Below are 56,385 nucleotides of genomic sequence, written 5' to 3' on the forward strand. Positions count from 1 at the left end.
GCGTGCCGCGCCGCGTCACCTCGGCGCCGTGGCTTTCCCACCAGTCGGCGGCACCCGCGCCCAGGCGCACGACCACCGGCTCGGCGCTTTCCGCCTCGCACCAGGGGGCCAGCATGCCGCCGGCGCGCCAGCTGCACGCGTGCGATCCGGGCTTGCCGGCCGGGTCGATGATGCGGGCGATCACGCCGCGCCCGGCCAGTTCCGTCGCGATGCTCAGGCCCATGACCCCGGCGCCCAGGATGGTGATCTCGGTCATGCCTGCCCCCAGATGGCGTGGAAATGATGCACCGGGCCGTGGCCCAGGCCGACCGACAGCGTATCGGCGGCGGCGATGGCGCCTTGCAGCCAGCCATGGGCCGCGCGCACCGCGTCAGGCATCGTCATGCCCCGGGCCAGCCCCGCCGCGATGGCCGAAGACATCGAGCAGCCCGTGCCATGCGTGTTCCGCGTGGTCTGGCGCGGCGCCGACAGGGTCAGGGGTTCGGGACCCAGCAGCAGGTCGGTGCAGGTCTCGCCTGCGGCATGGCCGCCCTTCATCAGCACATGGGCGGGCCCCAGGGCCAGCAGCGCGCGGCCCTGATCGGCCACCGCGTCCGGCGTCGCGGCGGGGGCAAGGCCCAGCAGCCGCGCCGCCTCGGGCAGGTCGGCGTCAGCACGGTCGCCAGGGGCAGCAGCCGGTCGCGCAGGCTGGCGACGGCATCGGCGGGCAGCAGCGGGTCGCCGGATTTCGCGACCATCACCGGGTCCAGCACGACGGGCACCGGGTCGTTCGCCAGGAAGGCCGCCAGCCGCTCGGCCACCACGGCGATGGCCTCGGGGCCGCCGACCATGCCGATCTTGACCGCGCGGATGTCCAGGTCGCCAAAGACCGCGTCCAGCTGCGCGCCGATCATGGTGGGGCTGACGGCTTCCACCGCCGCGACGGCGCGGGTGTTCTGCGCCGTGATCGCGGTGATCACCGAGGCGCCATAGACCCGCAGTGCGGAAAACGTCTTGAGATCCGCCTGGATGCCCGCGCCGCCGCCGCTGTCCGAGCCGGCGATGGTCAGTGCAATCGGATGGGACATGGCCCCGCCTTTCGTTGCGGGCCTGGGGCGCATGGGGGATATGGGCGTCATTCGGCCTTGGCCCCGACGCTCTACCCTTCCCTACGCCGGCATGACCCGGATCAGGTTCGATGGGTCGGTGCCCGGCACCTCTCAGCCCCGTTGCGGGGCTCCCCAAGTGTAGAAATTCCGTGACACCCTAGACCGCCGGGGCGATCGAGGCAAGGGGGGCAAAGGCAAGGGGGGCGCTAGTCCACGCCGAACAGGTCGCGGGTATAGACCTTGTCCGCGACGTCGGCCAGATCCGGGTGCTGGCGGTTCGAGATGATCAGGTCGGCCTGCGCCTTGAAAGCGTCGAGATCGCGCACGACCGGGCTGTTGAAGAACTGGTCCTGCGGCAGAGCGGGCTCATAGACGATGCAGGGGATGCCCTTGGCCTTGATCCGCTTCATGATGCCCTGGATCGAGCTGTCGCGGAAATTGTCCGAACCGGCCTTCATCACCAACCGATAGACCCCCACCACACGGGGCTGGCGGGCGATGATCTGGTCGGCCACGAAGTCCTTGCGGGTGCGGTTGCTCTCTACCACGGCGGCGATCAGGTTCTGCGGCACCTGGTCGTAATTCGCCAGCAGCTGCTTGGTGTCCTTTGGCAGGCAATAGCCGCCATAGCCGAAGCTGGGATTGTTGTAATTTGCCCCGATCCTTGGGTCCAGGCAGACGCCCTCGATGATCTCGCGGGTGTTCAGGCCGCGCGACAGGGCATAGCTGTCCAACTCGTTGAAATAGGCCACGCGCAGCGCGAGGTAGGTGTTGGAAAACAGCTTGATCGCCTCGGCCTCGACGGCGCCGGTGAACAGCACCGGCATGTCCTTGCGGATGGCCCCCTGGACCAGCAGATCGGCGAACCGACGCGCGGCCGGGCCGTGATCGCCCACCACGATGCGCGAGGGATGCAGGTTGTCGTAAAGCGCGCGGCCCTCGCGCAGGAACTCGGGCGAGAACAGGATGCCGTCGTAACCGTGCTGCGCACGCATCCGGGCGACGAAACCCACCGGGACGGTGGACTTGACGACGACGGTGGCGTCGGGGGCGTGCCGGCGGGCCTGGGCGATCACCGCCTCGACGCTGGAGGTGTCGAAATGATTCGACCGCGGGTCATAGTTCGTGGGCGTCGCGACGATGACGAAGGCCGCGTCCGTCATGGCATCGGCCGCCTCGGTCGTGGCCGACAGGTCCAGATCCTGCCGGGCCAGCCAGTCGCGGATCTCGGTGTCTTCGATGGGCGACTGGCGGCGATTGACCTGGCCGACCCGGGTTTCGTCGATATCCAGAGCGACGACCTTGTTGTGCTTGGCCAAAAGGACCGCCAGCGACATGCCGACGTAACCCAAACCTGCGACCGTGATCTTCATCGTCCCCCACCCCAACGATAGCGTGAACCGTCCTTAGCATGGGGCAAGGGGGATGCCCACGGGCCAAGGCTTGATTCTGGTATACCAAACTGGCATGCAGAGGGTCACCAGGATGGAAAGGATACTCTTGATGGTTTTCACCCCTCACGGTCGTCACCTGATTGCGGGCGCCTGGGTTTCTGGCGAGACGACGTTTGCCTCGGATCCGGCCTCTGGCCCGGTCCACCGGTTCAGCGTGGGCACGCCGGCGCTGGTCGAGCGGGCCTGCGCGGCGGCCGAGGAGGCCTTCTGGTCCTATGGCTATTCCACCCGCGAAAGCCGCGCGGCCTTTCTCGAGGCCATCGCCGACGAGATCGAGGCCCGCGCCGAGGCGATCACCGAGATCGGCACGCAGGAGACCGGCCTGCCCGAGGCGCGGCTGCAGGGCGAGCGCGGCCGCACCACCGGCCAGCTGCGGCTGTTTGCGGCCCATATCCGCAAGGGCGACTATCTCGACCGCCGCGTCGATCCCACGCTGCCCGAGCGCCAGCCGCTGCCGCGCCCCGACATCCGCCTGCTGGAGCGGCCCGATCGGCCCAGTCGCGGTCTTCGGCGCCTCGAACTTTCCCTTGGCCTTCTCGACCGCCGGGGGCGACACGGCGGCGGCGCTCGCGGCCGGCTGCCCGGTCGTGGTCAAGGGCCATTCCGCCCATCCCGGCACCGGCGAGATCGTGGCCGAGGCGGTTCATGCGGCGATCACGTCATTGGGCCTTCATCCGGGTGTGTTCTCGCTGATCCAGGGCGGCGACCGCCATGTCGGCACGGCGCTGGTGACCAATCCGTTGATCAAGGCGGTGGGCTTCACCGGCAGCCTCGCGGGGGGGCGGGCGCTGTTCGACCTGTGCGCGTCGCGCCCCGAGCCGATCCCGTTCTTTGGCGAGCTCGGCTCGGTCAACCCGATGTTCCTGCTGGAGCATGCGCTGGCCGCGCGGGCGGACGCCCTGGGCGCCGGCGGGCCGGCAGCCTGACCATGGGGGCGGGGCAGTTCTGCACCAACCCCGGCATCGCGGTGGTGCTGGAGGGCGAGCATGCGACAGGCGCTGCGACAGGCCCGCGCGGCGCTGGACGGACCGGGGCGCAGGTCATGCTGACCGAGGGCATCGCCCGGGCCTATCGCGAGGGCCAGGCCCGGTTCGAGGCGCGAAACGCGGTCACCCCGGTGCTCTCGACCGAGAGCGAGGGCCGCATGGCGCGCCCGAACCTTTATGAGACCACGGCCGAGGCTTATCTGCAGGACCACGCGCTTGGCGAGGAGGTGTTCGGGCCCCTGGGCCTGGTGGTGCGGGTGCGCGACCCGGAGGAGATGGCCGCCCTTGCGCGCGGCTTCGAGGGCCAGCTGACGGCGACGATCCACATGGAGGACGCCGATCTGGCCGCGGCGCAGGCGCTGCTGCCGATCCTCGAGCGCAAGGCAGGCCGGGTGCTGGTCAACGGCTTTCCGACCGGGGTCGAGGTCTGCGACGCCATGGTCCACGGCGGCCCCTATCCCGCCTCGACCAACTTCGGCGCAACCTCCGTCGGAACCCTCTCGATCCGAAGGTTCCTCAGACCCGTCAGCTACCAGAACTTCCCACAAGGGCTGCTGCCAGAGGATTTGCGCTGACCGGCGCCGCGCGGATGGCACGCAAAAGCGTGATCTTCGACCTGGGCATGGTCCTGATCCAATGGGACCCTGCGCTGGCCTTCGCGGATGTCTTCGACACCCGCGAGGCGGCCGAGGCCTGGCTGGAGCGGATCGCCTTTCACGACTGGAACCGCGTTCAGGATGGCGGGCGCAGCTTTGCCGATGGCCTTGCCGCCGCCCGGGCGGACCACGGCAGCCTTGCCGACCCGCTGGAGGGCTATCTGGCGGCCTTCCCGGTCACCATCGAAAAGCCCGTGCCCGGCGCATGGGAGGTGATCGACCTGCTGCTGGCGCGCCAGGTCCCGCTGTTCGCGATCACCAACTGGGCGGCGGAAACCTGGCCGATGGCGCTTGACGCCTATCCGCGGCTGGGCCGGGTCTTTCGCGATGTGGTCGTCTCGGGCCAGGCCGGGCTGCTCAAGCCCGAGCCCGCGATCTATCGGCTGCTTCTGGACCGCAATGGGCTGGACGCGGGCGACTGCATCTTTGTCGACGATTCGCCGGCCAATGTCGAAGGCGCGCGCGCCCTGGGGATCGACGCCATCCGGTTCACCGGCGCGGGCGAACTGCTTCGCGCCCTGGCGGCGCGCGGCGTTCTTTAGCCGGTTTCACACGGTTTTCATACAAGCGCGATACCAAGACCCCGCCGGCACCCGTCCGGTCCGCTTTGAGCGCAGTCTTTGGTCAAGTCCTTTCATCCCCTCGTCGCGGCCCGGTCCCGCCGGTCCCGCGATCATCGCGCGCGTCCGGCCATCCCGGCGCGCGCGGATTTTTCTTGGGTCAGGCGGTGCGCGATCCGATCAGCGGCGCCAGGTGGCGCAGCGCCATCAGGTAGCCGTTCGTCCCCAGGCCCGCGATAGGCCCTTCGGCGCGCGGCTGACCTAGGAGGATCGAAAGCTTTCGCGCTTGCGGCATGTTCGAGATATGCACCTCGATCACCGGGTTGTCGAAGGTGTTCAGCGCGTCCAGGATCGCGACCGAGGTATGGGTCAGCGCGCCCGGATTGATGACGATGGCCGCCGCCTGGTGCCGGGCCTCGTGAATCGTGTCGACGATGACGCCTTCGTGGTTCGACTGGAAGAACCGCGTTTCAAAGCCCAGTTCGCCAGCCAGATCGGCACAGGCCCGTTCGACATCGGCCAGGGTGGTGCTGCCATAGATCTCGGGCTGGCGCTGGCCCAGCAGGTTCAGGTTCGGGCCGTTCAGGATATAGACGGTGGCCATGATGTCCTCGGGGGTTGGCGCGGCGGGAAAGCCCCGCCGCGGGATCCGTCATTGCGCCTTCATCGCGGCGCGCGCCTCTTCGACAAAGGCGTTGGTGTAGGTCTTGGACAGGTCCACGTTCGCGGCCTTGACCTCGGGCGAGCCGGCGGCAAAGACGGCGTGGACCGTCTCGGCCCCTTTGGCATCCATCAGGCCGGTTTCGGAATACATCGGGATGCTGGCGGTCAGCGCGGCCAGATAGGCCTCCTTGTCGGCGCCGACCATGCCGGGCGGCATCCGGGCCATGATCTCCTCGGGCGAATGGCTGTGGATGTAATCCAGCGTCTCGATCATGGCGGCGGCCATGCCCTTGACCGCCTCGGGGTGTTCGTCGATCCAGGTCTGCATGGTGTAAAGCGCGCCGCCGGGATAGTCGCTGCCGAACAGCGTCTCGGTATCGGCCTCGCTGCGGGTGTCGGCCAGGATGCCCAGGTCGGGGAAGCGCGCCTTCAGCACCGTCACCGCCGGATCCAGCGTCACCGCTGCATCGACCTGGCCCTGTTCCAGCGCCGCCACCGCCGTGGCCCCCAGCCCGATGCCCACGACCGAGGCCGAGTTCGGCGCCTTTCCGGCCTTGCCCAGCAGGTATTTCAGGAAGAAGTCGGTCGACGAGCCGGGCGCCGTCACCCCCACTGTCTTGCCGGCCAGGTCGGCGATGGACTTGATGTTCTGCGTTTCGTCCGGGGCGACCACGACGACGATGCCCGGAAAGCGGTCATAGACCACAAAGGCCGACAGCTGCTGCTTCTTGGCTGCCAGGTTGATCGTGTGTTCGTAATAGCCCGAGACCACGTCGGCCGAGCCCCCCACCACGGCCTTGAGCGCCTGCGAGCCGCCCTTGAAGTCGATCAGCTCGGCGTCGATGCCGTGCTTTTCGAAAAGTCCCAGCTGGTCGGCCAGGACCGTCGGCAGATAGCACAGGCAGCTTGCGCCCCCGATGGCGATCTTGACCTGCTCGGCCGCTGCGGCGGGCAGGGCCGCCAGGGACAGGACGGCCGCCAGCACCAGGTTTCGCGTTTTCATCGGTTTCTCCTCCCAAAGCATCCGAATGGCGGTCGGGGGCGGGGCGCCAGACCAGCAGCCGCCGCTCGATCACCGTGACCAGCCCGTCGATCAGCAGGACAAAGGCCGACAGCACGAACATGCCGGCAAAGACGCCGGCGATGTCGAACATGCCTTCGGCCTGCGCGATCAGATAGCCAAGCCCCGCGGCCGAGCCCAGGTATTCGCCCACCACCGCGCCGACGACCGCAAAGCCGATCGAGGTATGCAGCGATGAAAACACCCAGCTCAGCGCCGAGGGCAGATAGACGTGGCGCAGCAGCTGGCGTTCCGACATGCCCAGCATCCGGGCGTTTTCCAGCACAGTCCGGTTCACCTCGCGCACGCCCTGGTAGACGTTGAAGAACACGATGAAGAACACCAGCGTGAACCCCAGCGCGACCTTGGACCAGATGCCCAGGCCGAACCACAGGGTAAAGATCGGTGCCAGCACCACCCGGGGCAGGGCGTTCGCGCCCTTGACATAGGGGTCGAAGACCGCCGCCAGCCGCGGCCTGCGCGCGAACCAGAAGCCCAGCACGACGGCGGCCAGCGCGCCGATCACAAAGGCGAGCACCGCCTCGGACAGGGTGATCCACAGGTGATACCAGATCGAGGCCGTCCGCGAACCAGGCACAGGCACTGGAGGCGGGACTTTTGCCGTCGAGAAGAAGAACATCCGATAAGGCAAGATTATCGGATATTATTAAAAGATGACACAGCAGGATCGCGACGACCGCAACCGCCACTTGCAGCAGCAACAGCAGGCCCCGGCTCATGCCGGCACCCCCGGCTGATGGCCATAGGTGCGCATGACCTGTTCCTTGAGCAGATGCCAGATGTCGCGGTGCAGGTCCTGGAAGGCGGGCGTCAGCCTGATCTCGGCCATGTCGCGCGGCCGCGGCAGCGGAATCGGGAAATCGCCGATGATCCGCGCGCCGGGGCCGGTCGACATGATGACCACCCGGTCCGACAGGGCGATGGCTTCCTCGAGGTCATGGGTCACGAACATCACCGCCTTGCGGTTTTCCGACCACAGCGCCAGCAGCAGGTCGTGCATGATCAGCCGGGTCTGGGCGTCCAGCGGGCCGAAGGGCTCGTCCATCAGCAGGATGTCGGGATCGCGGATCAGCATCTGGGCCAGGGCGACGCGCTTGCGCTGGCCACCCGACAGCATGTGCGGATAGCGGTCGGCAAAGCCGCGCAGGCCCACGCGCACCAGCCAGTCATGCGCCCGTGCCACGGCCTCGCGCCGGGGCACGCCCGCGACCTCCAGCCCGATGGCCACATTGTCGCCGGCGGTCTTCCAGGGCATCAGCGCGTCGGCCTGGAACAGATAGCCCGCCTTGCGGTTCAGCCCCTGCAAGGGCTGGCCCTCGATCACGACCTGCCCGGCGGCCGGCGTCAAAAGCCCCGCGGCGGCGTTCAGCAGGGTCGACTTGCCGCAGCCCGTGGGCCCGACGATGGATACGAACTCGCCGGGCCCGACCGACAGTTCGGCGCCACGGACAGCGTGAAAGGGCGGCCGTCCCGGAACCGCAAAACTGATGTCGACGGATCGCAGATGCACGGTTGGCTCCATGCGGCCCAGCCCCCCTTCTGGTATGCCATTTCGGCGCAGGATAGCCATGGGGCCGGCGGGGGCAACCCGGAAAGCCCGGTCGGGGGATTGCGCCCGCCCCCGCCCCGGCGCAATCTGGTCCTTCCGCATCCAAGCCAGAGCCCGCCAATGCCCATGACCCTTCTTGCCGCCATCCTGATCGCGCTCGGCGGTGTCTGCATCGCGGTCCAGGCCCCGATCAACGCGGGCCTCGCCCGGCGCGTCGAAAGCCCCATCGTGGCGGCGGCGATCTCGTTCGGAGTGGGCTTCACGATTCTCGCCGGGGTCGCCCTGGCGCTGGGGCAGGGCCGGTCCTTTGGCCGGGCCTTCAGCGCCGAGCCGCAGCTGTGGCTCGGCGGGTTCCTGGGGGCCTTCTATGTCTGGGCGATGGTCTGGTCGCTGCCGCGGCTGGGCACCTTCACCGCGATCTGCGCCGTGGCTCTGGGCCAGATCGTCGCGGCCATCGTCCTCGACCGGATCGGTGCCTTCGGCCTGCCGGTGCGCGACATCTCGGTGCCGCGGATGCTTGCGGCGCTGATGGTCGGCGGCGGGCTGGTCCTGTCGCGCTTCTGATCTTCTTTCTTGCCCAAATACCCACGGGGGTGCGGGGGCAGTCGGCCCCCGTCCGGCCGTGCCGCGACCGGAACGCCGGGCCGCCGATCAGGGCCATGTCCGCATGACGAAACGCCCGCCGCGGGGCCTTCCGCGGCGGGCGTTCCTGTCCGGTGTCCGGCTGCTCAGCCCTGGCGGGCCTTGAAGCGCGGGTTGGTCTTGTTGATGATGTAGATGCGGCCCTTGCGGCGCACAACCTGGCAATCGCGGTGGCGGCTCTTGAGCGAGCGGAGCGAATTGCGAACCTTCATCGGTCTTCTCCTATCGCGGCGCATCGCTGTGGTCGCGCCTTGAAAACGAAATACCCCCGGTCAATGCCCGGGGGCGCGAATGAATGGTGGGCGGTACTGGGATCGAACCAGTGGCCACTACGATGTCAACGTAGTGCTCTACCGCTGAGCTAACCGCCCCCAAACCGGCGATTCTGTCGGCTTGCGCCGCCATCTCACCTTGGTCTGCGGCTCTATATAGACCGCCGCAAGGGGTTTCAAGTCCTTTTCAATCCATATTGGCCGCGGCCGAACTTGGGCTATAACCATGCTGTCCAGCCCGGCATTCCCGCCCAGCCAAGCCCCGTCCGTTCTTTGGGAAACCGCATATGAACCTGGAAGAGCGCAGCTTCGACCTCCGGCGCCCGGCCGAATGGCTGGGCGGGGTCATCTTCGCCTCGCCCCATTCGGGGCGCTGCTATCCCGAATGGTTCCTGGCGGAATCGCGGCTGGAGGCGCGCCACCTGCGCTCGTCCGAGGACGCCTTCGTGGACCGGCTGATCGAACCCGCGCTGGACCACGGGGCGGTCGTGCTGAATTCGCTGGTCCCGCGCAGCCTGGTCGACCTGAACCGCAGCGCGGACGAGATGGACCCGCTGGTCGTCTCGGGCGCGATGCCCCGGGTGATGAGCCCGCGGATCATGGCGGGGCTGGGGGTGATTCCCCGCGTCGTGTCGCAGGGCCGGGCGATTCACGATCGCCCCATCGCCCGAGAGGAGGCGGACCTGCGCATCTCGCGGCTCTGGGCGCCCTATCACCGGGCGCTGGCGGGGCTGATCGACGAATCGCTCGACCGCTTTGGCGGCGCGATCCTGATCGACATGCATTCGATGCCCCGGGACGCGCTGGCGCACCTGCCCCGCCGCACCCCGATCGTCGCCCGCGACCGCAACGGCGGCTATTATTAGTCCGGACACTGGAAGATCTGTTGGTACGGTTTACAGAGATTTGTCTGCGCCGCAACTCGCCGTTTTCAGGCGCCTATATCACCGCGGCCTATGGGCGTCCGGCGCGCAACGTCCATGTCGTCCAACTGGAACTGGACCGCTCGCTTTACATGGACGAACGCCTGATCGAGCCGCGCGCCGATTTCGACGTCTTTGCCGCGCGCTTCGCCCGGATCGTCGCGCGGCTGGCGCGGCTGCGGCCCGATGCCTGCGGCCCGGCCATCGCCGCCGAATAGGCCCGGGCGGGCCGGACCCGGGCCTGCAAACCACTTCCCAAACCCCTTGTTTTCCTGTATCCCCCGCCCATCTGCGACGTGACGCCCATGCCCCGGGGCACATGCGAAGGATAGGGGCGGGCGGCAATGGGGCCGCCATAGGACAAGGGCGCGGACCAGAGGGCTGGCGTCGCCCAGAGGAAACCAGATGTTTGATGAAGTGAAGAAATCCATCCAGTGGGGCCAGGAAACGCTCACGCTGGAAACGGGCAAGGTTGCCCGTCAGGCCGACGGCTCGGTCATCGCCACGCTTGGCGAAACCAGCGTCATGGCCAACGTGACCTTCGCGAAAGAACCCAAGCCCGGTCAGGACTTCTTCCCGCTGACCGTGCACTACCAGGAAAAATACTATGCCGCCGGCAAGATCCCGGGCGGCTTCTTCAAGCGCGAGGCGCGCCCGTCGGAAAAGGAAACCCTGACCGCGCGCCTGATCGACCGTCCCTGCCGCCCGCTGTTCGCCCCCGGCTTCAAGAACGAAGTCCTGGTGATGTGCACCGTGCTGTCGCATGACCTGGTCAACGACCCCGACATCGTGGCGATGATCGCCGCCTCGGCCGCGCTGACCATCTCGGGCGTGCCCTTCATGGGCCCGATCGGCGCCGCGCGCGTCGGTTTCGCCAATGGCGAATATGTGCTGAACCCCGATGTCGCGGACATGGACAACCTGCGCGGCAATCCCGAACAGCGTCTGGACCTTGTCGTCGCCGGCACCAAGGACGCCGTGATGATGGTCGAATCGGAAGCCTATGAGCTGACCGAGGACGAGATGCTGGGCGCCGTGAAGTTCGGCCACGAGGCGATGCAGCCGGTGATCGACCTGATCATCGACCTGGCCGAAGAAGCCGCGAAAGAGCCCTTCGACTTCCAGTCGCCGGACTATTCCGAGCTTTACGCCCGCGTGAAATCGCTGGGCGAGACGGACATGCGCGCCGCCTATGCCATCCGCGACAAGGGTGAGCGCCGCGACGCCATCGAGGCCGCCAAGGCCAAGGTTCTGGCCGGCCTGTCCGAGGAAGAACTGGCCGATGCCAACCTGGGCTCGGCCCTGAAGAAGCTGGAATCGGGCATCCTGCGCGGCGACATCATCAACGGCGGCGCCCGCATCGACGGCCGCGACAACCGGACCGTCCGCCCCATCGTGTCCGAGGTCGGCATCCTGCCCCGCACCCATGGCTCGGCGCTGTTCACCCGCGGCGAAACCCAGGCGCTGGTCGTGACCACGCTGGGCACCGGCGACGACGAACAGATCATCGACGCGCTGCACGGCAACTCGCGCTCGAACTTCCTGCTGCACTACAACTTCCCGCCCTATTCGGTCGGCGAGGTTGGCCGCGTCGGTTCGCCCGGCCGCCGCGAGATCGGCCACGGCAAGCTGGCCTGGCGCGCGCTGCAAGCCGTGCTGCCGGCGCCGACCGACTTCCCCTACACGATCCGCGTCGTGTCCGAGATCACCGAATCGAACGGTTCGTCCTCGATGGCTTCGGTCTGCGGCGGATCGCTGTCGATGATGGACGCGGGCGTGCCGCTGAAGGCGCCGGTCGCCGGTGTCGCCATGGGCCTGGTGCTGGAAGACGGCGGCAAATATGCCGTTCTGACCGATATCTTGGGTGACGAAGACCACCTGGGCGACATGGACTTCAAGGTCGCCGGGACCGAGAACGGCATCACCAGCCTGCAGATGGACATCAAGGTCGCGGGCATCACCCCCGAGATCATGAGCCAGGCCCTGGCCCAGGCCAAGGATGGCCGCCTGCACATCCTGGCCGAGATGTCGAAGGCCCTGACCGAGGGCCGGCGCGAGTTCAGCGCCCATGCCCCGCGCATCGAGACGATGACCATTCCGACCGACAAGATCCGCGAAGTGATCGGCTCGGGCGGCAAGGTCATCCGCGAGATCGTCGAGGTTTCCGGTGCCAAGGTCGACATCAACGACGACGGCGTCATCAAGATCGCCTCGGCCAACGCCGATTCGATCAAGAAGGCCTATGACATGATCTATTCGATCGTGGCCGAGCCGGAAGAGGGCAAGGTCTATACCGGCAAGGTCGTGAAGCTGGTCGATTTCGGCGCCTTCGTGAACTTCTTCGGCAAGCGCGACGGCCTGGTGCATGTCAGCCAGATCGCCTCGAAGCGCCTGAACCATCCCAACGAGATCCTGAAGGAAGGCCAGGAGGTCAAGGTCAAGCTTCTGGGCTTTGACGACCGCGGCAAGGTCCGCCTGGGCATGAAGATGGTCGACCAGGAAACCGGCGAGGAAATCGCCCCCGAGAAGAAGGAAGAATCGGCCGAGTGATCGGACCGACAGTTCCGGAAAGGCCCCGAATTTGCGGGGCCTTTTTCATTGCTGCCGAGCTGCACATATCGTCTCAGGCCGGGCCGCAATGGAGCGGATCGGGGCCTACGGACGCCGGTTTCTTCGCGCGCGTTTCCAGGCCTTGAACCGCTTGCGCCAGGCCTGTACCCGGCTGACCTGAGGCACGAGATCCGCACGCAGCGCCGGATCGGCGGGAACCGTCAGCGCGGCGGCAAACTGCGCGTCGAAATCCGCAAGCGACGCAACCGCCGCGTCCCGGATGCGCGCCGCCCTTTCGCGGGCTTCCGGGGAAAGGCAACGCACAAGCGCCGCCGCGAGGTCGTCATCGCGTGCGGCTTCGGCGTCGAACACCTCGGGCCAACCCAGTTCCTGCGCCTGGCGCGTGACCTTGTCACCCCCGGCCACCGGGTCGATCGCCAGCGTCGGAATGCCGTTCTTGAGCGCCAGCACCATGCCATGAAGCCTTGTCGTCAGCATGGCGTCAAGCCGGCGGCAGATCGCCTCGAACTCGGCGCCGCTGGACAGGCCGAAGCGGTTGGTTTCGGCGGGCACGGACGTGTCCAGCTCGATGAAGGCCACGCCGGCATCCCGGATCAGGCGGCGCAGCCTCTCGGCCGCCAGATCGCCGCGGCGACGCGCGCCATATTCGCGCTGCGGGCTGGCAAGGCACAGGCCCACGACCGGCATCGGCTCCGGGGTTTCAAGGAAACTCAGGTCGGCGCGCGCGGTCCTGTCGCTGTCGCGCTCCAGCAGGACCTCGAACGGATTGAAGTCCTGAAGCCGCTCCACCATGGTCAGATTGACGCCGATATGCACGCAATGCTGGAACCGGCCGAAGATGCTGTCATGCTGCACGGCCATCTGGGGCGTGAAGGGTCCGCAGATCACGATCAGATGCGTATAGCGCCGCGGATCCAGCCCGTGTTTGTCCAGCCAGGATCGGTCCACGGTCAGCCGGGCATCGGTATAGGGGGAAACGTCATAATCCATGCCCAAGGCATCGAGCCGCCGCTCGATCTGCCGCAGGACCTCGACGTCGCCCACGGTGGAAAGATGCCCCACCAGAAGGGCACGGGGGCGTTTGACTTGCGAGGGGGCGCGATGGTCTTGCGTCAAATCCAGCTCCTGAAGTCTGCCTCTGCACCGAAGCGCGTGATGCGTGTCGTCTCTGGTCAGGTCGGGCGCAGATCGGGGTGCTTGCGCAGAAAGCGGCGCAGGGCCCGTTTGTAGATCATGGTCGCCCGTCCACGAGAGGACCAGATATCCCAACCCGTGACCCGCCAAGGCTTTTCCGGTCCGTGGTAGTGCAGGATGACAGATCCCCTGCCGGGCAGGGCGCCGGCCGCCGGGGTGGCGTTGCGCGACAGGTGCGCGCGGTGTTTCCGGATGCGGCCCCAGGACGCGTTCCATCGCAGGTCCAGCTGGACGACATTGCCGCGGAACAGGGCGTTCAGGTGGTCCTGGTCGCCATGACTGCGGGCCGAGGCGGCGACGACATCCGCGACCCGCTCCAGCAAGGCCGGTTCCGCGCGAAGGGCGTCGCAATTTAGCAAAAGCACCCCGGCGTTGAAGTAATCCTGCGCCGGGGCCGGATACATCAGTTGTCGGATTTCGGAAAGCCGCTCCTCGCGCAAGCCTGATCGTCCATCCCGATCGGACAGCCAATGCGCGACCGTGTAATCCCGCACCACGCCGGCATAGGCCCTGCCCAGGTCGAGCCGGAACAGTTCGGACACATCGCCGGTCACCAGCGTGTCGCCGTCGATATAGAGCACATGACCGTCGATGAGGCGCGGGATGAACAGGCGGCCCATGGTGGCCGCCGAGATATAGCTTTGTGGGCCATGCGCGCCATCAAGATAGCCGCTGCCGATATCCTTGCAATGCAGCGCGACCCGAGGGTTTGCCGCAGCGACCTTTTCGACATCGGCCCAGTCTGCGGCCTGCAACCCGTCGCCCCAGACGTGCAGTTCGGCCGGGCCCTTCAGGTGTTGCAGCAGGCTCCAGACGGAAACCAAGGTCGGCCTGAGAAAGCCGCGGTCGGTGACATAGGCAACCTTGACCGTACGGGGCGGCGTCGTCAACGAAGGCTCCGTTCGTTCCGGGTCTGGACAGGTCTCTGATATGGGACTTTTCCATTCCGGGCAACATCGCAGAGTCACCCGGCCCGTGCCGCGGCCAGACACGCTCCTGCGCAGGCGGCCCGCGGGCGGCGGGGACCGCCGCCTTCGCCAGAGCCGCGAGGCCCTTAAGGCGCGGCCCCGCCCGGCCTTACGCCGGGTCGCGGGCGAACCGCAGATAGGGCAGCTTCTTGTCCAGCGCGCCGTATTTCGCCTCGGCCGCCGCGTCGTCCAGCGCCAGGGCCACGATCACGTCCTGGCCGGGCACCCAGTTTGCCGGCGTCGCCAGCGGCACGCCGTCGGTCTTGCGCACCGCGTCCAGCGCGCGGATGATCTCGGCGAAATTGCGGCCCACCGACATGGGATAGGTCATGGTCAGCCGCACCTTCTTGTCGGGACCGATGATGAAGACGCTGCGGACGGTCGCCGTATGCGCCGGGGTGCGCCCTTCGGTCGGCAGGTCGTGATCGGCGGGCAGCATGCCGTAAGCCTTGGCCACCGTCAGCGAACTGTCGTCGATGATGGCGAAGTCGGCCGGAACGCCGGCCACCTTTTCGATGTCGGCCTTCCATTTGCCGTGGTCCTCGACCGAATCGACGGACACGCCCAGAACCTTGGTGCCGCGCGCCTCGAATTCGGGGACAAGCTGGGCGACGGCGCCGAACTCGGTCGTGCAGACCGGGGTGAAGTCGCGCGGGTGCGAAAAGATCACCACATAGCTGTCGCCGGCCCAGTCGTGAAAGCGGATAGGCCCTTCGGTCGACGGGGCGGTAAAGTCGGGGGCGGTGTCGTTGATGCGCAGGGACATGGCATGCGTCCTTTCGGTTTGTCGTGCGGTGCACACCATAGGGGCCTCGGGCAGGCTTGAAAAGACGATAAGTGAAGTCGTGTTAGTAGGCCCGGTCTTGCGCCCCGCGCAGGCTGGTGCCACGCTATCGCCCGACCAAGCGGCAACGGAGGGGCTGGGCATGAGCGATCTGGCAGACAAGCGGGCATTCTATATCGACGGGGCATGGGTGGCGCCCAGCCAGCCCCACGACCTTGAGGTGATCGACCCCTCGACCGAGGAGCCCATCGCCGTGATCTCGCTGGGCGGGCAGGCCGATACGGACCGCGCGGTCGCGGCCGCCAAGGCGGCCTTCCCGGCCTGGTCGGCAACGCCCCCGGCGGAACGGCTGGCCTGTGTGGAACGCATCCTCGAGATCTACAAGCGTCGTCAGGCCGAGATGGGCCGCGCCATCGAATACGAGATGGGCGCCCCCCAGGACATGGCGGTCGAGGACCAGGCCGGTTGCGGCGCGGGCCATATCGCGACCTTCATCGAGGCGTTCCGCAATTTCGAATTCATCCGCCCGCTGCGGCCCGATACGCCCTCGAGCATGGTCGCGTGGGAACCGATCGGCGTCGTCGGCCTGATCACCCCCTGGAATTGGCCGATGAACCAGGTCACGCTGAAGGTGATCCCGGCGATCCTGGCGGGCAACACCTGCGTTCTGAAGCCGTCCGAAATCGCGCCGCTGTCCTCGGTCCTGTTCAGCGAGATCGTGGACGAGGCCGGGCTGCCGAAAGGGGTCTACAACATGGTGAACGGCGACGGGCAGGGCGTCGGCACCCAGCTTTCGACCCATCCCGATGTCGAGATGATCAGCTTCACCGGCTCGACCCGCGCCGGGATCGCCATCACCAAGGCCGCGGCCGACTCGCTGAAGAAGGTGGCGCTGGAACTGGGTGGCAAGGGCGCGAACCTGGTCTTTGCCGATGCCGACGACAAGGCGGTCGCGCGGGGCGCGCGCCATGTGTTCTACAACAGCGGCCAGTCCTGCAATGCGCCCACCCGGATGCTGGTCGAACGCTCCTTCTATGAAACCGCGGTGGAACAGGCCCGCAAGGTGGCCGAGGAAACCCAGGTCGCGACCGCCCACCAGCCCGGCAGGCACATCGGCCCGGTGGTCAGCAAGCAGCAATGGGACAAGTCCAGGCCTATCCAGAAGGGCATCGACGAGGGCGCCCGCCTGGTCGCCGGCGGCCCCGGCCTTGCCCGAAGGCGTGAACCGCGGCTATTTCGTCCGGCCCACGGTCTTTGCCGATGTCACCAACGACATGACCATCGCCCGGCAGGAAATCTTTGGCCCGGTGCTGTCGATCATCCCCTTCGACACCGAAGACGAGGCCGTGGCCATCGCCAACGACACCGCCTATGGGCTGACGAACTATGTCCAAAGCCAGGACGGCGCCCGCCGCAACCGGCTGGCCCGGCAGCTGCGCGCCGGCATGATCGAGATGAACGGCGAAAGCCGGGGCCGTGGCGCGGCTTTCGGCGGGGTCAAGGCCTCGGGGCGCGCGCGCGAGGGCGGCGTCTGGGGGCTCGAGGAGTTCATGGACAGCAAGCAGATCAGCGGCTGGGACCCGAACGCCTGATCCCTTGGGTCCGATCCCTTCAGGGGCCGCCTCGGGCGGCCCTTTTCATTTTCGCTGTTGCCGCTAACGTGCTGCGGGCAATCATTGGGGGACGGGATGCGCATTGTTTCGGTCGGCGAATGCATGGTGGAGCTGTCGGGCGCGGGCCAGGGCCTGTGGCGCCAGGCCTTTGCCGGGGACACGTTCAACACGGCCTGGTATCTGCGCGCCTTGATGCCGGCGGACGCGCAGGTCGATTACCTGACCTGCGTGGGGCAGGACGCGATTTCGCAGGCCATGGTCGATTTCATCGCCGGCGCCGGCATCGGCACCGGCTGCATCAGCCGCCACCCGACCCGCGCGCCCGGGCTTTACATGATCGACCTGAAGGATGGCGAACGCAGCTTTACCTATTGGCGCGACTCCTCGGCCGCGCGCTGCCTGGCGGACGATCCCGACCATCTGGCGCGCTGCCTGCTGGGGGCGGATCTGGTCTATTTCTCGGGGATCACGCTGGCGATCCTGACCCCGGACCGGCGCCGCGACCTGCTGGCGGCGCTTGCTGCCTCGGGCGCGCGCGTGGCCTTCGACAGCAACATGCGTCTGCGCCTGTGGTCGGATGCCGACGAGATGCGCGACTGGATCATGAAGGCCGCCGTCGTCGCCCATATCGCCCTGCCCAGCTTTGACGAGGAATCGCAGTATTTCGGGGATGCCGACCCGGCGCGCACCGCCGCGCGCTATCGCGATGCCGGCGTGGCCGAGGTGCTGGTCAAGAACGGCGGCGGCGACATGCTGGGCATCGACGCCGAGGGGCGCAGCCATCCTCTGCCCTGTCCCGAGCGTATCACCCCGGTCGACACGACGGGCGCGGGCGACAGCTTCAACGGCGGCTACTTGTCCGCGCGGCTGGCGGGCCAAGACATGGAGCATGCCGCGACGCGCGGCCATGCGACCGCGGCCGAGGTCATCCGCCGGCCGGGCGCGCTGATCGATCCGGACCTGCTGCGGACCGGCGCCGCGTGATTGCGTATACATTAATCTTTCGCCAGCCAAGCGGCAAGAAAGCTGGTCAGATGCAAGAAAGGGCTTGATCGGAGACCGGCTTCCTGCCAGCCTGCCCAACAATGGATACCTTTGGGAGGAGGGACTCTATGGCCTCGGTCACGATCCGGGACGTGCGCAAATCCTATGGCGCGGTCGAGGTGATGCATGGCGTCAGCGTCGACATCGAGGAAGGGGAGTTCGTCGTCCTGGTCGGCCCCTCGGGCTGCGGCAAGTCCACCCTGCTGCGGATGCTGGCCGGGCTGGAACATATCACCTCGGGCCAGATCCTGATCGGCGAAAAGGTCGTGAACGACCTGCCGCCCAAGGATCGCGACATTGCGATGGTGTTCCAGAACTATGCGCTGTACCCGCATCTGACGGTGGCGGAAAACATGGGCTTTTCGCTGAAGCTCGCCGGCGTCAAACGCGCCGAGATCGCCGAGCGGGTCAAGCCCGCTGCCGAGATCCTGGGCCTGGCCCATCTTCTGGACCGCTATCCGCGCCAGCTGTCTGGGGGCCAGCGCCAGCGCGTGGCCATGGGCCGCGCCATCGTGCGCGACCCGCAGGTGTTCCTGTTCGACGAGCCGCTGTCGAACCTTGACGCCAAGCTGCGCGTGACCATGCGCACCGAAATCAAGAACCTGCACAACCGGCTCAAGACCACGACCGTCTACGTCACCCACGACCAGATCGAGGCGATGACCATGGCCGACAAGATCGTGGTCATGCACGACGGCCGCGTCGAACAGATCGGCACCCCGCTGGACCTTTACGACCGCCCCGACAACCTGTTCGTCGCGGGCTTCATCGGCAGCCCCGCGATGAACATGATCTCGGGCGAGGCGCGGGACGGCAGCTTCGTCACGCCGGGCGGCCAGCGCCTGCCGGTCCGGGCCGCGCCCCAGGGGCGCAAGCTGATCTATGGCGCCCGCCCCGAGGCGATCACCCTGGGCGGCGACATCCCCCTGACGATCGAGGTGATCGAACCCACGGGCGCCGAAACCTATGTCGTGGGCCAGATGGGCGGCCAGCCCGTCACCTGCGTCTTTCGCGCGCGCGTCGATGCCCGCCCGGGCGACGTGATCCAGGTCGCGATCGACCCCGATGCGGTGCACCTGTTCGACGCCGACAGCGGGGTGCGCCTTTCGACCTAGCCCCCGGCCGGGGGCGACAGGGCCGGCAAACGGCCGCATTGCACTTTGGGAGGAGTGAAGCAATGTCCATCGACCGCAGGAAACTTCTGCAAGGCGGCGCCGTTCTGGCGGCGGGCGCCGTGCTTTCGACACCCTTCGTCCGCCGCGCCCAGGCCCAGGGCGCCGCCATGACCTTTACGCCCGAACAGGGCGCCAGCCTGCGCCTGCTGCGCTGGGTACCCTTCGTCAAGGGCGAGGAGGATGCCTGGAACGCCAACACCAAGGCCTTCACGGACGCCACCGGCGTCGAGGTCCGCATCGACCAGGAAAGCTGGGAGGACGTGCGCCCCAAGGCCGCCGTCGCGGCCAACGTGGGTTCGGGCCCGGACATGGTGATGAGCTGGTTCGACGACCCCTTCCAGTATCCCGACAAGCTGGTCGACGTGACCGACCTGTGCACCATGCTGGGCGAAAAGAACGGCGGCTGGTATGACGGGCTGCGCGGCTATGGCGAACAGGACGGCAGGTTCATCTCGACGCCGCTGTGCGCCATCGGCAACGCCATCTGCTATCGCGACAGCCACATGAAGGCGGCCGGGTTCGAGGAGTTCCCGACCGACACCGACGGCTTCCTGAAGCTTTGCGCCGCGCTCAAGGAAAAGGGCACGCCGGCGGGCTTCCCCTTCGGCAAGGCGGTGGGCGACGGCAACAACTTTGCCCACTGGCTCTTGTGGAGCCACGGCGGCCAGACCGTCAACGAGGCGGGCGAGGTCGCGATCAACACCCCCGAGACGGCGGCGGCGATCGAATATGCCAAGCAGCTTTACGCCACCTTCATCCCCGGCACGGAAAGCTGGCTGGACATCAACAACAACCGCGCCTTCCTGTCGGGCGACATCTCGCTGACCGCGAACGGCGTCTCGCTATACTACGCCGCGCTGAAGGACGAGGCGACCAAGGCCCTGGCCGAGGACATCCGCACCTCGAACCTGCCCATCGGCCCGGTCGGCAAGTCGGTCGAGCTGCACCAGACCTCGACCATCTCGATCTTCCAGCACTGCAAGTTCCCGAACGCCGCCAAGGCCTATCTGGAGTGGATGTATCAGCCCGACCATATGAACGCCTGGCTGACCGGGGCCAGCGCCTATTGCTGCCAGGCGCTCAAGGGGTTCGCGGACAACCCGGTCTGGACCTCGAACCCGGTGCATGCGCCCTATGCCAAGGCCTCCGAAAGCCTGCGCCCGAACGGCTATGCCGGCCCGCTGGGACCGGCCTCGGCCGGGGTCATGGCCGATTACGTCCTGGTCGACATGTTCGCCGAGGCGGTGACCGGCCAGCGTTCGACCGAGGACGCGATCCGCAACGCCGAACGCCGCATCGCCCGCTATTACCGCTAAGGCCATGCCGGGCGCGCCGCCTGGCGCGCCCCAGCCTTGGCCCGCAGAAAGGATCTGGACAGGATGCCTCCGGTGCCCGAACGCAACGCCTCAGTCTGGAGGCGCTTTGTCGAAAGCCGTAACGGCCTTGGCTTTCTTTTCATGCTGCCCGCGGCGGCGTTCCTGCTGTGCTTCCTGACCTATCCGCTGGGCCTGGGGGTCTGGCTGGGCTTTACCGATGCCCGCATCGGTCGGCCTGGCGAATGGATCGGGCTGGAAAACTATCTGTGGCTGATGGACGACCCGGTCTTCTGGCTGTCCGTCTTCAACACCCTGTTCTATACGACCGTCGCCTCGGTCCTGAAGTTCGGGCTGGGGCTGTGGCTGGCCTTGCTGCTGAACCGGCACCTGCCCTTCAAGAACCTGTTCCGGGCCATCATCCTGCTGCCCTGGGTGGTGCCCACGGTGCTGTCGGCCCTGGCCTTCTGGTGGATCTTCGACAGCCAGTTCTCGATCATTTCCTGGGTGCTGATGAAGTGGGGCATCATCAGCCAGCCGATCAACTTCCTGGGCGATCCCTGGAATGCACGCTGGTCGGTCATCGCGGCCAACGTCTGGCGCGGCATCCCCTTTGTCGCGATCTCGCTGCTGGCGTTGTTCGCAAACCATCGCATTCGCTGAAAAGGCTGGCAGGCCATCGCCGGCGCCACGCCCCGGTCATTGATCACGTAAGCGTTGACGCTGCCGCTGCTGCCGATTTGGCGCGGCTCGATCCATAGGTCATCTTTTAGGATAGCGAGCGCTTTCTGCACGCGCGGCGGGCCGGTCAAGGCCACCCACCTGATGGCGACGCTCAGCTTCCAGCGTGCGATCCCGGGCGGGCAACTGGGCGAGGGCGCGGCCATCGCCGTCGCCATGATCCCCTTCCTGCTGGCGGCGATCCTGTTCAGCTTCTTCGGCCTGCAGCGCCGCAAATGGCAACAGGGAGCAGACTGAGATGTCCCAGACCGTCACCGACGACCACCAGGGCCTGGACCAGTTCGAAAGCCGCACCCGCAAGATCTTCGTGGTCTGGCTGCCGCTTCTGGTGTTCCTGTTCGTGCTGTTGTTCCCGTTCTACTGGATGACCATCACGGCGGTTAAGCCGAACAACCAGTTGACGGACTATCAGAACCACAGCCCGTTCTGGGTGGTGGGCCCGACGCTTCAGCATGTGAAATACCTGCTGTTCGAAACCTCCTATCCAGGCTGGTTGTGGAACACGCTGGTGGTGGCGGTCGCCTCGACTTTCCTGTCGCTGTTCGCATCGGTCTTTGCGGCCTATGCGATCGAAAGGCTGCGGTTCCGAGGGGCGCGCGTCACGGGCCTGCTGATCTTCCTGGCCTATCTGGTGCCGCCCTCGATCCTGTTCATCCCGCTGTCGGTGATCGTCTATCAACTGGGGATCTTCGACAGCAAGCTGGCGCTGATCCTGACCTATCCGACCTTCCTGATCCCGTTCTGCACCTGGCTGTTGATGGGCTATTTCCGATCGATCCCTTACGAGCTCGAGGAATCGGCGCTGGTCGATGGGGCGACGCGCTGGCAGATCCTGACCAAGATCGTGCTGCCCCTGGCCGTGCCGGGGCTGATCTCGGCGGGAATCTTCGCCTTCACGCTGTCATGGAACGAATTCATCTATGCGCTGACCTTCATCTCCAGTTCGGAAAACAAGACCATCCCCGTGGGCGTCCTGACCGAACTGGTCCGCGGCGACATCTATGAATGGGGCGCCTTGATGAGCGGTGCGCTGCTGGGATCCCTGCCGGTGGTGATCCTCTATTCCTTCTTCGTGGATTACTACGTCAGCTCCATGACTGGCGCCGTGAAGGAGTAAGGGGGGCTCCGCCCCCGTCCCTGCGGGACTCCCCCAGGGTATTTGGAAAACAGTGAAAGCAGGAGGGTGCCGCCTTCTGCTTTCACCGTTTCGGAAATACCCTCCGGGGGTCCGGGGGGTGGAAAACCCCCGGCTTGCGGCGTCAATAGGTCGCGCGGCCGCCCGAGATGTCGAACACCGCGCCGGTCGAAAAGGCGCAGTCCTCGGAGGCAAGCCAGGCAACCAGGGCTGCCGCCTCATCCGGCTCCAGGAAACGGTTCATCGGGATCTTGGACAGCATGTAGTCGATATGCTGCTGCGTCATCTGGTCGAAGATCGGCGTGCGCGCGGCCGCCGGGGTGATCGCATTGACCAGCACGCCGGTGCCGGCCAGTTCCTTGCCCAGCGATTTCGTCAGCGCGATCAGCCCGGCCTTGGAGGCCGAGTAATGCGCGGCGTTCGGGTTGCCCTCCTTGGCGGCGATCGAGGCTATGTTGACGATGCGGCCATAGCCGCGGGCGATCATGCCGGGAACCAGGGCGCGGCAGATGACATAGGGGGCGTTCAGGTTCACCTCGATCACCTGGCGCCAGGTGGCGGGGTCCAGTTCCCATGTCGGGGCATTGCCGCCGGTGATGCCGGCGTTGTTGACCAGGATGTCCACCTCGCCTGCGGCCTGGGCCGCATCCAGGATCTGGTTGTCGTCGGCCAGTTCCACGGCGCGGCTGGTCGCGGCTGGACCAAGCTCTGCGGCCGCGCGGGCGGCGGCATCGCCATCGCGGTCCCAGATGACGACGCGGGCGCCGCTTTCGACGAAGCGCCTGGCGATGGCAAGGCCCAGGCCCTGCGCGCCGCCGGTCACGACCGCAAGCCGGTCCTTCAGGTCGATCTGGTTCATCTTCTCTCCCATTCTGTCATCAAGCCAGCCCGTTCGCCCCCAGCGAGCGGCGCAGCAATTCCATCTGCTGGGCGTCGGCACGGTCGCGGTGGGCGCTGTGCCGTTCGCGGGCCAAGCCGCGGTCTCCGGCGCGCAGGGCTGCCAGGATCAAGCGGTGTTCGCGGTCGGAATCCTCGGGCAGCGGGCGCAGCGGCAGGATCATCAGCCGGGCGCGGTACTGCTGGCCCCAGAAGGCGCTGATCGCGTCCTGCAGGCGCTGGTTGCCGCACAGGGCCACGATGGCGGCGTGGAATTCGTCGTCAATGTCCGACCAGCGGGTGATGTCGCCCGCCGCCGTCGCGGCCTCCATCTGGTCCAGCATCCGGGTCAGGGCCTGTGCCTCGGGTTCGGTCAGGCCCCGGGCGGCGGCCAGTTCCACCGCCCGCACCTCGAGTGCCGAGAACACGTTCAGGATATGGCCGAAATCCTGCAGGGACAACGCCTTGACCGTGACGCCGTGGCGCGGGCGGACCTCGACCAGGCCCTCCTCCTCGAGCTTGATGACGGCCTCGCGCACGGGGGTGCGCGACAGCGACAAAAGCGCCGCCAGTTCGGTTTCCAGCAGCGTCGTGCCGGGCGCAAGCCGCCCGGTCAGGATGCGATAACGCAGATCGTGATAGGCCCGGTCGCGCGCCGGCATCTCGGTCAGCCCCTGCAGGCTGGGCACCGGGCGCGAGGCGCGGACCCGCCTGGGAGGCATGGGATCACCCGGCCGCATCTGCCGTGTCGCGGATATGGGCGCGGATGATCGACTGGAAGTCGGGGTCCGCGGTAAACCCTGCCGCCAGGGCCCGGTCGGGCGCGAAGTCCTGCGGCCAGCCGGCGACGATGCCGCGGATGGTGGCGTCGGGTTCGCGCCTGATGCGGGCCACGGCCTCGTCCCCCGCGACCGCGCGCAGCGCCTCGATCATCTCGGTGATGCTGACGCACAGGCCCGGCATGGTCAGGCAGCGCCGCGCGCCTAGGGGGGCGGTGTCCATGGTCGCGGCATGGATCAGGAAGCCCACCGCCGCATCGGGGCTGGCGACCCAGTGGCGCACCGTGTCGTCGACCGGCAGCACCGCGTCCAGTCCCGCCAGGGGTTCGCGGATGATGCCCGAGAAGAACCCCGAGGCCGCCTTGTTCGGCTTGCCGGGCCGGACCACGATGGTGGGCAGGCGGATGCCGATGCCGTCGAAGATGCCCTTGCGGGAATAGTCGTTCAGCAGCAGTTCGCCGATCATCTTCTGCGTGCCATAGCTGGTCATCGGCGCGGTGATGAAGGTGTCGGTGATCTTGTCCTCGAAGGGCGCGCCAAAGACGGCGATGGACGAGGTATAGACCACGCGCGGGTGGTAGTCGGAGCCCTGCGCGCGGATTGCCTCGAACAGGTGGCGGGTACCGTCCAGGTTGATGGCATAGCCCTTGTCGAAATCGGCCTCGGCATCGCCCGAGAGATGGCGGCAAGGTGGAAGATCACGTCGGGGCGGTCGGCCACCAGCTGGTCGACCGTCGCCCGGTCGGAGATGTCGCCGGCGATCTCGGTCACCTTGTCGCGGGTCGACAGCCCGGGCTCAACCACGTCGAAGGCGGTTAGTGCATCCACAGGCTTTCCGCCAAGCGCGCCGTCCTTCAGGACGGTTTCCGCCAGGCGGCGGCCAACCATGCCAGCGGCCCCGATGATCAACAGCTTCATGTCCGCCTCCTCTCCGGCTGGTCCGTTTATGTATACATTGGCAAATCCGACGGCGCCAGAGGGTCCAGCAGGTCGCGCGCGGCCAGAGCGCACAGCGCGCCGGTTCCGAAGCGCCATTCGGGACATTCGGTGGACAGCCGCACGGTGTTTTGCAGCGCACCCAGCCGTGGCTCGCTGATCGTCACCACGTCGCCGGGATGATGGGTAAAGCCCTGGCCCGGAGCATCGCGGTCCTGGGTCGGGGCGAACAGCGTGCCCAGAAACAGCATGGCCCCGTCCGGGTACTGGTGATGGCGGCCCAGCATCTGCGCCACCAGGTCGGCCGGATCGCGGCTGATCTGGGACATCGACGACGCGCCGTCCAGCACGAAGCCGTCCTGCCCTTCGACCCGCAGGGTCAGTTCGGCCCGCCGCACATGGTCCAGCGTATAGTCGGCATCGAACAGCCGGATCATCGGGCCGATGGCGCAACTGGCGTTGTTGTCCTTGGCCTTGCCCAGCAGCAGGGCCGAGCGCCCCTCGACGTCGCGCAGGTTCACGTCATTGCCAAGGGTCGCGCCCTTGATCCGGCCCCGGCTGTCCACGGCCAGCACGATCTCCGGCTCGGGGTTGTTCCAGCGGCTGATCGGGTGCAGGCCCACGTCCGCGCCATGGCCCACGGCGGCCATGGGCTGGCATTTGGTGAAGATCTCGGCGTCGGGGCCGATCCCGACCTCGAGATATTGCGACCACAGGCCCTCGGCGATCAGCAGGTCCTTGACGCGGGCGGCCTCGGCGCTGCCGGGCTTGATGCCGCGCAGGCTGGCGCCAATGGCCGCGCCGATGCGGGTGCGGATCGCCTCGGCCGCGCCGGCGTCGCCGGCGGCCTTTTCCTCGGTCACGCGTTCGACCATCGAGGCGGCGAAGGTCACGCCGCTGGCCTTGACCGCCTGCAGGTCGCAGGGCGCCAGCAGGCGATGCTCGGCCACCGGCGTGCCCGGGGTCGCCCGCACATGGGCAACCGGATCGTCCAGTTCGATCAGGTCGCGCATGGTCGGGACCGTGCGGCTGGTGATATCGACCAGGGCGCCGTCGCGCAGGGTGACAAGGCAGGGGCCGATGCCGGGCCGCCAGACGCGGCCGACGAAGATACCGTCCTGGGGCAGATCCATCATTTCCCCCAGCGCAGCGCCACGGGGTCCAGCGGCCGGACCAGGTCCAGCAGTATGGCGCGGGTCGCGGGATGCAGAGGCGGGATCGGGTGGCGGCTGAAATCGGACCGGATCACGCCGCCTTCGCGCATCACCGCCTTGGCCGACAGGAAGCCGCATTGCCGGTTTTCGTGGTTCACCGCCGGCAGGATGCGGGCATAGGCCGCGGTCGCCGCCGCCCGGTCGCCGGCCGCCCAATGGGTCAACACCGGCTTGATCTGGTCAGGGATCATGGCGCTGGTCATGGTGCCGGTCGCGCCTGCGTCCAGGTCGGCCAGCAGCGTGATCGCCTCTTCGCCGTCGAAGGGGCCCTCGATGGCGTCGCCCCCGGCCTCGATCAGCGCACGCAGCTTGGCGGCGGCGCGCGGGCATTCGATCTTGAACAGCTTCACCTGCTCGATCTCGCGCGCCATGCGGACCAGCAGCGGCACCGGCAGGTCCACGCCCGACAGCGGCGCGTCCTGGATCATGATCGGAAGGCCGACCTTGGAGACCTCGGCGAACTGCTCGTAGGTCTGCTCGGCCGTGCCCTTCAGCAGCGCGCCGTGATAGGGCGGCATGATCATGACCATGGCCGCACCCAGATCCCTGGCCAGCCGGGCGCGTTCGACCACGATGGGCGTCGCATAATGGCTGATCGTCACGATCACCGGCACCCGGCCCGCGACATGTTCCAGGGACAGCCGGGTCAACGTCTCGCGTTCCGCGTCCGAGATCAGGAACTGTTCCGAGAAATTGGCCAGCACGCAGATGCCGTCTACGCCCTGGTCCACCATGCAGTCCAGGATGCGGCGGTTGCCGTCCAGGTCCAGCGACCCGTCGTCCCTGAACGCAATCGGCGCCACCGGCCAGATGCCCGAATATTTTGCCATGAAGGCCCCCTCCGTAACTCGGGCCGGATGGTATACCAAAATTCGCCACGCGCAAGTTGCCCCCTTCCCCGAACCGCCGTTCTGGTATACCAAATTTCCAGCCAAAGCCGTCCGGTGGATGCCACAAAGGGGCCCGATCATGGGAAACACACGCGCAAACAAACGCTTCCGTTCGCAGGAGTGGTTCGACAACCCGAACAACCCCGGCATGACGGCACTTTATATCGAGCGTTACCTGAACCAGCAGTTCACGCGCGAGGAGCTGCAGTCGGCGCGGCCGATCATCGGCATCGCGCAGACCGGCTCCGACCTGTCGCCCTGCAACCGCCACCACCTGATGGACCGGCAAGGCCGGCATCCGCGAGGCCGGCGGAATCCCCATCGAGTTTCCCGTCCACCCGATCCAGGAAACCAGCAAGCGCCCGACGGCGGGGCTGGACCGCAACCTGGCCTATCTGGGCCTGGTCGAGGTCCTGCACGGCTATCCCCTGGACGGGGTCGTCCTGACCACCGGCTGCGACAAGACCACGCCCGCCATGCTGATGGGCGCGGCAACCGTCGACATTCCCGCGATCACGCTGAACGGCGGGCCGATGCTGGACGGCTGGTGGAAGGGGCAGCGCGCCGGGTCCGGCACTGTGGTCTGGGAAAGCCGCCGCCTGCTGTCCGAAGGCAAGATCGACTATGAGGAGTTCATGTCGCGGGTCTGCGCCAGCGCCCCCAGCCTTGGTCATTGCAACACCATGGGCACCGCCAGCACCATGAACGCCATGGCCGAGGCTTTGGGCATGTCGCTGACCGGCTGTTCCGCCATCCCCGCGCCCTTCCGCGAGCGGATGAACATGGCCTATCTGACCGGCAAGCGCATCGTGGACATGGTCTATGAGGACCTCAAGCCCAGCGACATCCTGACCAGGGCTGCGTTCGAGAACGCCATCGTCGTGAACTCGGCCATCGGCGGGTCGACCAACGCGCCGCCGCATCTGCAGGCCATCGCCCGCCATATCGGCGTCGAACTGGACGTGACCGACTGGCAAAAGATCGGCTTCGACGTGCCCCTGCTCGTCAACATGCAGCCGGCGGGCGAATACCTGGGCGAAAGCTTCTTTCATGCCGGGGGCGTGCCCGCGGTGATGGGCGAGCTGAAAAAGGCCGGCCGGCTGCACGAAGACTGCATGACCGTCACCGGGCAGAAGATGGGCCAGAACCTGATCGGCTGGGAAAGCCGCGATCCGCTGGTGATCCGGCCTTATGATCAGCCGTTGCGGGAAAACGCGGGCTTCATCGTGCTGCGCGGCAACCTGTTCGAATCCGCCATCATGAAGACCAGCGTGATCTCGGCCGAGTTCCGGGACCGCTATCTGTCGACCAGGGCCGCGAAGGCGTGCACGAGGCCCGCGCCATCGTCTTCGAGGGCCCCGAGGATTACCATGAGCGCATCAACGATCCCGCGCTGGCGATCGACGAAAACTGCATCCTGTTCATCCGGGGCGGGGCCGGTCGGCTATCCCGGCGCGGCCGAGGTGGTGAACATGCGCGCGCCCGACGCTCTGATCCGGGCCGGCATCCATTCGCTGCCCTGCATCGGCGACGGACGGCAATCCGGCACCTCCGGCTCGCCCTCGATCCTGAACGCCTCGCCCGAGGCGGCGGTGGGCGGCGGGCTGGCGTTACTGAAAACCGGCGATAAGGTGCGGCTGGACCTGAACGCGGGACGGATGGATGCGCTGGTGGATGAGGCCGAATGGCAGGCCCGCAAGGATGCCTGGGTTCCCCCCGTGCTGGAAAGCCAGACCCCGTGGGAGGAGATCTATCGCCGCGAAGTCGGCCAGCTTGCCCAGGGCGGCTGCCTGGAACTCGCGACCGCCTATCAGAAGACCCGGCAGACCCTGCCGCGCGACAATCACTAAGGGGGGACGATGCAGAACATCCTGATCACCGGCGGCGGCAGCGGCATCGGCCGCGTCACCGCGCGCCTGTTCCTGGAACGCGGCTGGCGGGTCGGCCTGATCGGCCGGCGCCAGGATGCGCTTGAGGAGACGGCAGCCGGGAACCCGAACGCGCTGGTCCTGCCCTGCGATGTCACCGATCCCCAGGCGGTGGATGCGGCCTTTGCCCGCGCGGCCGGCGAATGGGGCCGGCTGGATGTCCTGTTCAACAACGCAGGCGCGGTCCTGATGTCCAAGCTGATCGACGAGATCAGCATCGAGGACTGGCGCCGGGTGACGGATGTGAACATCACCGGCATGTTCCTGTGCGCCCGCGCCGCCTTTCGCCAGATGCGGACGCAAGACCCGATGGGCGGGCGGATCATCAACAACGGCTCGGTCTCGGCCGATGTGCCGCGCCCCGGCTCGGTGCCCTATACGGTGTCGAAACACGCCGTCACCGGGCTGACGCGCACGCTGTCGCTGGACGGGCGGCCCTATAACATCGCCTGCGGGCAGGTGGACGTGGGCAATGCGCTGACCGACATGGCCCAGGCGATGACCAAGGGCGTGCCGCAGGCCGACGGCTCGGTCAAGGTCGAGCCGGTGATGGACGCGACCGAGGTGGCGCGCGCGGTTTACCACATGGCCTCGATGCCCGAAGGGACGAACATCCAGTGGCTGACGGTGATGGCCACGAACATGCCCTATATCGGGCGGGGCTGAGGGGGCGGGATGGGCAAGGTTCTGGCCATCGGCCCCTATTCCGACCGTGACGCGGCGGCGCTGCGGGACGATTTCGACGCGGTTTTTCTGCCCGGCCTCGATGATCTGGCGGGCCTTTCCCCCGAGGATCGCGCGGGCGCGGTGGCGCTGGCCTATCTGGGGCACCGTCCGCTGGACGGCGCCGTCATGGACCAGCTGCCCGGTCTGCGGGTGATCGCGAACTTCGGCGTGGGCTTCGACGCCATCGACGTGCCGGCCGCCACCGCGCGCGGCATCGCCGTCACCAACACGCCCGAGGTGCTGAACGACGATGTGGCCGACCTGGCCGTCGCGCTGCTGATCGCCGAAAACCGCCGCCTGAACGGGGCCGAGGGATGGTTGCGCGCCGGCCGCTGGGCCCAGGGCGGCGATTATCCCCTGGCCCGCAAGATGTCGGGCCGGCGGGTCGGCATCCTTGGCCTTGGCCGCATCGGGCGCGAGATCGCCGACCGCCTGGCGGCCTTCAAATGCGAGCTTCACTATTTCTCGCGCAGCGAAAACCGACCCCCGGCTGGACCTGGCATGCCGATCCGGTGGCGCTGGCCCGGGCGGTGGACGACCTGGTCGTCGCCGTCGTGGGCGGGCCGGACACGCAGGGCCTGGTCTCGGCCGAGGTGATCGCCGCACTGGGGCCGGACGGGATCATCGTGAACATCGCCCGCGGCTCGGTCATCAATGAGGCCGCGTTGCTGGATGCGCTGGAAGGCGGGGCCTTGCGCGGCGCGGGCCTCGACGTGTTCCGGGGCGAGCCGCATGTCGACCCGCGCTTTCTGGCGCTGCCCAACGTCACGCTGTTGCCGCATGTGGCGTCCGCCACGGCCGAGACGCGCGCTGCGATGGGCGCCTGGCAGCGGCAGAACCTGCGCGCCGTGCTGGATGGACGGCCCGCCGTCACGCCGGTCAACTGAGGGATGCGCCGGTGACCGAGGACACGCTTGCCGCGGCCATCGCCCATGAATTGCGCCGCGAGATCCTGCGCGGCAACCTGCCCCCCGGTGCGCCGATCAAGGAACGCGACAATGCCGAACGCCAGGGCGTGTCCCGCACCCCCATGCGCGAGGCGATCCGGATCCTCGCGAAAGAGGGGCTGGTGGTGCTGCGCCCGCTGCGCAGCCCGGTCGTGGCCGATCCCTCGCTGACCGAGATCATCGACCAGATCCAGGTGCTGCATGCGCTGGAACTGCTGTCGGGCGAACTGGCCTGCCAGCGCGCGACCGAGGCCGAGATCGCCGGCATCGGCGCGCTGAAGGACCGGATCGAGGCCATCATGGCGAGGCCGACACCCTGACGTGTTCGAACTGGCATGCAGTTCCATTCCGCCATCGTCGCCGCCGCCCATAATGCGGCGCTTGCGGACACCCACGGCGCCTATATGGCGCGGCTGTGGCGGGCACGCTATCTGTCGGCGCGGCGCAAGCTGTCCCGGGATCGAGTGCTGCGCCAGCACCGGGCGATCCACGCCGCGCTGGCCGCGCGCGACGTGGACGCGATCAAGACCGAGGTTGCGGCCCATCTGGGGGCGATGATCGACAACATCAGGGACCATTTCCACGAGGAAACGGGGCAGGACAGGATGGACCGCAGCAGCGGCCCGACAGAGGCCGCACCATGAGCCGCAACGCCACCCTGGGCGGCATCGTCATGTTCGCGACCGCCGTGGCGCTGTTCGCAACGCTGGACACGACCGCGAAATGGCTGATGAGCACGGGGCTTGCGGCCCTGCAGGTGGCCTTCGTGCGCTATGCCGGGCACCTGGTCGCGACGCTGGCGGTGACGCTGCCCCGGCAGGGGCTCGGGGTGCTGCGCTCGGTCGATCCGCGGCTGCAGCTGGCGCGCTCGCTGTGCCTGCTGGGCAGCACGGGGCTGAACTTCGTCGCGCTGAGCTATCTGCCGCTGACGACCGTCACCGCGATCATGTTCGCAAGCCCGGTGATCGTGACCCTGCTGGCGGTGCCGCTGCTGGGCGAACGGGTCGGGCTGATGCAGTTCGCCGCCATCCTGCTGGGTTTCTGGGCGTGCTGATCGTCGTCTCGCCGTGGGACGCGGAACTGCACTGGGCGATTTTCCTGTCGCTGGGGTCATGCATCTGCACCTCGGTCTATTTCATCCTGTCGCGGATGCTGGCGCGGGAGGCGACGGCGACGCAGCAGATCTGGGCCAGCGGCATCGCCACACTGTTCCTGGCGCCCCTGGCCTTCTGGCAATGGCAGGAGCCCTCCGGCCCGCTGGTCGTGCTGATGATGTGCCTGATCGGGTTGTTCGGCGCCAGTTCGCACAGCCTGGTGACGCTGGCGCACCGGATGGCCGATGCCTCGGTCCTGGCGCCGGTGGTCTATCTGCAGCTGCTGTTCGCGACCATCGGCGGCTATCTGGTCTTTCACCAGGTGCCGGGCGCCTCGACGCTGCTGGGTGCGATGGTCATCATTGCCGGGGGCGTGCTGCTTTGGCTCTCGGGACGGCGAAAGAGAATTGCGGCAATCAGGACTTCCGCCATCGCGATTTCTTCGGAACAGTCGGAACGGAAACTCAAGGAGGACAGATGAAACTTTTGCGCTATGGCCCCGAGGGCCAGGAAAAGCCCGGCCTGCTGGATGCCGATGGGCGGATCCGCGACCTGTCGGGCCAGATCCCAGACATCGCGGGCGATGTGCTGACCCCCGAGGGGCTGGAACGGCTGGCCGCGCTGGACCCGGCCAGCCTGCCGCGTGGTCGAGGGCTCGCCCCGCATCGGCGCCTGCGTGGGGCAGGTGCGCAAGTTCATCGCCATCGGCCTGAACTATGCCGACCACGCCGCCGAAAGCGGCATGGCCGTGCCGTCCGAGCCGGTCGTCTTCAGCAAATGGACCAGCTGCATCGTCGGCCCGGACGACGACGTGGTGCTGCCCCCCGGCTCGCGGAAATCCGACTGGGAGGTCGAGCTGGGCGTGGTCATTGGCAAGACCGCGCGACAGGTGTCCGAGGCCGAGGCGCTGGACCATGTCGCGGGCTATTGCGTGGTCAACGACGTGTCCGAACGCGAATGGCAGCTGGAGCGCGGCAACACCTGGGACAAGGGCAAGGGCTTTGACACCTTCGGTCCCATCGGCCCCTGGCTTGTGACCCGCGACGAGGTGCCGGACCCGCAGGACCTGTCGATGTGGCTCGAGGTGGACGGCAAGCGCTATCAGGACGGTTCGACCAAGACGATGGTGTTCGGCGTGGCGGCGCTGGTCGCCTATTGCTCGCGGCTGATGACGCTGCTGCCGGGCGATGTGATCACGACCGGCACGCCCCCCGGCGTCGGCATGGGGCAGAAGCCGCCGGTCTATCTGAAGGGCGGCGAGGTCATGCGCCTGGGGATCCAGGGTCTGGGCGAACAGACCCAGCGCGTGCGGGCCTGACATCGGGCGGCGGGGCGACCCGCCGCCCTTTTTCCATGGGGAAATGCGATGCGGTTTTCCGCCAACCTGGGCTTTCTCTGGGCCGACCTGTCCCTGCCGCAGGCGATCCGCGCCGCGGCGGCGGCGGGCTTCGATGCCGTCGAATGCCACTGGCCCTATGACGCCGACCCGGCCGAGGTCGCGGCCGCCCTGCGCGACACCGGCCTGCCGATGCTGGGGCTGAACACCCTGCGCGGGGCCTTGGGCGAAAACGGGCTTTCTGCGCTGCCTGGCCGCGAGGCCGAGGCCCGGGCCGAGATCGACCGCGCCATCGCCTATGCCCGCGCCATCGGCTGCGGCGCCATCCATGTCATGGCGGGCTTTGCCGAGGGCGCGGCGGCCGAGGCCGTGTTCCTGGCGAACCTGGACCATGCCTGCCGTTCGGCGCCGGACCTGACCATCCTGATCGAGCCGCTGAACCGCCATGACGCGCCGGGTTACTTCCTGACCGGCTCGGACCAGGCGGCGCGGCTGATCGAACGGGTGGGGCACGCGAACCTGAAGCTGATGTTCGACTGCTATCACCTTCAGATCATGGAGGGGGATCTTTCGCGGCGGCTGCGGGCGCTGCTGCCGGTCATCGGGCATGTGCAGATCGCCTCGGTCCCCGACCGGGGCACGCCGGATCATGGCGAACTGGATTATCGCCATATCTGCGGCGTGCTGCGCGATCTGGGATGGGATCGGCCGTTGGGGGCGGAATACCGGCCTGTCGGGGCGACAGAGAACAGCCTGGGCTGGTTGCCGGTGCTGCGCGCGGTCTGACGGCGCGGCGCCGGTGGCGCGGCTATTTGGAAAACGGTGAAGATCAGGCGGGGTCGCCCGGCAGCCGGGCCTTGGCCTTGCGGGCCAGGATCCTGGCCACCGAGGCGTCGGCCTGGCGGCCGAGGCCCGCCTGCGCGGCCTCGCGGTAAAGCGCCAGCGCGGCGGTGGCGAGCGGGGTGGGCGTGTCCAGCGCCTGGGCCGCGTCGGTGACGATGCCCAGATCCTTGACGAAGATGTCCACCGCCGAGAAGGGCGTGTAGTCGCCCCGGACCACCTGCGGGCCGCGGTTCTGGAACATCCAGCTGTTGCCGGCGCATTCCGCGATCACATCCTGCACCGTCGCCAGGTCCAGCCGGATTTCGCGGCCAGGACCATCGTCCTCGGCCATGGCGGCGATGTGGACACCGGCCAGAAGCTGGTTGATCAGCTTCATCCGGCTGCCGGCGCCGGGTTCCTCGCCCAGGCGGAAGACCCGCGCCGCGATGGCGTCGAGCGCCGGCTGGATGCGCCGGAAGGCCTGCTCGGGCCCCGAGGCCATGATGCTGATCGCGCCTTCGCGTGCCTTGGCGGCCCCGCCCGAGACCGGGCGTCGATGGCGAACATCCCTGCCGTGGTGAGGTCGGCGGCGATCGCCACCGCGTCATCGGGCGGCATGGTCGGGCAGAGCGCAAAGACGGTGCCGGGCCGGGCCGCAGCGACCGCGCCGCCCTGGAACAGCACGCGGCGCGTCTGGGCGGCATCGACCAGGAAGACGAAGACCGCGTCGCTGTCCTGCACCGCCTCGGCCGGTGTCGTGGCGACCCGGCCCCCGGCCGCCGCCAGGTCCCGGCCGGGCTGGGGGTCGAGGTCGAGCCCGGTGACCGGGATGCCGGCGCGGGCCAGCGACAGCGCGGCGCCAAGCCCCATCGAGCCCAGCCCGATGACGGTCGTCGAGAGGTCGGTCATCCGGTTTCCCCCTTGAAGCGGTCAGACATTCATCGACAGGTCGTAATGCATCCGCGCCAGCCCGGGCTCGGCCCGGTCGAACAGTTCGGGCGACAGCCGGACCACCGCCGGCAGGTCCTCGAACACGCGGCGCAGGTGCAGGCGCATGGTCGCCTCGGCCATGTCGGGGTCCTGGCTTGCGATGGCATCGACGATGGCGCGGTGCTGGTCCACCATGACCTGGGCCGGCGTCACGGCCGAGAGCAGGTGGCGTACGCGGTCCAGGTGGATCTTGAGCCCCTGCAGGTGGACGCCGACCAGCGCCTTGCCGGCGATGGCGGCCAGGGCGGCGTGGACTCCTCGTCCAGGGCGACCAGCCGGGCGGGGTCGCCAGGGTCCACGGCGGCCTGCCGGTCGATCATCGCGCGCAGCCGGCCGACCTCGGCGGGACCGGCCATGCGGGTGGCGATGCGCACGATGTCGGCCTCGGTCGCCTCGCGGATGAAGCGGGTGTCGAGCACCCAGTCCATGTTGATGCGCGTGACGAAGGTGCCGCGCTGGGGCCGCACCTCCAGCAGGCCCTCGGCGGCCAGACGGATGAAGGCCTCGCGCACGGGCTGGCGCGACAGGTCGTACTGGTCGGCGATGTCCTGTTCCGACAGCCGCATGCCGGGCCGCAGGTCGCCGGTCACGATCCGGCGGCGCAGCAGGGCATGCATCTGGGCCGCCGCCGGCAGGTCTGGGTCGGCGCGGGGCAGGCCGGCTGGGGCCGCTGGTCGGTGTGTAACGCTGCCTTCATCGGCCCTCCTGCCCCGGTATTTCGGACGAATGGGGGGCTTGCGTCAACCGCCTCGCACGCGGGCAAAGCCCAGCGTGGTGGTCTGGCGATAAACCTGGCCCATTCCCAGCACGGCCGAAGGATAGTCGGGATGATGCGGGGCATCGGGCCACAGCTGCGATTCGAGCGCGATGCCGGCGTGGGGGCCGTAGACCTGTCCCGACAGGCCGGGCGCACCGGGACGCAGCAGGGCGCCGGCATAGACCTGCAGGCCCGGCTCGGTCGAATCGATGGTCATTTGCAGTGACCGGGCGCGCAGGGTGGCGGCGCGGCGCGGCGCCATCGTCCGCCGCGTGCCCAGGCACAGGTTATGGTCGATCAGCGGGCCCTGAAGCCGGTCGCCCAGCCGCGCGGGCTGGCGGAAATCCAGATGCGTGCCCTGCACCGGGGCGGGCGGGCCCAGCGGGATCAGGTCGTCGTCCACCGGCAGATAGGTGTCGGCGGGGACGGTCAGCCGGTGATCGGCGACGGTCGGGCGGCCGTCCAGATTGAAGTAGCTGTGCTGGGCGAAGTTGCAGAACGTGTCCTCGGTCGCGCCGGCGAGGATGGCGATGCGCAAGGCCGGGCCGGGCAGCAGGTGATAGGTCACCCGCACCAGCAGCGCGCCGGGAAAGCCCATGTGCCCGTCCGGCAGGCGGTCCGACAGGGCCACGAAATCCGGCCCCTGGTCGGCGATGATCCAGTTGCGCTGTCCGGTCCCGTCCGAGCCCCCGTGCAGCGTCGTGCGGCCGCGTTCGTTGCGGTCCAGCGTCAGCGCCTTGCCGTCCAGCACCGCCCGGCCCCCCGCGATGCGGTTGGCGCAGCGCCCGACGATGGCGCCGAAATAGCGGCCTTCGGCCAGGTAGGGGGCCAGTTCGGGAAAGCCCAAGACCAGCGGCTGGGCGATACCGTCCAGCCGCAGATCCTGCAGCGAGGCGCCCCAGGTGATGCCGAGGCCGTCAGCCCATGCGCGGACAGCGTGACGCGCCGGACGGGGCGGCCGTCGGGCAGGGTGCCGAAGTCCGTGGCGGTCATGGCCTGACCCGGGGCTCGGCCAGGCCGCGGGCGCCGTCGGGCAGGACCAGCCAGGTGCGGCCGTCCTGTGCGCCGTCCAGCCCCTCGGCCGCGCTGGTCACCAGGATGCGGTCCAGGTTTTCCCCGATGAAGGCCGGGCAGCTGACCTGGGCCGAGGGCAGGGTGACGCTGTCGATCTGGGTGCCGTCGGGCGCGTGGCAGACCAGCGTGCCGCTGCCCCAGCGCGCGTTCCAGAAATTGCCGCGCGCGTCGGTCACCGCGCCGTCCGGGTGCTGGTCGGTGCCGGTCAGGTCCAGATAGATGGCAGGCTCGCCCACCGGCCAGCCGCGGGCGTCCAGCGGCTGGCGCCAGACGATCTGGCGCGCGGTGTCGGCGAAATAGGCGTGCCGCCCGGCGGGATCGAAGCGATGGCGTTGGGGTGTCCATGCCGTCGCAACCGCTCCTGCCGGCCGTCGAACCTGCGATGGCTCGCGCCCGCGCCGGGGCTGGCGTCCAGCCCCATCGTGCCGATCCAGAAGCCGCCCCAGGGATCGGCCCGCCCGTCGTTCGAGCGGTTGCCGGGCCTGTCCGCTTCCAGCGCGACCAGCGGCTCGCGCGCGCCGCTGCCCAGGTGAAAGCGGAAAAGCGCGCTGGCGCTGGCGATCAGCAGGCTGTCGCGGTCGATCCAGCCCGCGGCCGAGACGGGCTCGTCGAACTGCCAGGACAGTTCGCGCCCCTGATGCCGGCTCAGCAGGCGCTTGCCCAGGATGTCGAACCAGAAGGCCTGGCCGCGTTCGGGGTGCCACAGCGCGCCTTCCCCCAGGGTGCAGATGCGCGGATCGAAGAGCGTATGTCTCATGCCAGGGATCGCAGCGCCGAAACCATCTCGCGCGCGCGCGCGCCCACGTCCTCGGGGCTGTCGCCGGGCCGGTAAAGCGAGGTGCCGATGCCAAAGCCCTGGGCGCCGGCGGCGAACCAGTCGGCAAAGTTCTGCGGCCCGACGCCCCCCACGGCATAGACCGGGATTTCGGGCGGCAGGACGGCGCGCAGGGCCTGCAGCAGGCCGGGCCCCGCCTGGCCTGCGGGAAACAGCTTCAGCCCGGTCGCGCCGGCGGCGATGGCGCGGAAACACTCGGTGGCGGTAAAGACGCCCGGATAGCTTTCCAGCCCCAGCCGGCGGGTTTCGCGGATCACCTCGGGGTTCATGTCCGGGGACACGATCATCCGCCCGCCCGCGTCCGCGACACGGCCCACGTCCGGCAGGCTCAGCACGGTGCCCGCGCCCACGGTGGCCTGGCCGCCGAAGCGGGTGGCCATCAGCCGGATGCTTTCCAGCGGATCGGGCGAGTTCAGCGGCACCTCCATCCGGTCGATGCCGGCCTCGATCAGGGCGGTGCCCACTGGAATGGCCTCGGCCGGGGTCAGGCCGCGCAGGATGGCGATGATGGGTTGGGTCATTCGGTCCTCAGCAATGCGGCGGCGGCGGTGGTCAGTCCGGTCAGGACCAGGGCCGAGCCGTCCTTTTGGTAGGCGTCGGCACCCCGCTGCGTCAATGCCCCTGCGTAAAGCCCGGCCAGCCCCTCGGCGCCGATCACCGCCACGCGGGCGCCCTGCCACAGGGGCCGCGCCGCCGCGATCTCGGCCCCGATCAGCAGGGCGGACAGCCGCCCGGCCGCCGCCTCGGGCGAAAGCCCGTCCAGCAGCGCGGCCGCCCGCAGCGGAAACAGCCCCGCCTGCGCAAGTCCGGGGTCGGCTGCGACCTCGGCCAGCGTCCGGTGAAAGGCGGCCGCATCCGCCGCGGCCTCGCCGATGGTCAGGCGCAGGACGGACTGGCGCGACAGCAGGGCGTAAAGCTCTCCGGTCATGAAGGTGCGAAAGGCGGTGACGCGGCCGCCTTCGACGCGGACCCATTTGCAATGCGTGCCGGGAAGGCACAGCGTGCCCGCGAAATCCGGGGTCTCGGCCAGGAAACCGGCGATCTGGGTTTCCTCGCCCCGCATCACGTCGGGGGGATCGGACTGCATCAGCCCGGGCAGGATATGGACGTCCAGCCGCGCGTCCCGCACGGGCGGCCGTGTGGCGCGCAAGGGATCGAGGGGCGTGCAGGGGACGGCGCGATATTCGGCCTCGGCCCAGCCGGTGCGGGCCCCGACCATGCCGCAGGCGATGACCGGGGGGGCGCCATCGAGCCAGTCGCCGGCCAGCTCCAGCAGCGCGGGCTCGAACCCGTCCGGGGTCAGCGCGCCCATGCCCTTGTCCGAGGCGCGGGCCTCCAGCACCTGCCCGCCCGCCATGGCCCAGGCGCGCAGCCGGCTGGTGCCCCAGTCCACCGCGATCCAGTCGGGCCTTACCATGCGAAGGCTTCGGTCTGGATGCGCCGGCCCAGCATCATCGCATCCGCGACGTGGCGGAAAGGGGCCAGGTCCACCTCGCTGGTGCCGCGCTGGATCAGCTGAGCAAAGCGGGCATAGATGCGGTCGTATTCCCCCGACAGAGAGCTTTCGCTGGCGATGGCCCGGCCCTCGATCAGCACGGTCGCGCCGCCCTGGGACAGGTCCAGCCGGCCCCGGTCGGTGTCGATCTGCATGTCCCAGGTCTGCGGCCCGGTTTCGCGGAAATCGAAGTCCAGGTCCACGGGCGCGCCTTCCTCGGTCAGCATGGTCAGCTGCGCGGCGATGGGCGTGTCGCGGTTTTCGGGAAATTCCAGCGTGGCCGCGGTGGTGTAAAGCGCCACGGGCAGGATGTGGGTCAGGATGGAATAGGCGTTGATGCCGGGGTCGAATACGCCGGTGCCGCCGGGGGCAAAGATCCAGTCCTGGCCCGGGTGCCAGCGCCGCACGTCCTCGCGCCAGGTGACGGTGATGCGGGTGATCCGCTTGTCCGCCAGCCAGGCCTTGGCGCCCGGTTTCCCGGCGCGAACTGGCTGTGCCAGGCGGCGAACAGCACCCGGCCCTGGTCGCGGGCGATCCTTTGCAGGGTCATCACCTCGCTGACCGTGGTGCCGGGCGGCTTTTCCAGCAGGACGTGCTTGCCCGCCAGCAGGGCTTGCCGCGCCACGGCAAAGCGGACCTGCGGCGGCGTGCACAGCGACACCGCCTGCACCCGGGGGCTTTGGCGCAGCAGGGCGCCGATCTCGGGATAGGCAGTCAGCCCCTCGGGTCGGGCGACGGGGTCGACCACGGCAGCCAGATTGAACACGGGCGAGGCGTCCAGCGCCGCGCGATGCTGGTCCCGGGCGATCTTGCCGAAACCGATGATGGCCAGATCAATGGCTGTCACGTCCCACCTCGCGTCCGCGGCATCCTTTCAGGAAATCGAAATCGGCGCCGGTGTCGGCCCCCTCGACATGATCGTGGAACATGCGGGCGTAGCCGCTGGCGGGCGGGGCCACGGGCGGCACCCATTCGGCCAGCCGCCGCGCGATCTCCTCGTCGCTCAGGTCCAGGTGCAGGCGCCGGTTCGGCACGTCCAGTTCGATGAAATCGCCGGTCCGCACGATGGCCAGCGGCCCGCCCCGCGCCGCCTCGGGCGAGGTGTGCAGGACGACCGTGCCATAGGCGGTGCCCGACATGCGCGCGTCGCTGATCCGCACCATGTCGGTGATGCCCTTTTTCAGCACCTTGGGCGGCAGGCCCATGTTGCCGACCTCGGCCATGCCGGGATAGCCCTTGGGACCGCAGTATTTCATCACCATGACGCAGGTCTCGTCGATCTCCAGCGCATCGTCGTTGATCCGCGCCTTGTAGTCGTCGATGTCCTCGAACACGACCGCCCGGCCGCGATGGCGCAGCAGGTGGGGGCTTGCGGCCGAAGGCTTCAGCACCGTGCCGCCCGGCGCCAGGTTCCCGCGCAGCGACGTCCGATGCTAACCTCGTAAGCACTGGTGGAGAGTATGTATATACCTTCCCATTCGACCTTCCCAAATATCATGACCTCGTCCCAGATCTGCGACTGCATTACAACTCGTCCCGGCAGGACGCCGCATCGCCCAGGCGGTTCCGCAACATCGGGCAGGCCGCCGGCATAGAAGAATTCCTCCATCAGGTACTGGCCCGAAGGCATCAGGTTCACGATGGTCGGAATGTCGCGGCCGCAGCGGTCCCAATCGTCCAGCGTCAGGTCGACGCCGACCCGGCCCGCCAGCGCCAGCAGGTGGATCACCGCGTTGGTCGACCCGCCGATGGCGCCATTGCAGCGGATCGCGTTCTCGAACGCCTGCCTGGTCAGGATGTCGCTGGGCTTCAGGTCGTCCTTGACCATCTGCACGATGCGCCGGCCGGTCAGCTGCGCCATCACGCGGCGGCGCGAGTCCACCGCCGGGATCGCGGCATTGCCGGACAGCGCCATGCCCAATGCCTCGGCCATGCTGGCCATGGTGCTGGCGGTGCCCATGGTGTTGCAGGTGCCCGAGGACCGGCTCATCGCCTGTTCGGCGTCCAGGAAGTCCTCCTGCGTCATCTCTCCGGCCTTCACGGCCTCGGAGAACTTCCACAGATGCGTGCCGGAGCCAGTGCGCTCGCCCCGGAACCAGCCGTTCAGCATCGGGCCCCCGGTCACGACGATGGACGGAATGTCGGTCGAGGCCGCGCCCATCAGCAGGCTGGGCGTGGTCTTGTCGCAGCCGACCAGCAGCACGGCCCCGTCGATGGGCTGGCCGCGCATCGCCTCCTCGACCGCCATGGCGGCGAGGTTGCGATACATCATCGCGGTCGGCCGATAGGTGTTCTCGGAGGCCGAAAACACCGGCACTTCGACCGGAAAGCCGCCGGCCTCCCAGACGCCGGCCTTCACCTTTTCGGCCAGCTCGCGCAGGTGGCCGTTGCAGGGCGTCAGGTCCGACCAGGTGTTCAGGATGCCGATGACGGGCCGGCCGTCGAACAGGTCATGCGGATAACCCTGATTCTTCAGCCAGCCGCGGTGATAGATGGTGTCGCGCGAATTGCCGCCATACCAGTGCTGCGACCGCAGCGTGCGCGGCCATTCGGCGGGTTTGAAGGTGGTCATGCTTTGCTCTTGTTCGAGACGTCGAAGATCACGGCGGCCATCAGCACCAGGCCCTTGATGACCTGCTGATAGTCGATGCCGATGCCCAGGATGGACATGCCGTTGTTCATCACGCCCATGATGAAGGCGCCGACGACGGCGCCGATCACGGTGCCGACGCCCCCGGCCATGGACGCGCCGCCGATGAAGACGGCCGCGATCACGTCCAGTTCGAACCCGACCCCGGCCTTGGGCGTGGCCGAGTTCAGCCGCGCCGAGACGACCATCCCCGCTAAGGCCGCCAGCATCCCCATGTTGACGAAGGTCAGGAACACCACCCGTTCCGAGTTGATGCCCGACAGTTTCGCCGCCTTGGCATTGCCGCCGATGGCATAGATGCGCCGCCCGATGGTGGTGCGTTCGGAAATGAAGGCGTAAAGCGCGACCAGGATCGCCATGACCATGAAGACGTTGGGCAGCCCGCGGAAATTCGCCAGGGCCCAGGTCATCCAGACCAGCGCCAGAAAGATCAGCGCGTTCTTGGCCGCGAAGAAGGCAAAGGGCTCGTCCGCGATGCCCACGGCCTCTTCGCGCTTGCGGGCGCGGATCTGCAGCCACAGGATGGCGATGGCCGCGCCCCAGCCCAGGACCAGCGACAGGGTGTTGGGCTTGTCCGGTCCGAACAGGTCCGGGATGAAGCCCGAGGCGATCATCTGGAATTCGCGCGGGAAGGGGCCGATGCTTTGCCCCTGCAGGATCCACATGGTCAGGCCCCGGAACACCAGCATCCCCGCCAGGGTGACGATGAAGCTGGGGATCTTCCAATAGGCGATCCAATAGCCCTGCGCCGCGCCGATCAGCGCCCCCGCGACCAGCGACAGCACCACCACCAGCGGGATGGGCAGGCCCATGCGCACGATCATCAGCGCGGCAAGCGCGCCCACGAAGGCCGCGACGGACCCCACCGACAGGTCGATGTGGCCCGCGACGATGATCAGCAGCATGCCGACCGCCATGATGACGATGTGGCTGTTCTGCAGGAACAGGTTCGTCAGGTTGACCGGGCGGAACAGGATGCCGCCCGTGACGATCTGAAAGAACGCCATGATGATGATCAGCGCGAACAGGATGCCGTATTCGCGGATGTTGCGGCGGATGAAGCCGAAGGTATCGCCGCCGGGGCGGGTTTCGATGGTGTCAGACATGGGCGGCCTCGGCCTCGATTTCCTCGGGGGTGACGTTTTCCTCGGTCAGGGTGTGGCCCGACGTGATGATGATCTCCATGATGCGTTCCTGGGTCGCCTGGGCGGTGGGCATGTCCCCCACCAGGCGGCCTTCGTTCATCACGAGGATGCGGTCGGTGATGCCCAGAAGCTCGGGCATTTCCGAGGAGATCACGATGATGGATTTGCCCGCGGCCGCCAGGTCGCGGATGATGGTATAGATTTCGTATTTGGCGCCGACGTCGATGCCGCGCGTGGGTTCGTCCAGGATCAGGATCTCGGGGCCCGAGAACAGCCATTTCGCCAGCACGACCTTCTGCTGGTTGCCGCCCGACAGGTTCACCGTCGCCTGGTCGATGGAGGACGACCGGATGTTGATCTGCTTGCGATAGTCGCGCGCGACCTGGCCTTCCTTGTGGCGGTCGATGACGCCCTTCGGGGCGACGCCGCGCAGGTTCGCCAGCGGGATGTTGCGGCGGATCGTGTCGATCAGCACCAGGCCCAGCGACTTGCGGTCCTCGGTCACATAGGCCAGGCCCGCCTTGATGGCCTTGGGCACGGTGGACAGGTCCACGGGCTTGCCGTGGATGGACACGCTGCCCGATTTCCACGCGCCCATGCTGCGGCCGAAGATCGACATGGCCAGTTCGGTGCGGCCCGCGCCGATCAGCCCGGCGATGCCCAGCACCTCGCCCCGCCGCAGGTCGAAGCTGGCGCGGTCGACCATCAGCCGGCCCTCGCGCGCGGGATCGGCCACGGTCCAGTCGCGGACCTGCATCACCACCTCGCCGACCTTCGGTTCGCGGGGGGGATAGCGGTCGTTCATCGACCGGCCCACCATGTCCTTGATGATCTGCGCCTCGGGGACCATGCCGTCGTGATGGGCCACGGTCGCGCCGTCGCGCAGCACGGTGATGCTGTCGCAGACCTGCGAAATCTCGTTCAGCTGTGCGAGATCAGGATCGCCGTCATGCCCTGGTCGCGAAAGCTGGCCAGCAGGCGCAGCAGCGCATCGCTGTCGTTTTCGTTCAGCGAACTGGTCGGTTCGTCCAGGATCAGCAGATCGACCTTTTTCGACAGCGCCTTGGCGATTTCCACCAGCTGCTGCTTGCCCATGCCCAGCTCGCCCACCCGGGTTTCGGGGCTTTCGCGCAGGCCGACCTTGGCCAGCAGCTCGGCGGTGCGGCGGTTCGTCTCGTGCCGGTCGATCACGCCGCGCGTCGCGATCTCGTTGCCCAGGAAGATGTTCTCGGCCATCGTCATCTGCGGCACCAGCGCCAGTTCCTGGTGGATGATGACGATGCCCTGCGCCTCGCTGTCGGGGATGCCGCGAAAGGCGACGGGCTTGCCGTTGTACAGGATCTCGCCGTCGTAGGTGCCGTGCGGATAGACCCCGGACAGCACCTTCATCAGCGTGGACTTGCCGGCGCCGTTCTCGCCGCACAGCGCCCGGATCTCGCCCCGGCGGACGGTCATGTTGACGTTGTCGAGGGCTTTCACCCCGGGAAATTCCTTGGTGATGCCCCGCATTTCCAGAATGGCGTCCATCGCTTCCCCCTTCGCGATGGGGATGCCGCCGCGACCTGGCGGCGGCATCCCGGTTTGTCACTTGATCTGGTCTTCGGTGTAGTAGCCCGAGCCGACCAGAACCTCCTTGAGGTTCTTCTCGGTCACGGCGACCGGCTCCAGCAGGTAGGACGGGACCACCTTGACGCCGTTGTTGTAGGTCTCGGTGTCGTTCACCTGCGGCTCTTCGCCCTTCATCATGGCGTCGACCATGCTGACGGTGACCTTGGCCAGTTCTCGGGTGTCCTTGAAGATGGTCGAATACTGTTCGCCCGCCAGGATCGACTTGACCGACTGGACTTCGGCGTCCTGGCCGGTGACGATCGGCATCTTCAGGTCGCCCGAGCCATAACCCACACCCTTGAGCGAGGACAGGATGCCGATGGAGAGCCCGTCATAGGGCGAAAGCACCCCGTTCACCTGCTTGTCGGTGTAGTTCGCCGACAGGATGTTATCCATGCGCGACTGGGCGGTGGCCGGATCCCAGCGCAGGGTGCCGACCTTGTCCATGCCCATCTGCCCCGAGGGGATCACGATCGAGCCGTCGTCGATCATCGGTTGCAGGACCGACATGGCGCCGTCGTAGAAGAAGAAGGCGTTGTTGTCGTCGGGCGAGCCGCCGAACAGCTCGACGTTCCAGGGCTTGACGTCCGGGAAGCGCTCCTTGAGTCCTTCGACCAGGGTATTGGCCTGCTCGACGCCCACCTTGAAGTTGTCGAAGGTCGCGTAATAGTCGATGTCGGGCGTGTCGCGGATCAGCCGGTCATAGGCGATCACCTTGATGTCCGAGGCCTTGGCATTGGCCAGCGCGTTCGACAGCGTGGTGCCGTCGATGGCCGCGATCACCAGCACGTTCACGCCCTTGGTGATCATGTTCTCGATCTGGGCCAGCTGGTTCGGGATGTCGTCGTCGGCATATTGCAGGTCGGTCTGATAGCCCGCGTCCTGGAACTGCTTGACCATGTTGTTGCCGTCGTCGATCCAGCGCGCCGAGGTCTTGGTCGGCATCGAGATCCCGACCATGCCTTCGGCCGCCGCGATCCCGGGCAGCGAAAGCGCCAGGACCGAAGCCGTGGCGACAGCAAGTTTCCTAAGATTGAACATGTTTTCTCCCGTTCATGGCACGGCAGAAGCGGGCGCTCGGCGGCGCCTCTTGACCCTCATGCCTGCTTTCCCCCCTTCGCGGGCCGCCTGCGCGATCCGCAGCGAAGGCGGCCATCTCGGCGCGCGCCCCGCTTGTCTGACAGGCTAGACCGCCGCGCTTGCGACCGTCAATTTCGGTTTGCGCGGCGCGATATACCAGGCATGATATGTCTTAGCGCTAACATCGGGATAAGCACGCATGGCAGGCAGCCGGGACGCGGCCGAGGAACTGATCTCGCGGGGGATCAAGCTGCGCCAGCTTGCGCTGCTGGTGGCGGTGGAACGCAGCGGCCAGCTCGCCGAGCGGCGGCGATCATGAACATGACGCAGCCGGCCGCCTCGCGCATCCGGCGGATCTGGAACGGATCGTGGGCGCCGATCTGACGCTGCGTCACAGCCGGGGGGTCAGCCTGACCCCTGCCGGCGAGCGTCTGGCCGAACGTGCGCGCATCATGCTGCGCGACCTGGATATCGCCGGGCGCGAGGTGCGCGACATCGGCCGCGGCCGGCTGGGCGCGGTGCGGCTGGGCTCGGTCGCGGGGCCGTCGCTGGAGCTGGTGCTGCCGGTGGTGCGCAGCCTCGAGCGGTCCGAGCCGAACCTGCGCGTCACCATCGAGGTCGATTCCAGCGACCGGCTGGCCGCGGATCTGCTGGCCGGCGAACTGGACCTGTATCTGGGCCGCGTCCCCGACCGGCTGGACCCCGCCAGCTTCGACCTGGTGCCGATCGGTCCCGAGCCCCTGTCGCTGATCGTGGGCCGGGATCACCCGCTCGGCGGGAACCCCTGCGGCCTGTCGGACTGCCTGGCCCACGACTGGGTCATGCAGCCGCCGGGTACCGTGCTGCGCGCCACGGTCGAACGCTATCTGCTGGACCGGGGACTGGTGCTGCCGGCCTCGGTCATCTCGACGGGGTCGCTGATGCTGACGCTGGCCTTCGTCATGCATTCGCCGGCGGTGGGGGTGCTCTCCACCTCGGCGGCACGGCTGTTCGAGGCGGAAAACCGCGGGCCCGTCCTGCGCCTGCCGGTCGCCCCAGACCTGGCGGTGACGCCCTATGCCATCGTCACCCTGCGCGGGCGCGAGCCCACCGCCGCGGCGCGCGTCTTTCTGAACGTCCTGCGCGAGGAACTGCAGCAGCGCGCCGTCTAGGCGCCGGCGCGCACATCGGCCCAGTCGGGATGCCGGTCGAACTGGATGCGCACATAGCTGCAGGCCGGCACGATCCGCAGGCCCTTGCTGCGGGCATCCTGGACCAGCCGGTCCACCAGCGCGCCCGCCGCGCCGCTGCCGCGCATGGCGGGGGGCGCATAGGTGTGATCGGCAACGATGGTTCCGGGGCCGGCGGCGCGCCAGGTCAGTTCCGCCTCGCCCTGGATGCCGGGCAGGGCGACGGAATAGCGGCCCGAGGATCCGTTATCCTCGTGGCGGACATTGGGACGGGGCTGGGACACGGGACTTCTCCTTGACCGGGGTCTGCCGGGACAACGCCCGGCAGCGGTCCCGGGGTCCATGCCCCCGGCGGGATCAGGCGCGTTCGGAATATTCGAAGGTTTCGGTGTTCACGACGATGTTTTCATCCGCGCCGACGAAGGGCGGAATCATCACTCGCACGCCGTTGTCCAGGATCGCCGGCTTGAAGCTTTTCGCGGCGGTCTGGCCGTTGAGCACCGGCTCGGTCTCGGCCACGCGGCAGACGACCTTCTGCGGGATGCGTACGGACAGGGGCTCGTCGCCGTAATATTCGACGGCGGCGGTCATGCCGTCCTGCAGGAAGGGGCGGCGGTCGCCCAGCAGGTCGGCGTCCAGTTCGGTCTGTTCAAAGGTGGCGCTGTCCATGAACACCAGCTTGCCGTCGGATTCATACAGGAACTGCTGGTCCTTGAATTCCAGCTGGACCTGATCGACCTTGTCCTCGGACCGGAAGCGTTCGTTCAGCTTGCGTCCGTCGCGCAGGTTCTTCAGCTCGACCTGGGCGAATGCGCCGCCCTTGCCGGGCTTGACGTGGTTGACCTTGACCGCGGCCCACAGGCCCCCGTCGTGTTCCAGCACAAAGCCGGGCTTGATTTCATTGCCGTTGATCCGGGCCATCCTGCAAACCTTGATATCGGGAAAGTCGGTCGGTCCGGGGTTGAACCGCCATCAGCCGGCCCTATATCCAGCCACGCGGTCCAAGGCAACCGGATCGGACTTTCGGCGTTGTCAAGGCTGACTGAAGGGATTTGGTTGTCGTGAATCGGTTATCATTTTCGTGTTATCCGCAGATTTCGCGCGCCTTGCGCGCTATGCATGGCTGTCATGAGGGTGAGGGCATACCGAATCAGACCCGGGATCGGCTAATCCCGACAGGCGCCGCCATTGACTGGCGATCAACATCGGCAGGGCAGGGGCCCCGCCGCTATGCGGTTTGGCAAGAATAACAGGATAAAGAAAATGCGCGATTTTGTGGATGGCTCGGCTTTCAATTTTGAACAAGGACAGCGCGCCCGCAAGCTTTTTGCCGCGGTGGTGCTGGCTGCCCTGGACGATGCGATCGCGGATGACAAAAAATATGGCAACGGGCCTGATCAGATTGCACGCTGGGCACGGTCGCGCGACGGGCGCGAGGTCCTGTCCTGCGCCGGCATCGACCCGAACGACGCGTGGTCAAGGGCCTGATGGAGTTCGTGGCCAAGGGCGTGCGCACCTCGGTCGCGCTGTCGCGCGAGGAATCCGAACGCCGCCACGCCGCCGAGGAAGCCGACGCGGCCTGATCGCCCCTCCTTCGACATCTGTCGTGCTTTCGGCCGCCCCACGCCAGGGCGGCCTTTTTGCTGTCACTGGAACAGGCGCAGCACCAGGGGCGCGATGATCGCGGTCAGCACCGCGTTCAGCCCCATGCCGATGCCGGCGAAGGCCCCCGCGGTTTCGTTCACCTGGAAGGCGCGGGCGGTGCCGATGCCATGCGCGGCCACGCCCACCGCAAAGCCGCGCGCGCGCCAGTCGCGCACGCCCAGCCCGTTCAGCAGGGGCGCACGATCACCGCGCCGAAGATCCCGGTCAGCAGCACCAGGACGGCGGTGATCGTCGGCTCGCCCCCCAGCCCCTCGGCGATGCCGATGGCGACGGGGGCGGTGGTCGATTTCGGCGCAAGGCTGGCCATCATCACCGGCGACAGGCCGAAGGCATGCCCGATCGCCAGGACCGAGGCGATGGCCGTGACCGAGCCCGCGACCAGCGCCGCCGCCAAGGGCAGCGCCGCCCGGCGCACCCGATGCAGGTTTTCGTAAAGCGGCATCCCCAGCGCGACCGTGGCCGGACCCAGCATGAAATGGACGAATTGCGCGCCCTCGAAATAGGTCTGATAATCGGTGCCCGTCACCCCCAGCACCAGCGCCAGCAGGATCACCGCGACCAGCACCGGGTTGGCCCAGCTTTGCCGCCCCATCGCCCGGAAAAAGCGGTCCCCCAGCCAGTAGGCCACCAGCGTCGCCGTCAGCCACAGCAGCGGCCCGCGCGACAGATAGGACCAGATCATCCCCGCGTCGGTCATTCGCCCTGGCCTCCGGTGGCGCGCACGACCCAGACAAAGACCAGCGCCGCCACCGCGATGGCCAGCGCGGTCGAGACGGTCAGCGCAAGCGCGATGGCCAGCCCGTCGCGCGGAATTCGCCCAGATGCGCCACGACGCCGACGCCCGCCGGCACGAAGAACAGCGACAGGTTGCCCAGAAGGCCCAGCGTGACGGGGCGCAGCATCCCGGCCAGGCGGGGGCGCAGGCTGCAGCTGGCGACCAGCAGCAGAAGGCCGATCACGGGGCCGGGGACGGGCAGGCCCAGCCCGCGGGCGGCGATCTCGCCCGCAAGCTGGAACGAAAGCAGGATGACAAGCGCGGGGATCATGGGGGATTCCGGTCGAAATATCCTCAAATCTTGTGGATAACACCGCGGCGGACCCGATATCTAGGGGGCGCGGTTGACTAAGGGGGCCGAAACCGCGAAAAATCCCCCATGGATCCAATCGGGATGACCCCTTGCGTTTCGACCGGCTGCGCCTGAACGGCTTCAAGAGCTTCGTGGACCCGACCGACCTGGTCATCCACGACGGGCTGACCGGAGTCGTCGGTCCGAACGGCTGCGGCAAGTCGAACCTGCTCGAGGCGCTGCGCTGGGTCATGGGCGAGAACCGGCCCACCGCCATGCGCGGCGAAGGGATGGAGGACGTGATCTTTGCCGGCACCGCCCGCCGGTCCGCCCGCGCCCATGCCGAGGTGACGCTGCTGATCGACAATGCCGAGCGGCTGGCCCCGGCGGGGATGAACGACAGCGACACGCTGGAAATCTCGCGCCGGATCACGCGTGACGCGGGTTCGGCCTATCGCATCAACGGGCGCGAGGTGCGGGCGCGCGACGTGCAGATGCTGTTCGCCGACGCCTCGACCGGGGCCCATTCGCCCGCGCTGGTGCGGCAGGGCCAGATCTCGGAACTGATCAACGCCAAGCCCAAGGCCCGCCGCCGCATCCTTGAGGAAGCGGCCGGCATTTCCGGCCTTTACCAGCGCCGGCACGAGGCCGAGCTGAAGCTGAACGCCGCCGAGGCGAACCTGGCGCGGCTGGACGACACGCTGGATCAGCTGTCGGCGCAGGCCGCCTCGCTGGCCCGGCAGGCCCGCGCCGCCGCCCGCATCGCGAGATCGGCGCCGCCCTGCGCCGGGCCGAAGGGATGCTGCTGTATCGCCGTTGGGCCGAGGCCGACCAGGCCCGCGCCGCCGCGGCCGAGGCGCTGCAGGATGCCCTGCGCGCCGCCGCCGGGGCCGAGGCGCAGGCCCGCCGCGCCATCGCCGCGCGCGAGACCGCCGATGCCGCCCTGCCGCCGCTGCGGGACGAGGAGCAGGTCGCCGCCGCCATCCTGTCGCGCGCCACCGTCGAGCGCGAGGCCCTGGACGAGGCCGAGGCCCGCGCCGCCCAGGCGATCCGCACGCTGGTCGCGCGCATCGCCCAGCTTGACCGCGACCTCGAGCGCGAGGCGGGGCTGAACCGCGACGCCGGCGAGGTCATCGCCCGGCTGGAGGCCGAACGGCAGGATCTGGAGCAGGCCGGCCGGGGCCACGACGACCGTCTGGCTGCCGCTGGCGAGGCCGCCGACGAGGCCGCCGAGGCGCTGCGCCTGGTCGAGACGCGGCTGGCCGAGCTGACCGACGAAGCCGCCCGGCTGGCCGCCGCCATCAATCCGCCGAACGGCTGGCCCATGACCTGCGCCAGATGCAGGCCCGCGCCGACCGCGCGGCGGTCGCGGCCGAGGAAAAGCTTGCCGCCGCGTCCAGGGCCGGGACCGGCGCCGAGGCCGCCCGGGAGGCCGCCGAGGCGGCGATGGAGGCGGCCCGCGCCCGCGCCGAACTGGCCGAGGAGGCCTTGGCCGCCGCCGAGGAGGAGCGCAGCGCCCTGGAGGACGCCGAGGCCGAGGCCCGCGCCGCCCGCGCCGAGGCCGAGGGCGGCTTTCGGCGCTGGCGGCCGAGATGGCGGCGCTGCGCCGGCTGGTCGAACGCGGCCAGGGCACGGGCTCGGTCCGGACCTGGTGCGGGTGGCGCGCGGCCACGAGACGGCCTTCGGCGCCGCGCTGGGCGACGATCTGCAGGCCGCGCTGGTCAGCGAGGGGTCGGGTTGGCACGCGCTGCCGCCCTGCGACGGCCCGGCGCTGCCGGTCCCGGCCCTGGCGCCGCAGTCGAGGCGCCGGCCGCGCTGGCCCGGCGTCTGGCGCAGGTCGGGCTTGTGCCCGACGCGGAAACCGGCGCCGCGCTGCAACCCGGCCTTGCGCCGGGGCAAAGGCTGGTGACGCTGGCGGGCGATCTGTTCCGCTGGGACGGGATGCGGGTGATGGCGGGGGAGTCCGTCTCGGCCGCGGCGCTGCATCTGCAGAAGGTGAACCAGCTGGCCGAGCTGTCGGCCCAGGCCGAGGCCGCCCGGACCCGTGCCGAGCGTACACAGGCCGTACACCGGGCGTGCACCGAACGGCACGCCGCCGCGACCGAGGCCGAAAAGCGCGCCCGCGACCTGCGGCGCGAGGCCGAGCGCGGCCTGTCGGACGCCGCCCGTGCCGCGACCCGCGCGGAATCCGACCTGTCTCTGGCGCAAGGCCGGGCCGAGGCGGCGCGCGCGGAACTGGCGCGCCACCGCGCCGACGCGGACGATGCCGGCGCCCGCCTGGCCGAGGCCGAGCGCGCGCTGGCCGATCTGCCCGAGCGCGCCGCCGCCGCCCAGGCGCTGGACCATGCCCGCATGGGGGTCGAGGCCGCGCGCATCGCCACGCTGACCCGGCGCGGCGCGCTGGACGAGATCCGGCGCGAAGCCGAGGCCCGTGCCCGGCGCCTGGCCGAGATCGCGCGCGAGGTGGCCGGCTGGCGCCAGCGGCTGGACCAGGCCGGCACCCGCGCCGCCGAACTGGCCGCCCGGCGCGAGGCAGCGCCCTGGAGCTGGAGGAGGCCGAGGCCCAGCCCGAGGTCCTGGCCGAGCGCCGCGCGGTCCTGACCGAGGCCGAGGCGCAGGCGAGCGCCCGCCTGACCCGCGCCCGCGCCGCCCTGTCCGCCGCCGAACAGGCCCAGCGCCTTGCCGCCGAGGCCGAGCGCGAGGCCGAGCGCGCCGCATCCGACGCGCGCGAGGCCCGCGCCGCCCGCGAGGCCCGCGCCGAGGCGGCGGCCGAGGCCGAGGCGCAGGCCCGCGCCCGCATCCTGGAGGATGCCGAAACCACGCCGCAGGCGCTGCTGGAAAGCCTGGGCTCGGTCGACGCGACGGCCCTCGACGCGCTCGAGGCGCAGATCGCCCGGCTGCGCCAGCAACGCGAGGGCTTGGGCGCGGTCAACCTGCGCGCCGACGACGACAAGGCGGAGCTGGAAACCGAACGCGACCGGCTGGCCGCCGAAAAGGACGACCTGGCCGAGGCGATCCGCAAGCTGCGCCAGGGCATCGCCAGCCTGAACCGCGAGGGGCGCGACCGGCTGCTGGCGGCCTTCGACACGGTGAACCGCAATTTCACCACGCTGTTCACCCATCTGTTCGGCGGCGGCGAGGCGCGGCTGGTGCTGGTCGAATCCGACGATCCGCTTGAGGCGGGGCTGGAAATCCTGTGCCAGCCGCCGGGAAAGAAGCTGAGCACGCTGAGCCTTTTGTCGGGGGGCGAACAGACGCTGACCGCGCTGGCGCTGATCTTTGCCGTCTTTCTGGCCAATCCCGCGCCGATCTGCGTTCTGGATGAGGTCGACGCGCCGCTGGACGACGCCAACGTCACCCGGTTCTGCGACCTGATGGACGAAATGACCCGCCGCACCCGGACGCGCTTTCTGGTCATCACCCACCATGCGGTGACGATGGCGCGGATGGACCGCCTGTTCGGGGTGACGATGGTGGAACAGGGCGTCAGCCAGCTGGTCAGCGTGGACCTGACCCGCGCAGAGGCTCTGGTCGCCTGAAGGGCAAGCGGCTATAGGCCGCCCAACCCCTTGCGGAGCCGTCCATGCCCGTCCTGCCCGCCCTGCTGTTCGCCGCCGTCCTGCAGACGGCGCCCGCCCCCATGCCGGGGCAGGTGCTGGGCGATCCCGCCCAGATCGGCGCCATCCTGTCCCAGCTTGGCCTGCCCGTCACCTGGGGACGGGACGTGCAGGGCCTGGCCGCCCTGGAAAGCGAGATCGACGGCACGCTGTTCAACGTCTATTTCTACGATTGCGCGCCCCTGTGCCGGCGCATGCAGTTCGTCACCGGCTTTACCCTGACCAGCCCGATGACGCCCGAGGACGCGAACGGCTGGAACCGCGACCATCCCTTCGGCAAGGTCGTGCTGACGGACGAGGGCCAGCCCTATCTGGAAATGGATATCGGGCTTGCAGAGGACGGCCTGGGGCGCAAGAATTTCGAGGACGCGCTGGCCACCTGGCGCGACACCCTGCGCGATTTCCGCGCCGCCATCAGCAACTAGAGGGGCTTCATGAGCATCGAAAGCAAACTGACCGAACTGGGCATCACCCTGCCCGAGGCGCCGGCGCCGGCGGCGAACTATGTGCCTTGGGTGATTTCGGGGAACCTGCTGTTCGTCTCGGGGCAGATCTCGGCGCTCAAGGGCCGGCTGGGCGACGATTGGCGGTCGAGCAGGGCGCCGAGGCCGCGCGCGGCTGCGGGCTGTCGCTGCTGGCGCAGGCGCGGGCGGCGCTGGGGTCGCTGGACCGGGTGGCGCGCGTGGTCAAGCTGGGCGGCTTCGTCAATTCGACCGCGACCATCACCGACCAGCCCAGGTGATCAACGACGCTCGCCTGATGGCCGAGGGTTCGGCGACAAGGGCCGCCATGCCCGTGCCGCCGTCTCGGCCCCCTCGCTGCCGCGCGGCGTCGCGGTCGAGATCGAGGCCATCTTCGCGATCGCATGATGGGCCTGCATCGGGGTTTCCTGGACCGGCCCATCGCCCATCGCGGGCTGCACGGGCCGGGCGTGCCGGAAAACAGCATGGCGGCGTTCCGCGCCGCCATCGCCGCCGGCTACGGCATCGAATGCGACATCCAGCGCGCCATGGACGATACGCCCATGGTGTTTCACGATTACGAACTAGCCCGGCTGACCGATATCGAGAACGGCACCGTCGCCGCGAGCACGCCGGCGCAGCTGGCCAGGCTGCACCTGCTTGAGACGCAGGAGACCATCCCGACGCTGCGCGAGATGCTTGACGCGGTGGCGGGCCGGGTGCCCCTGCTGATCGAGATCAAGGACCCGACCATCGCCTCGGGCCCGGATGTGGGCGCCTTGCCCGGCAGGGTGGCCGAGGCCTTGCGCGTCGAATATCTGCTTGATGGCGGTCATGTCCTTCCAGTCCTGCCTGGCCCGATCCGATGCCAGGGCGGGATCACGCTCCACAGCCTTGAAGCTGTAGAACGTCGATGGTGCGATCCCCAGAACCCGGCAGATCGGCCCGACACCGAATTCGCCGGGTGGCGGCGGGGTTCGTCTCGCACGACCACACGGACCTTGCCAACCTGGCGGTGGCGGCCTTGGCGGCGCAGCGGGCGTGCCGATCCTGTGCGCCATGTTCGCCCGCCGATGAGGCCGAGGCGCGGCGCCTTGCGCGGAACATCACCTTCGAGGGGTATCTGCCATGACCAGCCAGAGGGAACCATGCTTGTGACCGGCGGCTCGCGCGGGATCGGGCGCGCGGTGGCGCTGATGGCGGCCGAGCGCGGCTGGGACATCGCGCTGAACTGGCGCGGCGACCGCGCCGCCGCCGAGGAGACCGCCGCCCGCATCCGCGACCTGGGCCGCCGGGTTGTCGTGTCGCAAGGCGACGTGTCGGTCGAGGCCGACGTGATCCGCGTCTTTGACGAGGCCGAGGCGCCATCGGGCGGCTGGACGCGGTGGTCGTCAACGCCGGCATCGCCGCCCCCGCCATGCGGCTGGCCGAGATGGGCCTGGACCGGATCGAGCGGGTGATCCGCGTGAACGTCACCGGCGCGCTGCTGACCTGCCGCGAGGCGGCGCGGCGCATGGGCCGCACGGGCGAGCCCACGGCCAGCATCACCATCATCGGCTCGGCCGCGTCGCGGCTGGGGGGCGGCGGGCAATATGTGGATTACGCCGCGTCCAAGGCGGCGGTCGAGGCGCTGACGAACGGCCTGTCGAAGGAACTGGCAGGCGACGGCATCCGCGTCAACCTGATCCGCCCGGGCCTGATCGAGACCGACATCCATGCCGAGATCGGCGACCCGGACCGGCCGCGCAAGCTGGCGCGGTCCGTGCCGATGAGCCGCCCCGGCAGCGCGGACGAGGTGGCCGAGGGGGTGGTGTGGCTGGCCTCGCCGCAGGCCGGCTATGTCACCGGCGCGATCCTGGATATCGCCGGCGGGCGCTGACAAAGCCCGCCCGCGCCCCTATCTTCGCTGCATGAGCGAACTGACCGTTTCCATCCTGCCCGCGATTTCGGGCATCGAGGCCGCCCTGTGGGATGGCTGCGGCGCCGGGACCAACCCCTTCACCACCCATCGGTTTCTGGCCGCGCTGGAGGATTCGGGCTCGGTCGGCAAGGGGACGGGCTGGCATCCCTCGCATCTGGTGGCGCGGATCGACGGCGCCGTCGCGGGGGTCGCGCCCTGCTATCTCAAGACCCACAGCCAGGGCGAATACATCTTTGACCACGCCTGGGCCGAGGCTTACGCACGCGCGGGCGGGCGGTATTATCCCAAGCTGCAATGCGCGGTGCCCTTTACCCCCGTCACCGGGCCGCGCCTGATCGCCCCCGACCCGGCGGTGCAGGGCGCGCTGCTGCGCGCCCTGGCCCAGGTCGCGCGGCAGTCGGGCCTGTCGGGCGCGCATGTGACCTTCTGTACCGCGGCCGAGGCGGCGCTGGCCGAGGGCGCCGGCTTCCTGAGCCGCGCCAGCGAGCAGTTCCACTGGCTGAACCGGGGCTACGGCAGCTACGACGATTTCCTGGCCGAGCTGTCCTCGCGCAAGCGCAAGGCGCTGCGCAAGGAACGCGAGCGCGCGCAGGGGTTCGGCGGCACCATCCGCAGCCTGACCGGCGACGCCATCCGGCCCGAGCACTGGGATGCGTTCTGGACCTTCTACCAGGACACCGGCGGGCGCAAATGGGGGCGGCCCTATCTGACGCGGGATTTCTTCGACCGGCTGCACGACACCATGCGGGACGACTGCCTGCTGGTCCTGGCTGAGCGCGACGGCATCCCCGTCGCGGGCGCGCTGAACCTGATCGGGCCGGATGCGCTTTACGGCCGCTACTGGGGCTGCACCGAGGATCACCCGTTCCTGCATTTCGAACTGTGCTATCA

General features: G+C 68.4%; 48 protein-coding genes, 1 tRNA gene, 16 pseudogenes and 1 riboswitch (2 of these 66 running past the window's edge). Of the genes and pseudogenes, 29 read left to right on the plus strand and 36 right to left on the minus strand.

What is annotated here, in order from left to right; genetic code table 11:
- The 3 genes and pseudogenes from DPM13_RS08145 to DPM13_RS08155 all read right to left on the minus strand — a co-directional run.
- Positions 1-256: pseudogene (locus tag DPM13_RS08145) on the minus strand (FAD-dependent oxidoreductase); it reaches 678 nt to the left of the window's first position.
- Positions 253-1,067, minus strand: a pseudogene (gene thiD / locus DPM13_RS08150) (bifunctional hydroxymethylpyrimidine kinase/phosphomethylpyrimidine kinase). The pseudogenes DPM13_RS08145 and thiD overlap by 4 nt, the downstream one beginning before the upstream one ends.
- 61 nt (positions 1,068-1,128) lie before the next feature.
- Positions 1,129-1,233, minus strand: a riboswitch (TPP riboswitch).
- A gap of 61 nt (positions 1,234-1,294) precedes the next feature.
- Positions 1,295-2,461, minus strand: a complete 1,167-nt coding sequence (locus tag DPM13_RS08155; protein ID WP_112887805.1) for a nucleotide sugar dehydrogenase — start codon at positions 2,459-2,461, stop codon at positions 1,295-1,297.
- 130 nt (positions 2,462-2,591) lie between these two features.
- Between DPM13_RS08155 and DPM13_RS08160 the strand changes: the two are divergent.
- Both DPM13_RS08160 and DPM13_RS08165 read left to right on the plus strand, forming a co-directional pair.
- Positions 2,592-4,103, plus strand: a pseudogene (locus tag DPM13_RS08160) (aldehyde dehydrogenase (NADP(+))).
- A 14-nt stretch (positions 4,104-4,117) separates the two neighbouring features.
- Positions 4,118-4,726 (plus strand): HAD family hydrolase, encoded by a 609-nt coding sequence (locus tag DPM13_RS08165; protein ID WP_028719160.1) that lies wholly within the window; start codon positions 4,118-4,120, stop codon positions 4,724-4,726.
- A 178-nt stretch (positions 4,727-4,904) separates the two neighbouring features.
- On the opposite strand, the gene DPM13_RS08170 is transcribed toward DPM13_RS08165, so the two are convergent.
- The 4 genes and pseudogenes from DPM13_RS08170 to DPM13_RS08185 all read right to left on the minus strand — a co-directional run bounded on the left by DPM13_RS08170 (position 4,905) and on the right by DPM13_RS08185 (position 7,998).
- Positions 4,905-5,351, minus strand: a complete 447-nt coding sequence (locus DPM13_RS08170; RefSeq protein WP_223252550.1) for a type II 3-dehydroquinate dehydratase — start codon at positions 5,349-5,351, stop codon at positions 4,905-4,907.
- Positions 5,352-5,396: 45 nt separating this feature from the next.
- Positions 5,397-6,431: an ABC transporter substrate-binding protein gene (locus DPM13_RS08175; protein ID WP_223252448.1), complete on the minus strand. Its 1,035-nt coding sequence runs from the start codon at positions 6,429-6,431 to the stop codon at positions 5,397-5,399.
- A 94-nt stretch (positions 6,432-6,525) separates the two neighbouring features.
- Positions 6,526-7,107: pseudogene (locus DPM13_RS08180) on the minus strand (ABC transporter permease); the annotation flags it as partial.
- Between the two features lie 96 nt (positions 7,108-7,203).
- Positions 7,204-7,998, minus strand: a complete 795-nt coding sequence (locus tag DPM13_RS08185) for an ABC transporter ATP-binding protein (protein ID WP_223252449.1) — start codon at positions 7,996-7,998, stop codon at positions 7,204-7,206.
- A 165-nt stretch (positions 7,999-8,163) separates the two neighbouring features.
- Between DPM13_RS08185 and DPM13_RS08190 the strand changes: the two genes are divergently transcribed.
- Positions 8,164-8,601: a DMT family transporter gene (locus DPM13_RS08190; RefSeq protein WP_317616416.1), complete on the plus strand. Its 438-nt coding sequence runs from the start codon at positions 8,164-8,166 to the stop codon at positions 8,599-8,601.
- Positions 8,602-8,765: 164 nt separating this feature from the next.
- Here DPM13_RS08190 and ykgO read toward each other — a convergent pair whose 3' ends face one another.
- Both ykgO and DPM13_RS08200 read right to left on the minus strand, forming a co-directional pair.
- Positions 8,766-8,891: a type B 50S ribosomal protein L36 gene (gene ykgO / locus DPM13_RS08195; protein ID WP_024842876.1), complete on the minus strand. Its 126-nt coding sequence runs from the start codon at positions 8,889-8,891 to the stop codon at positions 8,766-8,768.
- Positions 8,892-8,975: 84 nt separating this feature from the next.
- Positions 8,976-9,050, minus strand: a tRNA-Val gene (locus DPM13_RS08200).
- Between the two features lie 188 nt (positions 9,051-9,238).
- Between DPM13_RS08200 and DPM13_RS08205 the strand changes: the two genes are divergently transcribed.
- The 3 genes from DPM13_RS08205 (at position 9,239) to pnp (ending at position 12,424) form a co-directional block, all read left to right on the plus strand.
- On the plus strand, positions 9,239-9,817 hold the full coding sequence (locus DPM13_RS08205) for an N-formylglutamate amidohydrolase (protein WP_262983275.1): 579 nt from the start codon (positions 9,239-9,241) through the stop codon (positions 9,815-9,817).
- A gap of 20 nt (positions 9,818-9,837) precedes the next feature.
- A complete protein-coding gene (locus DPM13_RS24965; protein ID WP_262983276.1) occupies positions 9,838-10,092 on the plus strand; it encodes an N-formylglutamate amidohydrolase in 255 nt (84 codons plus the stop codon).
- Positions 10,093-10,279: 187 nt separating this feature from the next.
- Positions 10,280-12,424 carry a polyribonucleotide nucleotidyltransferase gene (gene pnp, locus DPM13_RS08210; protein ID WP_112887808.1) on the plus strand — a complete coding sequence of 715 codons (2,145 nt, stop codon included), beginning with the start codon at positions 10,280-10,282 and terminating at the stop codon, positions 12,422-12,424.
- A gap of 105 nt (positions 12,425-12,529) precedes the next feature.
- Here pnp and DPM13_RS08215 read toward each other — a convergent pair whose 3' ends face one another.
- From DPM13_RS08215 to DPM13_RS08225, 3 genes are all read right to left on the minus strand, one after another.
- On the minus strand, positions 12,530-13,561 hold the full coding sequence (locus DPM13_RS08215) for a polysaccharide pyruvyl transferase family protein (RefSeq protein ID WP_189654879.1): 1,032 nt from the start codon (positions 13,559-13,561) through the stop codon (positions 12,530-12,532).
- A gap of 56 nt (positions 13,562-13,617) precedes the next feature.
- Complete coding sequence (locus DPM13_RS08220; protein ID WP_189654880.1) at positions 13,618-14,529, minus strand: glycosyltransferase family 8 protein; 912 nt, start codon at positions 14,527-14,529, stop codon at positions 13,618-13,620.
- A gap of 187 nt (positions 14,530-14,716) precedes the next feature.
- Complete coding sequence (locus DPM13_RS08225) at positions 14,717-15,373, minus strand: redoxin domain-containing protein (RefSeq protein ID WP_112887811.1); 657 nt, start codon at positions 15,371-15,373, stop codon at positions 14,717-14,719.
- Between the two features lie 169 nt (positions 15,374-15,542).
- On the opposite strand from DPM13_RS08225, the pseudogene DPM13_RS08230 reads away from it, so the two are divergent.
- The 7 genes and pseudogenes from DPM13_RS08230 to DPM13_RS08255 all read left to right on the plus strand — a co-directional run bounded on the left by DPM13_RS08230 (position 15,543) and on the right by DPM13_RS08255 (position 22,394).
- A pseudogene (locus DPM13_RS08230) lies at positions 15,543-16,983 on the plus strand (aldehyde dehydrogenase family protein).
- A gap of 96 nt (positions 16,984-17,079) precedes the next feature.
- The gene (locus tag DPM13_RS08235) at positions 17,080-17,988 is read left to right on the plus strand and encodes a sugar kinase (RefSeq protein WP_112887812.1); all 909 of its coding nucleotides are present in this window, start codon (positions 17,080-17,082) and stop codon (positions 17,986-17,988) included.
- A 128-nt stretch (positions 17,989-18,116) separates the two neighbouring features.
- Complete coding sequence (locus DPM13_RS08240) at positions 18,117-19,163, plus strand: ABC transporter ATP-binding protein (protein ID WP_112887813.1); 1,047 nt, start codon at positions 18,117-18,119, stop codon at positions 19,161-19,163.
- A gap of 62 nt (positions 19,164-19,225) precedes the next feature.
- Positions 19,226-20,539, plus strand: coding sequence for an ABC transporter substrate-binding protein (locus tag DPM13_RS08245; RefSeq protein WP_112887814.1), 1,314 nt, complete (start codon positions 19,226-19,228; stop codon positions 20,537-20,539).
- A gap of 72 nt (positions 20,540-20,611) precedes the next feature.
- Positions 20,612-21,199 (plus strand): carbohydrate ABC transporter permease, encoded by a 588-nt coding sequence (locus DPM13_RS22600; protein WP_223252450.1) that lies wholly within the window; start codon positions 20,612-20,614, stop codon positions 21,197-21,199.
- Positions 21,200-21,253: 54 nt separating this feature from the next.
- The gene (locus DPM13_RS22605; protein WP_223252451.1) at positions 21,254-21,514 is read left to right on the plus strand and encodes a hypothetical protein; all 261 of its coding nucleotides are present in this window, start codon (positions 21,254-21,256) and stop codon (positions 21,512-21,514) included.
- Position 21,515: 1 nt separating this feature from the next.
- Positions 21,516-22,394: a carbohydrate ABC transporter permease gene (locus DPM13_RS08255; RefSeq protein WP_028719175.1), complete on the plus strand. Its 879-nt coding sequence runs from the start codon at positions 21,516-21,518 to the stop codon at positions 22,392-22,394.
- Positions 22,395-22,536: 142 nt separating this feature from the next.
- Here the strand turns inward: DPM13_RS08255 and DPM13_RS08260 are convergent, their stop codons facing one another.
- The 6 genes from DPM13_RS08260 to DPM13_RS08280 are packed head-to-tail and all read right to left on the minus strand — an operon-like array spanning position 22,537 to position 27,047.
- A complete protein-coding gene (locus DPM13_RS08260; protein WP_112888730.1) occupies positions 22,537-23,271 on the minus strand; it encodes an SDR family NAD(P)-dependent oxidoreductase in 735 nt (244 codons plus the stop codon).
- A 19-nt stretch (positions 23,272-23,290) separates the two neighbouring features.
- Complete coding sequence (locus DPM13_RS08265; protein ID WP_223252452.1) at positions 23,291-24,010, minus strand: GntR family transcriptional regulator; 720 nt, start codon at positions 24,008-24,010, stop codon at positions 23,291-23,293.
- A gap of 4 nt (positions 24,011-24,014) precedes the next feature.
- Entirely contained in the window at positions 24,015-24,668 is a 654-nt protein-coding gene (locus DPM13_RS08270; protein ID WP_317616442.1) for an NAD-dependent epimerase/dehydratase family protein, read from the minus strand.
- Positions 24,554-24,985 carry an NAD-dependent epimerase/dehydratase family protein gene (locus tag DPM13_RS25940; RefSeq protein WP_317616417.1) on the minus strand — a complete coding sequence of 144 codons (432 nt, stop codon included), beginning with the start codon at positions 24,983-24,985 and terminating at the stop codon, positions 24,554-24,556. The genes DPM13_RS08270 and DPM13_RS25940 overlap by 115 nt, the downstream gene beginning before the upstream one ends.
- Positions 24,986-25,011: 26 nt before the next feature.
- Positions 25,012-26,139: a fumarylacetoacetate hydrolase family protein gene (locus tag DPM13_RS08275; protein WP_112887816.1), complete on the minus strand. Its 1,128-nt coding sequence runs from the start codon at positions 26,137-26,139 to the stop codon at positions 25,012-25,014.
- Positions 26,136-27,047 (minus strand): dihydrodipicolinate synthase family protein, encoded by a 912-nt coding sequence (locus DPM13_RS08280; protein ID WP_112887817.1) that lies wholly within the window; start codon positions 27,045-27,047, stop codon positions 26,136-26,138. Before DPM13_RS08280 ends, DPM13_RS08275 begins: the two co-directional genes overlap by 4 nt.
- 401 nt (positions 27,048-27,448) lie before the next feature.
- On the opposite strand from DPM13_RS08280, the gene DPM13_RS08285 reads away from it, so the two are divergent.
- The 9 genes and pseudogenes from DPM13_RS08285 (at position 27,449) to DPM13_RS08320 (ending at position 33,924) form a co-directional block, all read left to right on the plus strand.
- Entirely contained in the window at positions 27,449-28,957 is a 1,509-nt protein-coding gene (locus DPM13_RS08285; protein WP_262983329.1) for an IlvD/Edd family dehydratase, read from the plus strand.
- Between the two features lie 9 nt (positions 28,958-28,966).
- Positions 28,967-29,701 (plus strand): SDR family oxidoreductase, encoded by a 735-nt coding sequence (locus DPM13_RS08290; RefSeq protein ID WP_112887819.1) that lies wholly within the window; start codon positions 28,967-28,969, stop codon positions 29,699-29,701.
- A gap of 9 nt (positions 29,702-29,710) precedes the next feature.
- Positions 29,711-30,648: pseudogene (locus DPM13_RS08295) on the plus strand (2-hydroxyacid dehydrogenase).
- An 11-nt stretch (positions 30,649-30,659) separates the two neighbouring features.
- Positions 30,660-31,028: a GntR family transcriptional regulator gene (locus DPM13_RS22610; RefSeq protein ID WP_223252453.1), complete on the plus strand. Its 369-nt coding sequence runs from the start codon at positions 30,660-30,662 to the stop codon at positions 31,026-31,028.
- A gap of 15 nt (positions 31,029-31,043) precedes the next feature.
- Positions 31,044-31,352, plus strand: a complete 309-nt coding sequence (locus tag DPM13_RS22615; protein ID WP_223252454.1) for an FCD domain-containing protein — start codon at positions 31,044-31,046, stop codon at positions 31,350-31,352.
- Positions 31,349-31,762 carry an EamA family transporter gene (locus DPM13_RS08305; protein WP_112887820.1) on the plus strand — a complete coding sequence of 138 codons (414 nt, stop codon included), beginning with the start codon at positions 31,349-31,351 and terminating at the stop codon, positions 31,760-31,762. The genes DPM13_RS22615 and DPM13_RS08305 overlap by 4 nt, the downstream gene beginning before the upstream one ends.
- Positions 31,756-32,283 (plus strand): DMT family transporter, encoded by a 528-nt coding sequence (locus tag DPM13_RS08310; RefSeq protein ID WP_189654881.1) that lies wholly within the window; start codon positions 31,756-31,758, stop codon positions 32,281-32,283. Before DPM13_RS08305 ends, DPM13_RS08310 begins: the two co-directional genes overlap by 7 nt.
- Positions 32,280-33,120 (plus strand): annotated as a pseudogene (locus DPM13_RS08315) (ureidoglycolate lyase). Before DPM13_RS08310 ends, DPM13_RS08315 begins: the two are co-directional and overlap by 4 nt.
- A 48-nt stretch (positions 33,121-33,168) precedes the next feature.
- Positions 33,169-33,924, plus strand: a complete 756-nt coding sequence (locus DPM13_RS08320) for a hydroxypyruvate isomerase family protein (protein WP_112887822.1) — start codon at positions 33,169-33,171, stop codon at positions 33,922-33,924.
- 43 nt (positions 33,925-33,967) lie between these two features.
- On the opposite strand, the gene DPM13_RS22620 is transcribed toward DPM13_RS08320, so the two are convergent.
- The 14 genes and pseudogenes from DPM13_RS22620 to chvE form a co-directional block, all read right to left on the minus strand.
- Positions 33,968-34,357, minus strand: a complete 390-nt coding sequence (locus DPM13_RS22620; protein ID WP_223252551.1) for an NAD-binding protein — start codon at positions 34,355-34,357, stop codon at positions 33,968-33,970.
- Between the two features lie 90 nt (positions 34,358-34,447).
- Positions 34,448-34,869: pseudogene (locus DPM13_RS22625) on the minus strand (NAD(P)-binding domain-containing protein); the annotation flags it as partial.
- Between the two features lie 21 nt (positions 34,870-34,890).
- The gene (locus tag DPM13_RS22630) at positions 34,891-35,193 is read right to left on the minus strand and encodes an FCD domain-containing protein (RefSeq protein WP_223252552.1); all 303 of its coding nucleotides are present in this window, start codon (positions 35,191-35,193) and stop codon (positions 34,891-34,893) included.
- Positions 35,100-35,567: a GntR family transcriptional regulator gene (locus DPM13_RS08330; protein ID WP_223252455.1), complete on the minus strand. Its 468-nt coding sequence runs from the start codon at positions 35,565-35,567 to the stop codon at positions 35,100-35,102. The genes DPM13_RS22630 and DPM13_RS08330 overlap by 94 nt, the downstream gene beginning before the upstream one ends.
- Before the next feature lie 123 nt (positions 35,568-35,690).
- Positions 35,691-36,554, minus strand: coding sequence for an aldose epimerase family protein (locus tag DPM13_RS08335; RefSeq protein WP_317616418.1), 864 nt, complete (start codon positions 36,552-36,554; stop codon positions 35,691-35,693).
- Positions 36,555-36,696: 142 nt separating this feature from the next.
- Positions 36,697-37,538, minus strand: a pseudogene (locus DPM13_RS08340) (SMP-30/gluconolactonase/LRE family protein).
- Positions 37,535-38,137 (minus strand): 2-dehydro-3-deoxy-6-phosphogalactonate aldolase, encoded by a 603-nt coding sequence (locus DPM13_RS08345; RefSeq protein WP_112887823.1) that lies wholly within the window; start codon positions 38,135-38,137, stop codon positions 37,535-37,537. Before DPM13_RS08345 ends, DPM13_RS08340 begins: the two are co-directional and overlap by 4 nt.
- Positions 38,134-39,033: a 2-dehydro-3-deoxygalactonokinase gene (locus tag DPM13_RS08350; RefSeq protein WP_112887824.1), complete on the minus strand. Its 900-nt coding sequence runs from the start codon at positions 39,031-39,033 to the stop codon at positions 38,134-38,136. The genes DPM13_RS08345 and DPM13_RS08350 overlap by 4 nt, the downstream gene beginning before the upstream one ends.
- Positions 39,027-39,518 (minus strand): hypothetical protein, encoded by a 492-nt coding sequence (locus DPM13_RS25945; protein WP_317616419.1) that lies wholly within the window; start codon positions 39,516-39,518, stop codon positions 39,027-39,029. The genes DPM13_RS08350 and DPM13_RS25945 overlap by 7 nt, the downstream gene beginning before the upstream one ends.
- Positions 39,428-39,958 carry a Gfo/Idh/MocA family protein gene (locus tag DPM13_RS25950; RefSeq protein WP_317616420.1) on the minus strand — a complete coding sequence of 177 codons (531 nt, stop codon included), beginning with the start codon at positions 39,956-39,958 and terminating at the stop codon, positions 39,428-39,430. The genes DPM13_RS25945 and DPM13_RS25950 overlap by 91 nt, the downstream gene beginning before the upstream one ends.
- Positions 39,945-41,683: pseudogene (locus tag DPM13_RS08360) on the minus strand (IlvD/Edd family dehydratase). The gene DPM13_RS25950 and the pseudogene DPM13_RS08360 overlap by 14 nt, the downstream one beginning before the upstream one ends.
- The gene (mmsB, locus tag DPM13_RS08365) at positions 41,680-42,867 is read right to left on the minus strand and encodes a multiple monosaccharide ABC transporter permease (RefSeq protein WP_112887825.1); all 1,188 of its coding nucleotides are present in this window, start codon (positions 42,865-42,867) and stop codon (positions 41,680-41,682) included. Before mmsB ends, DPM13_RS08360 begins: the two are co-directional and overlap by 4 nt.
- Positions 42,860-44,433: pseudogene (gene mmsA / locus DPM13_RS08370) on the minus strand (multiple monosaccharide ABC transporter ATP-binding protein). Before mmsA ends, mmsB begins: the two are co-directional and overlap by 8 nt.
- Positions 44,434-44,490: 57 nt before the next feature.
- A complete protein-coding gene (gene chvE / locus DPM13_RS08375) occupies positions 44,491-45,555 on the minus strand; it encodes a multiple monosaccharide ABC transporter substrate-binding protein (protein ID WP_028719195.1) in 1,065 nt (354 codons plus the stop codon).
- Positions 45,556-45,962: 407 nt separating this feature from the next.
- Here chvE and DPM13_RS08380 point away from each other — a divergent pair, with 407 nt between their 5' ends.
- Entirely contained in the window at positions 45,963-46,745 is a 783-nt protein-coding gene (locus DPM13_RS08380) for a LysR substrate-binding domain-containing protein (RefSeq protein WP_112887826.1), read from the plus strand.
- Here DPM13_RS08380 and DPM13_RS08385 read toward each other — a convergent pair.
- Together DPM13_RS08385 and efp are read right to left on the minus strand one after the other, a co-directional pair.
- The gene (locus DPM13_RS08385; protein ID WP_028719196.1) at positions 46,742-47,047 is read right to left on the minus strand and encodes a GNAT family N-acetyltransferase; all 306 of its coding nucleotides are present in this window, start codon (positions 47,045-47,047) and stop codon (positions 46,742-46,744) included. The two genes, DPM13_RS08380 and DPM13_RS08385, sit on opposite strands and share 4 nt — an antisense overlap.
- 73 nt (positions 47,048-47,120) lie before the next feature.
- Positions 47,121-47,684 carry an elongation factor P gene (efp, locus tag DPM13_RS08390; protein WP_028719197.1) on the minus strand — a complete coding sequence of 188 codons (564 nt, stop codon included), beginning with the start codon at positions 47,682-47,684 and terminating at the stop codon, positions 47,121-47,123.
- A gap of 342 nt (positions 47,685-48,026) precedes the next feature.
- Here efp and DPM13_RS08395 point away from each other — a divergent pair.
- A pseudogene (locus DPM13_RS08395) lies at positions 48,027-48,346 on the plus strand (DUF6280 family protein).
- A gap of 63 nt (positions 48,347-48,409) precedes the next feature.
- Here the strand turns inward: DPM13_RS08395 and DPM13_RS08400 are convergent.
- Positions 48,410-49,125, minus strand: a pseudogene (locus tag DPM13_RS08400) (LrgB family protein).
- Between the two features lie 79 nt (positions 49,126-49,204).
- Positions 49,205-49,474, minus strand: coding sequence for a CidA/LrgA family protein (locus tag DPM13_RS08405; RefSeq protein WP_317616421.1), 270 nt, complete (start codon positions 49,472-49,474; stop codon positions 49,205-49,207).
- Between the two features lie 131 nt (positions 49,475-49,605).
- Between DPM13_RS08405 and DPM13_RS08410 the strand changes: the two are divergent.
- From DPM13_RS08410 to DPM13_RS08435, 5 genes and pseudogenes are all read left to right on the plus strand, one after another.
- Positions 49,606-53,034 (plus strand): annotated as a pseudogene (locus DPM13_RS08410) (chromosome segregation SMC family protein).
- A gap of 44 nt (positions 53,035-53,078) precedes the next feature.
- Positions 53,079-53,537 carry a YbjN domain-containing protein gene (locus DPM13_RS08415; RefSeq protein WP_080621358.1) on the plus strand — a complete coding sequence of 153 codons (459 nt, stop codon included), beginning with the start codon at positions 53,079-53,081 and terminating at the stop codon, positions 53,535-53,537.
- 9 nt (positions 53,538-53,546) lie between these two features.
- Positions 53,547-53,981 (plus strand): annotated as a pseudogene (locus tag DPM13_RS08420) (RidA family protein).
- Positions 53,982-54,058: 77 nt separating this feature from the next.
- A pseudogene (locus DPM13_RS22635) lies at positions 54,059-55,452 on the plus strand (SDR family oxidoreductase).
- 31 nt (positions 55,453-55,483) lie between these two features.
- Positions 55,484-56,385 carry the 5' portion of a GNAT family N-acetyltransferase gene (locus tag DPM13_RS08435; RefSeq protein WP_112887827.1) on the plus strand. The gene runs 238 nt beyond the window's last position, so only the first 902 of its 1,140 coding nucleotides appear in the window; the start codon lies at positions 55,484-55,486; its stop codon lies off the right edge, out of view.

Source organism: Paracoccus mutanolyticus, assembly GCF_003285265.1.
Classification (GTDB): Bacteria; Pseudomonadota; Alphaproteobacteria; order Rhodobacterales; family Rhodobacteraceae; genus Paracoccus; species Paracoccus yeei.

Coding starts and splice junctions, on each gene's coding strand:
- DPM13_RS22620 (WP_223252551.1), bottom strand. CDS start 34,357: ATGAAGCTGATCAACCAGCTTCTGGCCGGTGTCCACATCGCCGCCATG.
- efp (WP_028719197.1), bottom strand. CDS start 47,684: ATGGCCCGGATCAACGGCAATGAAATCAAGCCCGGCTTTGTGCTGGAA.
- DPM13_RS08305 (WP_112887820.1), top strand. CDS start 31,349: ATGAGCCGCAACGCCACCCTGGGCGGCATCGTCATGTTCGCGACCGCC.
- chvE (WP_028719195.1), bottom strand. CDS start 45,555: ATGTTCAATCTTAGGAAACTTGCTGTCGCCACGGCTTCGGTCCTGGCG.
- DPM13_RS08405 (WP_317616421.1), bottom strand. CDS start 49,474: ATGATCCCCGCGCTTGTCATCCTGCTTTCGTTCCAGCTTGCGGGCGAG.
- DPM13_RS08350 (WP_112887824.1), bottom strand. CDS start 39,033: ATGGTAAGGCCCGACTGGATCGCGGTGGACTGGGGCACCAGCCGGCTG.
- DPM13_RS08330 (WP_223252455.1), bottom strand. CDS start 35,567: ATGCATGCCCTGCTGCGCCGCCGGATCGTGACCGGCGACCTGCGGCCC.
- ykgO (WP_024842876.1), bottom strand. CDS start 8,891: ATGAAGGTTCGCAATTCGCTCCGCTCGCTCAAGAGCCGCCACCGCGAT.
- DPM13_RS08275 (WP_112887816.1), bottom strand. CDS start 26,139: ATGATGGATCTGCCCCAGGACGGTATCTTCGTCGGCCGCGTCTGGCGG.
- DPM13_RS08345 (WP_112887823.1), bottom strand. CDS start 38,137: ATGACCCAACCCATCATCGCCATCCTGCGCGGCCTGACCCCGGCCGAG.
- DPM13_RS08165 (WP_028719160.1), top strand. CDS start 4,118: ATGGCACGCAAAAGCGTGATCTTCGACCTGGGCATGGTCCTGATCCAA.
- DPM13_RS08255 (WP_028719175.1), top strand. CDS start 21,516: ATGTCCCAGACCGTCACCGACGACCACCAGGGCCTGGACCAGTTCGAA.
- DPM13_RS08205 (WP_262983275.1), top strand. CDS start 9,239: ATGAACCTGGAAGAGCGCAGCTTCGACCTCCGGCGCCCGGCCGAATGG.
- pnp (WP_112887808.1), top strand. CDS start 10,280: ATGTTTGATGAAGTGAAGAAATCCATCCAGTGGGGCCAGGAAACGCTC.
- DPM13_RS08280 (WP_112887817.1), bottom strand. CDS start 27,047: ATGGCAAAATATTCGGGCATCTGGCCGGTGGCGCCGATTGCGTTCAGG.
- DPM13_RS08190 (WP_317616416.1), top strand. CDS start 8,164: ATGACCCTTCTTGCCGCCATCCTGATCGCGCTCGGCGGTGTCTGCATC.
- DPM13_RS08240 (WP_112887813.1), top strand. CDS start 18,117: ATGGCCTCGGTCACGATCCGGGACGTGCGCAAATCCTATGGCGCGGTC.
- DPM13_RS22615 (WP_223252454.1), top strand. CDS start 31,044: ATGCAGTTCCATTCCGCCATCGTCGCCGCCGCCCATAATGCGGCGCTT.
- DPM13_RS08175 (WP_223252448.1), bottom strand. CDS start 6,431: ATGCTTTGGGAGGAGAAACCGATGAAAACGCGAAACCTGGTGCTGGCG.
- DPM13_RS08265 (WP_223252452.1), bottom strand. CDS start 24,010: ATGCCTCCCAGGCGGGTCCGCGCCTCGCGCCCGGTGCCCAGCCTGCAG.
- DPM13_RS08155 (WP_112887805.1), bottom strand. CDS start 2,461: ATGAAGATCACGGTCGCAGGTTTGGGTTACGTCGGCATGTCGCTGGCG.
- DPM13_RS25940 (WP_317616417.1), bottom strand. CDS start 24,985: ATGAAGCTGTTGATCATCGGGGCCGCTGGCATGGTTGGCCGCCGCCTG.
- DPM13_RS08260 (WP_112888730.1), bottom strand. CDS start 23,271: ATGAACCAGATCGACCTGAAGGACCGGCTTGCGGTCGTGACCGGCGGC.
- DPM13_RS08235 (WP_112887812.1), top strand. CDS start 17,080: ATGCGCATTGTTTCGGTCGGCGAATGCATGGTGGAGCTGTCGGGCGCG.
- DPM13_RS08245 (WP_112887814.1), top strand. CDS start 19,226: ATGTCCATCGACCGCAGGAAACTTCTGCAAGGCGGCGCCGTTCTGGCG.
- DPM13_RS08225 (WP_112887811.1), bottom strand. CDS start 15,373: ATGTCCCTGCGCATCAACGACACCGCCCCCGACTTTACCGCCCCGTCG.
- DPM13_RS08320 (WP_112887822.1), top strand. CDS start 33,169: ATGCGGTTTTCCGCCAACCTGGGCTTTCTCTGGGCCGACCTGTCCCTG.
- DPM13_RS08290 (WP_112887819.1), top strand. CDS start 28,967: ATGCAGAACATCCTGATCACCGGCGGCGGCAGCGGCATCGGCCGCGTC.
- mmsB (WP_112887825.1), bottom strand. CDS start 42,867: ATGTCTGACACCATCGAAACCCGCCCCGGCGGCGATACCTTCGGCTTC.
- DPM13_RS08415 (WP_080621358.1), top strand. CDS start 53,079: ATGCCCGTCCTGCCCGCCCTGCTGTTCGCCGCCGTCCTGCAGACGGCG.